This is a genomic window from Mycobacterium sp. IDUB_28 (assembly GCF_055419285.1).
Window position 1 is genome coordinate 139,096 of record NZ_JBVAXK010000002.1, and the last position, 57,671, is coordinate 196,766.

General features: G+C 67.2%; 47 protein-coding genes and 5 pseudogenes (2 of these 52 only partly in view). 28 read left to right on the forward strand and 24 right to left on the reverse strand.

Annotated elements, in window-relative coordinates; all coding sequences use genetic code 11:
- On the forward strand, positions 1-1,330 hold the 3' portion of the coding sequence (locus tag ACZYZ9_RS04700; protein ID WP_463825051.1) for a phytoene desaturase family protein. The gene continues 89 nt to the left of window position 1, outside the view; the window shows 1,330 of its 1,419 coding nt (coding positions 90-1,419); its start codon lies off the left edge, out of view; the stop codon is at positions 1,328-1,330.
- Here the strand turns inward: ACZYZ9_RS04700 and ACZYZ9_RS04705 are convergent.
- On the reverse strand, positions 1,327-1,767 hold the full coding sequence (locus ACZYZ9_RS04705; RefSeq protein ID WP_463825052.1) for an IS110 family transposase: 441 nt from the start codon (positions 1,765-1,767) through the stop codon (positions 1,327-1,329). The two genes, ACZYZ9_RS04700 and ACZYZ9_RS04705, sit on opposite strands and share 4 nt — an antisense overlap.
- On the opposite strand from ACZYZ9_RS04705, the pseudogene ACZYZ9_RS04710 reads away from it, so the two are divergent.
- Positions 1,736-1,891, forward strand: a pseudogene (locus ACZYZ9_RS04710) (hypothetical protein); the annotation flags it as partial. The gene ACZYZ9_RS04705 and the pseudogene ACZYZ9_RS04710 sit on opposite strands and share 32 nt — an antisense overlap.
- A gap of 145 nt (positions 1,892-2,036) precedes the next feature.
- Here ACZYZ9_RS04710 and ACZYZ9_RS04715 read toward each other — a convergent pair.
- The gene (locus ACZYZ9_RS04715) at positions 2,037-2,879 is read right to left on the reverse strand and encodes a beta-xylosidase (protein ID WP_463825053.1); all 843 of its coding nucleotides are present in this window, start codon (positions 2,877-2,879) and stop codon (positions 2,037-2,039) included.
- Between the two features lie 345 nt (positions 2,880-3,224).
- Between ACZYZ9_RS04715 and gap the strand changes: the two genes are divergently transcribed.
- The 3 genes from gap to tpiA are packed head-to-tail and all read left to right on the forward strand — an operon-like array spanning position 3,225 to position 6,264.
- Complete coding sequence (gene gap / locus ACZYZ9_RS04720; protein WP_463825054.1) at positions 3,225-4,244, forward strand: type I glyceraldehyde-3-phosphate dehydrogenase; 1,020 nt, start codon at positions 3,225-3,227, stop codon at positions 4,242-4,244.
- A gap of 2 nt (positions 4,245-4,246) precedes the next feature.
- Positions 4,247-5,482: a phosphoglycerate kinase gene (locus ACZYZ9_RS04725; RefSeq protein ID WP_463825055.1), complete on the forward strand. Its 1,236-nt coding sequence runs from the start codon at positions 4,247-4,249 to the stop codon at positions 5,480-5,482.
- Positions 5,479-6,264, forward strand: coding sequence for a triose-phosphate isomerase (gene tpiA, locus ACZYZ9_RS04730; protein ID WP_463825056.1), 786 nt, complete (start codon positions 5,479-5,481; stop codon positions 6,262-6,264). Before ACZYZ9_RS04725 ends, tpiA begins: the two co-directional genes overlap by 4 nt.
- Before the next feature lie 96 nt (positions 6,265-6,360).
- Here the strand turns inward: tpiA and ACZYZ9_RS04735 are convergent, their stop codons facing one another.
- Positions 6,361-7,887: a hypothetical protein gene (locus tag ACZYZ9_RS04735; protein ID WP_463825057.1), complete on the reverse strand. Its 1,527-nt coding sequence runs from the start codon at positions 7,885-7,887 to the stop codon at positions 6,361-6,363.
- A 385-nt stretch (positions 7,888-8,272) separates the two neighbouring features.
- Here ACZYZ9_RS04735 and ACZYZ9_RS04740 point away from each other — a divergent pair.
- A pseudogene (locus ACZYZ9_RS04740) lies at positions 8,273-8,662 on the forward strand (PAS domain-containing protein); the annotation flags it as partial.
- Positions 8,642-9,937, forward strand: coding sequence for a putative bifunctional diguanylate cyclase/phosphodiesterase (locus ACZYZ9_RS04745; RefSeq protein WP_463825446.1), 1,296 nt, complete (start codon positions 8,642-8,644; stop codon positions 9,935-9,937). The pseudogene ACZYZ9_RS04740 and the gene ACZYZ9_RS04745, both read left to right, overlap by 21 nt.
- 15 nt (positions 9,938-9,952) lie before the next feature.
- Here ACZYZ9_RS04745 and secG read toward each other — a convergent pair whose 3' ends face one another.
- A complete protein-coding gene (secG, locus tag ACZYZ9_RS04750) occupies positions 9,953-10,186 on the reverse strand; it encodes a preprotein translocase subunit SecG (RefSeq protein WP_085252171.1) in 234 nt (77 codons plus the stop codon).
- Between the two features lie 54 nt (positions 10,187-10,240).
- Positions 10,241-11,314 (reverse strand): S1C family serine protease, encoded by a 1,074-nt coding sequence (locus ACZYZ9_RS04755; RefSeq protein WP_463825058.1) that lies wholly within the window; start codon positions 11,312-11,314, stop codon positions 10,241-10,243.
- Positions 11,315-11,466: 152 nt separating this feature from the next.
- Between ACZYZ9_RS04755 and ppc the strand changes: the two genes are divergently transcribed.
- Positions 11,467-14,274: a phosphoenolpyruvate carboxylase gene (gene ppc, locus ACZYZ9_RS04760; RefSeq protein WP_463825447.1), complete on the forward strand. Its 2,808-nt coding sequence runs from the start codon at positions 11,467-11,469 to the stop codon at positions 14,272-14,274.
- A 28-nt stretch (positions 14,275-14,302) separates the two neighbouring features.
- Positions 14,303-15,115 (forward strand): DUF1206 domain-containing protein, encoded by an 813-nt coding sequence (locus ACZYZ9_RS04765; protein ID WP_463825059.1) that lies wholly within the window; start codon positions 14,303-14,305, stop codon positions 15,113-15,115.
- A 15-nt stretch (positions 15,116-15,130) separates the two neighbouring features.
- Here the strand turns inward: ACZYZ9_RS04765 and ACZYZ9_RS04770 are convergent.
- The 7 genes and pseudogenes from ACZYZ9_RS04770 to tkt all read right to left on the reverse strand — a co-directional run.
- A pseudogene (locus ACZYZ9_RS04770) lies at positions 15,131-15,934 on the reverse strand (PIG-L deacetylase family protein); the annotation flags it as partial.
- Positions 15,931-16,329 (reverse strand): ATPase, encoded by a 399-nt coding sequence (locus tag ACZYZ9_RS04775; protein ID WP_463825060.1) that lies wholly within the window; start codon positions 16,327-16,329, stop codon positions 15,931-15,933. The gene ACZYZ9_RS04775 and the pseudogene ACZYZ9_RS04770, both read right to left, overlap by 4 nt.
- A gap of 24 nt (positions 16,330-16,353) precedes the next feature.
- Positions 16,354-17,100 (reverse strand): 6-phosphogluconolactonase, encoded by a 747-nt coding sequence (gene pgl, locus ACZYZ9_RS04780; RefSeq protein ID WP_463825061.1) that lies wholly within the window; start codon positions 17,098-17,100, stop codon positions 16,354-16,356.
- Positions 17,097-18,008, reverse strand: coding sequence for a glucose-6-phosphate dehydrogenase assembly protein OpcA (gene opcA / locus ACZYZ9_RS04785; RefSeq protein ID WP_463825062.1), 912 nt, complete (start codon positions 18,006-18,008; stop codon positions 17,097-17,099). Before opcA ends, pgl begins: the two co-directional genes overlap by 4 nt.
- A 25-nt stretch (positions 18,009-18,033) precedes the next feature.
- Complete coding sequence (zwf, locus tag ACZYZ9_RS04790; protein WP_463825063.1) at positions 18,034-19,566, reverse strand: glucose-6-phosphate dehydrogenase; 1,533 nt, start codon at positions 19,564-19,566, stop codon at positions 18,034-18,036.
- On the reverse strand, positions 19,563-20,681 hold the full coding sequence (gene tal / locus ACZYZ9_RS04795; protein WP_463825064.1) for a transaldolase: 1,119 nt from the start codon (positions 20,679-20,681) through the stop codon (positions 19,563-19,565). Before tal ends, zwf begins: the two co-directional genes overlap by 4 nt.
- Before the next feature lie 16 nt (positions 20,682-20,697).
- Positions 20,698-22,788, reverse strand: coding sequence for a transketolase (gene tkt, locus ACZYZ9_RS04800; protein ID WP_463825065.1), 2,091 nt, complete (start codon positions 22,786-22,788; stop codon positions 20,698-20,700).
- A 253-nt stretch (positions 22,789-23,041) separates the two neighbouring features.
- On the opposite strand from tkt, the gene ACZYZ9_RS04805 reads away from it, so the two are divergent.
- Positions 23,042-23,989 carry a heme o synthase gene (locus ACZYZ9_RS04805; protein WP_463825066.1) on the forward strand — a complete coding sequence of 316 codons (948 nt, stop codon included), beginning with the start codon at positions 23,042-23,044 and terminating at the stop codon, positions 23,987-23,989.
- A 78-nt stretch (positions 23,990-24,067) separates the two neighbouring features.
- Here ACZYZ9_RS04805 and ACZYZ9_RS04810 read toward each other — a convergent pair whose 3' ends face one another.
- Entirely contained in the window at positions 24,068-25,045 is a 978-nt protein-coding gene (locus ACZYZ9_RS04810; protein WP_463825067.1) for a quinone oxidoreductase family protein, read from the reverse strand.
- A 20-nt stretch (positions 25,046-25,065) separates the two neighbouring features.
- On the opposite strand from ACZYZ9_RS04810, the gene ACZYZ9_RS04815 reads away from it, so the two are divergent.
- Positions 25,066-25,896 carry an ATP-grasp domain-containing protein gene (locus ACZYZ9_RS04815; RefSeq protein WP_463825068.1) on the forward strand — a complete coding sequence of 277 codons (831 nt, stop codon included), beginning with the start codon at positions 25,066-25,068 and terminating at the stop codon, positions 25,894-25,896.
- Here ACZYZ9_RS04815 and ACZYZ9_RS04820 read toward each other — a convergent pair.
- The 4 genes from ACZYZ9_RS04820 to mptB form a co-directional block, all read right to left on the reverse strand.
- A complete protein-coding gene (locus ACZYZ9_RS04820; protein ID WP_463825448.1) occupies positions 25,846-26,781 on the reverse strand; it encodes a COX15/CtaA family protein in 936 nt (311 codons plus the stop codon). The genes ACZYZ9_RS04815 and ACZYZ9_RS04820 overlap by 51 nt on opposite strands.
- A 141-nt stretch (positions 26,782-26,922) precedes the next feature.
- Complete coding sequence (locus ACZYZ9_RS04825; RefSeq protein ID WP_463825069.1) at positions 26,923-27,690, reverse strand: ABC transporter permease; 768 nt, start codon at positions 27,688-27,690, stop codon at positions 26,923-26,925.
- Positions 27,687-28,628: an ABC transporter ATP-binding protein gene (locus ACZYZ9_RS04830; protein ID WP_463825070.1), complete on the reverse strand. Its 942-nt coding sequence runs from the start codon at positions 28,626-28,628 to the stop codon at positions 27,687-27,689. Before ACZYZ9_RS04830 ends, ACZYZ9_RS04825 begins: the two co-directional genes overlap by 4 nt.
- Entirely contained in the window at positions 28,625-30,319 is a 1,695-nt protein-coding gene (mptB, locus tag ACZYZ9_RS04835) for a polyprenol phosphomannose-dependent alpha 1,6 mannosyltransferase MptB (protein ID WP_463825071.1), read from the reverse strand. Before mptB ends, ACZYZ9_RS04830 begins: the two co-directional genes overlap by 4 nt.
- Here mptB and ACZYZ9_RS04840 point away from each other — a divergent pair.
- The 7 genes and pseudogenes from ACZYZ9_RS04840 (at position 30,313) to ACZYZ9_RS04870 (ending at position 36,617) form a co-directional block, all read left to right on the forward strand.
- Complete coding sequence (locus ACZYZ9_RS04840; protein ID WP_463825449.1) at positions 30,313-31,173, forward strand: helix-turn-helix transcriptional regulator; 861 nt, start codon at positions 30,313-30,315, stop codon at positions 31,171-31,173. The two genes, mptB and ACZYZ9_RS04840, sit on opposite strands and share 7 nt — an antisense overlap.
- Entirely contained in the window at positions 31,173-32,606 is a 1,434-nt protein-coding gene (gene sufB / locus ACZYZ9_RS04845) for a Fe-S cluster assembly protein SufB (protein ID WP_463825072.1), read from the forward strand. Before ACZYZ9_RS04840 ends, sufB begins: the two co-directional genes overlap by 1 nt.
- Complete coding sequence (sufD, locus tag ACZYZ9_RS04850; RefSeq protein ID WP_463825073.1) at positions 32,603-33,772, forward strand: Fe-S cluster assembly protein SufD; 1,170 nt, start codon at positions 32,603-32,605, stop codon at positions 33,770-33,772. Before sufB ends, sufD begins: the two co-directional genes overlap by 4 nt.
- Positions 33,769-34,551 (forward strand): Fe-S cluster assembly ATPase SufC, encoded by a 783-nt coding sequence (gene sufC, locus ACZYZ9_RS04855; RefSeq protein ID WP_463825074.1) that lies wholly within the window; start codon positions 33,769-33,771, stop codon positions 34,549-34,551. Before sufD ends, sufC begins: the two co-directional genes overlap by 4 nt.
- Before the next feature lies 1 nt (position 34,552).
- Complete coding sequence (locus ACZYZ9_RS04860; RefSeq protein ID WP_463825075.1) at positions 34,553-35,788, forward strand: cysteine desulfurase; 1,236 nt, start codon at positions 34,553-34,555, stop codon at positions 35,786-35,788.
- Positions 35,785-36,274 (forward strand): annotated as a pseudogene (sufU, locus tag ACZYZ9_RS04865) (Fe-S cluster assembly sulfur transfer protein SufU). The gene ACZYZ9_RS04860 and the pseudogene sufU overlap by 4 nt, the downstream one beginning before the upstream one ends.
- The gene (locus ACZYZ9_RS04870; protein WP_463825076.1) at positions 36,249-36,617 is read left to right on the forward strand and encodes a metal-sulfur cluster assembly factor; all 369 of its coding nucleotides are present in this window, start codon (positions 36,249-36,251) and stop codon (positions 36,615-36,617) included. Before sufU ends, ACZYZ9_RS04870 begins: the two are co-directional and overlap by 26 nt.
- A 55-nt stretch (positions 36,618-36,672) precedes the next feature.
- On the opposite strand, the gene ACZYZ9_RS04875 is transcribed toward ACZYZ9_RS04870, so the two are convergent.
- From ACZYZ9_RS04875 to ACZYZ9_RS04890, 4 genes and pseudogenes are all read right to left on the reverse strand, one after another.
- On the reverse strand, positions 36,673-37,821 hold the full coding sequence (locus ACZYZ9_RS04875) for a PP2C family protein-serine/threonine phosphatase (RefSeq protein WP_463825077.1): 1,149 nt from the start codon (positions 37,819-37,821) through the stop codon (positions 36,673-36,675).
- Positions 37,818-38,612 (reverse strand): alpha/beta fold hydrolase, encoded by a 795-nt coding sequence (locus tag ACZYZ9_RS04880; protein WP_463825078.1) that lies wholly within the window; start codon positions 38,610-38,612, stop codon positions 37,818-37,820. Before ACZYZ9_RS04880 ends, ACZYZ9_RS04875 begins: the two co-directional genes overlap by 4 nt.
- A gap of 40 nt (positions 38,613-38,652) precedes the next feature.
- Positions 38,653-40,482: an acyl-CoA dehydrogenase gene (locus ACZYZ9_RS04885; protein ID WP_463825079.1), complete on the reverse strand. Its 1,830-nt coding sequence runs from the start codon at positions 40,480-40,482 to the stop codon at positions 38,653-38,655.
- 82 nt (positions 40,483-40,564) lie between these two features.
- Positions 40,565-41,524: pseudogene (locus ACZYZ9_RS04890) on the reverse strand (PE family protein); the annotation flags it as partial.
- 246 nt (positions 41,525-41,770) lie between these two features.
- On the opposite strand from ACZYZ9_RS04890, the gene ACZYZ9_RS04895 reads away from it, so the two are divergent.
- The 4 genes from ACZYZ9_RS04895 to ACZYZ9_RS04910 are packed head-to-tail and all read left to right on the forward strand — an operon-like array spanning position 41,771 to position 46,620.
- Positions 41,771-43,786 carry a heavy metal translocating P-type ATPase gene (locus ACZYZ9_RS04895; protein WP_463825080.1) on the forward strand — a complete coding sequence of 672 codons (2,016 nt, stop codon included), beginning with the start codon at positions 41,771-41,773 and terminating at the stop codon, positions 43,784-43,786.
- Positions 43,783-44,133 (forward strand): thioredoxin, encoded by a 351-nt coding sequence (trxA, locus tag ACZYZ9_RS04900; protein ID WP_463825081.1) that lies wholly within the window; start codon positions 43,783-43,785, stop codon positions 44,131-44,133. The genes ACZYZ9_RS04895 and trxA overlap by 4 nt, the downstream gene beginning before the upstream one ends.
- 21 nt (positions 44,134-44,154) lie before the next feature.
- Complete coding sequence (locus ACZYZ9_RS04905) at positions 44,155-44,982, forward strand: enoyl-CoA hydratase (RefSeq protein WP_463825450.1); 828 nt, start codon at positions 44,155-44,157, stop codon at positions 44,980-44,982.
- A 9-nt stretch (positions 44,983-44,991) separates the two neighbouring features.
- Entirely contained in the window at positions 44,992-46,620 is a 1,629-nt protein-coding gene (locus ACZYZ9_RS04910; RefSeq protein ID WP_463825082.1) for an ABC-F family ATP-binding cassette domain-containing protein, read from the forward strand.
- A 13-nt stretch (positions 46,621-46,633) separates the two neighbouring features.
- Here the strand turns inward: ACZYZ9_RS04910 and ACZYZ9_RS04915 are convergent, their stop codons facing one another.
- The gene (locus ACZYZ9_RS04915) at positions 46,634-47,848 is read right to left on the reverse strand and encodes a cytochrome P450 (protein ID WP_463825083.1); all 1,215 of its coding nucleotides are present in this window, start codon (positions 47,846-47,848) and stop codon (positions 46,634-46,636) included.
- Between the two features lie 194 nt (positions 47,849-48,042).
- Between ACZYZ9_RS04915 and ACZYZ9_RS04920 the strand changes: the two genes are divergently transcribed.
- Entirely contained in the window at positions 48,043-48,594 is a 552-nt protein-coding gene (locus ACZYZ9_RS04920; protein ID WP_463825084.1) for a TetR/AcrR family transcriptional regulator, read from the forward strand.
- A gap of 56 nt (positions 48,595-48,650) precedes the next feature.
- On the opposite strand, the gene ACZYZ9_RS04925 is transcribed toward ACZYZ9_RS04920, so the two are convergent.
- The gene (locus ACZYZ9_RS04925; RefSeq protein WP_463825085.1) at positions 48,651-49,223 is read right to left on the reverse strand and encodes a TetR/AcrR family transcriptional regulator; all 573 of its coding nucleotides are present in this window, start codon (positions 49,221-49,223) and stop codon (positions 48,651-48,653) included.
- A gap of 21 nt (positions 49,224-49,244) precedes the next feature.
- Positions 49,245-52,082: an aconitate hydratase gene (locus ACZYZ9_RS04930; protein WP_463825086.1), complete on the reverse strand. Its 2,838-nt coding sequence runs from the start codon at positions 52,080-52,082 to the stop codon at positions 49,245-49,247.
- Between the two features lie 566 nt (positions 52,083-52,648).
- Here ACZYZ9_RS04930 and ACZYZ9_RS04935 point away from each other — a divergent pair.
- The 5 genes from ACZYZ9_RS04935 to ACZYZ9_RS04955 all read left to right on the forward strand — a co-directional run.
- Positions 52,649-53,200: an Rv1476 family membrane protein gene (locus tag ACZYZ9_RS04935; protein ID WP_463825087.1), complete on the forward strand. Its 552-nt coding sequence runs from the start codon at positions 52,649-52,651 to the stop codon at positions 53,198-53,200.
- Positions 53,201-53,442: 242 nt separating this feature from the next.
- Positions 53,443-54,855 carry an NlpC/P60 family peptidoglycan endopeptidase RipA gene (gene ripA / locus ACZYZ9_RS04940; protein WP_463825088.1) on the forward strand — a complete coding sequence of 471 codons (1,413 nt, stop codon included), beginning with the start codon at positions 53,443-53,445 and terminating at the stop codon, positions 54,853-54,855.
- Between the two features lie 9 nt (positions 54,856-54,864).
- Positions 54,865-55,584, forward strand: a complete 720-nt coding sequence (gene ripB, locus ACZYZ9_RS04945; protein ID WP_463825089.1) for an NlpC/P60 family peptidoglycan endopeptidase RipB — start codon at positions 54,865-54,867, stop codon at positions 55,582-55,584.
- Between the two features lie 166 nt (positions 55,585-55,750).
- Positions 55,751-56,872: a chaperone MoxR1 gene (gene moxR1 / locus ACZYZ9_RS04950; RefSeq protein ID WP_463825090.1), complete on the forward strand. Its 1,122-nt coding sequence runs from the start codon at positions 55,751-55,753 to the stop codon at positions 56,870-56,872.
- A gap of 50 nt (positions 56,873-56,922) precedes the next feature.
- Positions 56,923-57,671, forward strand: the 5' portion of a protein-coding gene (locus ACZYZ9_RS04955; protein WP_463825451.1) for a DUF58 domain-containing protein. It continues 163 nt past the right edge of the window; 749 of the gene's 912 nt are visible here — the first part of the coding sequence; its start codon is at positions 56,923-56,925; its stop codon lies off the right edge, out of view.

Here is a 57,671-nt window from a genome sequence, read left to right on the forward strand (position 1 = left end):
GGAGGCCGACGACACCATCGGCGGGGGAGTCCGCTCGGGTGAGTTGACGGTGCCCGGCGTCATTCACGACCACTGCTCGGCGTTTCACCCGCTCGGCGTCGGATCACCGTTCTGGAAGGAGATCGGACTCGACAGCTACGGCCTGTCGTGGAAATGGCCGGAGATCGATTGCGCGCATCCCCTCGACGACGGCACCGCCGGCTTGTTGTATCAGTCGATCACCACGACCGCCAAGGGACTTGGGGCCGATCGCCGACGATGGCAGGCGGCGGTCGGCGGGCTGGCGAAGGGGTTCGACGACCTGGCCGAGGATCTGCTGCGACCGGTGCTGGCCCTTCCGCACCATCCGGTGCGCCTGGCGCTGTTCGGTCCGCGCGCGGTGCTGCCGGCCGCCGCGGTAGCGAGCTGGTTCCGCACCGACCAGGCCCGCGCCCTGTACGGCGGCGCGGCCGCCCATGCCTATACCCGGTTGGATCGGCCGCTGACCGCGTCGCTGGGGTTGATGATCCTGGCCAGTGGCCACCGATACGGGTGGCCGGTCGCCGAAGGCGGGTCCGGGTCGATCACCCGTGCGCTGGGTGCGGCGCTGCAGGCGCACGGTGGGCGCATCACCACCGGCGTCACCGTCACCAGCCGCCGCGACATCCCGACTGCCGACCTCGTCATGCTCAACCTGAGCCCCGCCCAGGTGCTCGACCTCTACGGCGATGCGATGCCGACGCGGATCAGGCGGTCCTATCGGCGGTTCCGCGCGGGTTCGTCGGCGTTCAAGGTCGACTTCGCGATCGAGGGCGACATCCCCTGGACCAATCCCGACTGTGGGCGGGCGGGCACCGTGCACCTGGGTGGCAGTTTTGCGGAGATCGCTGACACCGAATTGCAACGGGCGCAAGGGAAAATGGCGCAGCGGCCGTTTGTGCTACTCGGGCAGCAGTACCTGGCCGACCCGTCCCGTTCAGCCGGCAACATCAACCCGATCTACGCCTACGCCCATGTCCCGTTCGGCTATACCGGCGACGCGACCGCCGCCATCGTCGACCAGATCGAACGGTTCGCACCCGGTTTCCGCGATCGCATCATCTCGACCGTTTCCACCAGCACCAGCGAGCTGCAGGCCCGCAACCCCAGCCTGATCGGCGGTGACATCATCGGCGGCGCGAACGACCGGTTGCAGATCCTGTTCCGGCCGCGGATCGCGGTGGATCCCTATGCGATCGGCGTGCCGGGTGTCTACCTGTGCTCGCAGTCCGCCCCGCCCGGCGCCGGGATTCACGGGCTGTGTGGGTATCACGCCGCCGAAGCCGGGTTGCGCTGGCTGCGGCGCGGTTAGTTCGGCGGCCGGGTTGATGCTGCTATTGGTGTCAAGCGGCTTTGAGCCAGTTCCTGTATTGGTCGGCGAGGGTGTCGTCGCGTTGTAGACCCCGTTCGATGCGGGAGATGACGGTGGGCCAGACGCCGAAGTGGTTGGCCGCCGCAGTGACGGTGATGTTCTCGGGGCGCCGATACCAGCATCGCCTTGAGCTGATTGATCACCGCGGTGCGATGTTTGACCGCCGAGCGGCGGGCGATGTGCAGAGCTCGCAACCCACTGGTCGCATCGTCCTTCGGGATGGCGAGCCCGTCGCCGGCCAGCGCAGTGCGGGCGGCGCTGTAGGCATCTAGTGGACCAGACTTGCCTCTGAGCCGCCGGGTGGACTTGACCGCGCGGGTGACCTCCACGACGTCAATACCGGCCGCACCCGGATCACTGGCCCGACCCCCCACCACACCACCACCGGATGTCCCACCCTGCCAAGGACCCCTCGGCGAACGCGCCGACTGGTGGTGGTACACACCCTGCCAACCTAAAGACGCGCCCAGCTGGACGACTTTTCAGCAAGTCAGGGAATAAGGTGTTGAGCGTTGTGAATAACGCCTGCCGGCAATGCATTATTTGGCAGGCGCACGGCAATATTCTGCGCGCTATTCAGCGCATGGAACATTGATATTCAGGTCACCCGAAATAGCGGATCACTGAAACGGTCCAGCCGTCTGGTTCACCCGGTCGGACCGGGTGCAAATGGCTGACCCGGTACTGGCCCACCGGTGGGAGCCGGACGCGACGGGTCGCCTTTCCCGGTCCGGGACATGTCGGTGATCGGCGCGGCCGGCAGCCCGGCACCTTCTGGCCCGAGCGCGATCAGCGGAGTACCCGCTGCGATGACCGGTGCTCCGACCGGAACCGGTGCGCCGATCGGGACGGGTGCGCCGATCGGGACGGGTGCGCCGATGGGCACGGGTGCGCCGATGGGCACGGGTGCGCCGATGGGCACGGGTGCGCCGATGGGCACGGGGGCTCCGATGGGTACGGGGGCTCCCACCGGGATGGGCGCCGCGACCGGGATCGGTGCGCCGATCGGCACCGGCCCAGGTACCACCACCGGGACACCGGCCATGTCAGTGACTGCCGCGCTGGCCGGGCCGCACATCGCTGGTGCTGCGGGTCCCCCGGCGGTCCCCGGCCCGCCCGGTGTCGACCCGCCCCCAGCACCCGCGCCGCCCGCGCCGCCGCCGTCGTACGCACAGCACGCAGGTGCGGCGCCGGCAGGTGCTGGTGCACCCCCGGGGCCGCCGGCAGCGCCTCCCGCACCGGTGGGGGCTGGCGCACCCGCGCCGCCCGCTCCGCCGTATGCACAGCATGCCGATAGGGCAGCCGCCCCCGCGGGTGCTCCCGCACCGTCGGCCATCCCCGACATGCCCTGAATGCACGCATGGCCGCCACCGGTGATCAGCGGTACGGCAGCCGCGGCCGGACTCAGCGATACCGCGGCACCCAGCAACCCGGCACCGGCGACAAATGCCTTGAAGTTGAATCGATCAAAGATCGTCATCAACGTCAACTCCTTTAATCACGCTCATAAGTTTCTGTGGACGCAAGCAGGCCGCACGGCCAACCCGAGTCCTTCTTGTACACCGGCGCAATTGTTGGGTGCTGTTGTGTGGCGCATGACGCGCCGCACCGCGTCGTTTCCAAATGGTGACGTTCGCTAGGACTTACCTACTGAATGGAGACTGGTCCGTTATTTATCGGTAGGGATTCGCCCGGTCCCGCCCCGGTGAGCGGCATCACAACAACGCGCCGCCGGCGGCCGGCACTCTTACCAGCCACAGCGATGCCGTCCGCACTGCTCTAGGCTGACGACGAGCGCTTATCAGCGGACACGAACCAAGACGAGGAGAGACACGTGACGGTCCGAGTAGGCATCAATGGGTTCGGTCGCATCGGACGCAACTTCTACCGCGCCCTATTGACCCAGCGCGACCTTGGCAAGGCCGACATCGAGGTGGTGGCTGTCAACGATCTCACCGACAACGCCACGCTGGCTCACCTGCTGAAGTTCGACTCGATCCTGGGCCGCCTGCCCGCCGACGTCAGCCTCGACGGCGACGACACCATCGTCGTCGGCAAGGACGAGATCAAAGCCCTCGCGATCAAGGAAGGCCCGTCCGCGCTGCCCTGGGGAGACCTGGGTGTCGACGTCGTGGTCGAGTCCACCGGCATCTTCACCAACGCCGCCAAAGCCAAGGGCCACCTCGACGCCGGGGCCAAGAAGGTGATCATCTCCGCGCCGGCCACCGACGAGGACATCACCATCGTGTTGGGCGTCAACGACGACAAATACGACGGCAGCCAGAACATCATCTCCAACGCCTCCTGCACCACCAACTGCCTCGGGCCGCTGGCCAAGGTGCTCAACGACGAGTTCGGCATCGTCAAGGGCCTGATGACCACCATCCACGCCTACACCCAGGACCAGAACCTGCAAGACGGCCCGCACAAGGACCTGCGCCGGGCGCGGGCTGCCGCGCTCAACATCGTGCCCACGTCCACCGGCGCCGCCAAAGCCATCGGCCTGGTGCTCCCCGAACTCAAGGGCAAGCTCGACGGGTATGCCCTGCGGGTTCCGATCCCGACCGGATCGGTCACCGACCTCACCGCAGAGCTGAAGAAGTCGGCCACCGCCGACGAGATCAACGCTGCGTTCAAGGCCGCCGCCGACGGGCCGCTCAAAGGCATCCTGAAGTACTACGACGTGCCGATCGTGTCGTCCGACATCGTCACCGACCCGCACAGCTCGATCTATGACTCGGGCCTGACGAAGGTCATCGACAATCAGGCCAAGGTGGTGTCCTGGTACGACAACGAATGGGGCTACTCCAACCGCCTCGTCGACCTGGTCGAACTCGTCGGCAAGTCGCTCTAACCATGAGCGTCCCGACACTCGAAGACCTTCTCGCCGAAGGTGTTTCGGGCCGCGGTGTGCTGGTCCGCTCCGACCTGAACGTCCCGCTCGACGATGACGGCACCATCACCGATCCCGGCCGGATCACCGCGTCGGTGCCGACGTTGAAGGCGCTACTCGACGCCGGCGCCAAAGTGGTGGTCACCGCTCATCTGGGGCGCCCGAAGGACGGACCCGACCCGAAGTACTCGCTGGCGCCGGTCGCCGAAGCGTTGGGCGAGCACCTGGGCCGGCACGTGCAATTGGCCGGGGATGTCGTCGGCAGTGACGCACTGGCCCGGGCCGAGGGTCTCACCGACGGTGACATCCTGCTGCTGGAGAACATCCGTTTCGACAAGCGCGAGACCAGCAAGGACGATGACGAACGCCGCGCGCTGGCCAAGCAGCTCGCCGAACTGGTCTCGCCGGGAGGCGCTTTCGTCTCGGACGGCTTCGGAGTGGTGCACCGCAAGCAAGCCTCGGTGTACGACGTCGCCACGCTGCTGCCGCACTACGCGGGCAAACTGGTCGCCGACGAGATCGAGGTGCTCGAACAGTTGACCAGTTCCACCGAGCGGCCCTACGCGGTGGTGCTGGGCGGATCGAAGGTCTCGGACAAGCTCGGTGTCATCGAGTCGCTGGCGACCAAAGCCGACAGCATCGTCATCGGTGGCGGCATGTGCTTCACATTCCTTGCCGCACAAGGATATTCGGTGGGTAAGTCGCTGCTCGAAGAAGAGATGGTGGACACCTGCAAGAACCTGTTGGAGACCTACCACGACGTCCTGCGCCTGCCCGTCGACATCGTGGCGACCGAGAAGTTCGATGCCGACTCGCCGCCGCAGACCGTGGCGGCCGACGAGATTCCCGACGACCTGATCGGCCTGGACATCGGACCCGGTTCGGTGAAGAGGTTCACCACGCTGCTCTCCAATGCCAAGACCGTGTTCTGGAACGGTCCGATGGGCGTATTCGAGTTTCCCGCCTATGCCGAGGGCACCCGCGGGGTCGCCGAGGCCATCGTCACCGCGACCAAGAAAGGCGGTTTCAGCGTGGTCGGCGGGGGTGACTCCGCAGCGGCGGTGCGGGCGTTGAAGATTCCGGAGGACGCCTTCTCGCACATCTCCACCGGCGGCGGCGCGTCGCTGGAATACCTGGAAGGCAAGTCGCTTCCGGGCATCGAAGTGCTGACAAGTGAGCAACCAGGAGCAGACTCGTGAGCCGCAAGCCGCTGATCGCCGGCAACTGGAAGATGAACCTCAACCACTTCGAGGCGATCGCGCTGGTTCAGAAGATCGCATTCGCGTTGCCGGACAAGTACTTCGACAAGGTCGACGTAACCGTCATCCCACCGTTCACCGACCTGCGCAGCGTGCAGACCCTGGTCGACGGCGACAAGTTGCGGCTCACCTATGGTGCCCAGGACCTGTCGCAACACGACTCCGGCGCCTACACCGGGGAGATCAGCGGAGCCTTTCTGGCCAAGCTGGGTTGCAGCTTTGTCGTCGTCGGACACTCCGAGCGGCGCACCTACCACGACGAGGACGACGCGCTGGTGGCCGCCAAAGCCGCTGCCGCGTTGAAGCACGAGCTCACCCCGATCGTCTGCATCGGCGAGCACCTCGAGGTTCGTGAGGCCGGAAATCACGTGTCGCACAACGTCGAACAGCTGCGCGGCTCGCTGGCCGGGTTGTCTGCCGAACAGATCGAAAAGGTCGTCATCGCCTACGAACCGGTGTGGGCGATCGGCACCGGGCGGGTCGCCAGTTCCGCCGATGCGCAAGAGGTATGCGCGGCGATTCGCGTGGAGCTCGGCGAGCTGGCGTCTAAACAGATCGCCGAATCGGTGCGGGTGCTCTACGGCGGGTCGGTGAACGCCAAGAACGTCGGCGACCTGGTCGCGCAGCAGGACATCGACGGGGGACTGGTCGGCGGCGCGTCGCTGGACGGGGAACAGTTCGCCACGCTCGCAGCGATCGCCGCCGGGGGGCCATTGCCGTAGCTCGCCGGGGGTCCGCTGCCGTAGATCGGCACGTGCGGTGTGCCCGAAAAGTCGCGCCTGCGTGGGCAAGTCGCTATGAGGCGGGCACCGGGATCGCTATCCTTGGACGGTGACGGCTGGGGCTATTGTGGCCAAGCCGACGTATTTTCCGGCCCGGACGATCGCGTACGATCGCCACAATTGCCGCTCCATCGAGTCGAACACATGCGCCGCAATCGATTTGGCAAGCTGCAACTGCTCGGCGGACAACGGCGCCGGCGCGCTGATGTGGACACGATCGGCGGCCGGGGCGATCGGCGGGTCGTGCCGACCGGCCAGATAGTCCAGCCGGCCCCCGGTTTCGGCCTCCGCGGCCAGGGCGAGCGGCTTCGTCTGGGCGAAGAATTCTTCGCCGGTGGATTCCAGGGCCACCAACATCCACCACCGCAGCACCGGATCATCGTGCCGCAGTGCGATTTTGGCGAACTCGATCATGTTCTCCCGATGCAGATCCATGTCGGCATCGAAGAAGAGCCACTCCAGCGCCCGGCTACCGGTATGGTCCAGCACGTCGTCGAGGCCGAGCGCATCCCAGTCGGACAGGAATAACCCGCTGTGTTCGGAGAGCCGCGAGGCCCATGCGTTGACCGCTTCCTGTTCGGGGGTCGCCGGTTCGGGAAATGTCACGGCGTACTTGGTCAGGTCGCGGTAACCGAGGATGTCCATCACCCACATCGGGATGAACTGACGAAGTTTGTCCGCAGCGCTTCGATCGTCGCTGCGCAGCCATTCGTAGAAGGGGTGCGCGCGCAACCTGTCCTTGCGCTCCTCGAGATAGCGCAGCATCTCGCTGTCGTGATCGTCGCTCGGGTCGACCACCAGGGCGGGGGCCGTCCAATCGTCGCGCGCCACACTCTGCAGTGGCGGACGGCGCGGGACGGTGCCGGACTCCAGATAGGTGTTGGCGTAGTGCAGAAATCCGTCGAAGATGCGATCGAAAATGCCGAACATCCGCTGGCAGGCCTCGGCTGCGCGCTCGCGACGCGCCGGGTCGAGCTCGACGGTCTCGAATACGCCTTCGGTGTTGCCGACGTGACCGGATTCCAGGTCAAGGTGGTAGGGGCCGAAATAGCTGTATTCGAGCCCGGTCTGGCTGGATAGCCTGGCCGCGACGCGGGCGGTATTGCTGAGCATGACGTGGCCGGTGGCTTCACCGGCCTCCGAGTGACCGAACCGGATGAACGCGTCGTCACCGTCGTCGACAACAAGCCGGATGAAATCAATTCCGCTGCGGCGGAACGGTTCCTGGTCCGGGGACAGGAACAACCACCACAGGGTGTCACTGGTGCGCCAGCCCAGTCGGGCATCGAGATCGAGCTTGCGCCAGTCGTCCAGGAACATCTTGGAGTGCTTCTCGTCTTCGAGCGTGCCGAGATTGATCACCCATTCGTACTCGGTGTGTGGTTCGGGGAACCGCAATACCCAGCGGTTCATGTCGCGAAATTGCATGATGAACAGGGCGCCGGCCGGTCCGATGGCAAGCTGATCCTGCGCCGGCACTCTGTCGCTGGACAACCACGCGAAAAAGGGGTGCCGACGCACCGCCTCTTGTCGCGCATCCCGCAGTTGCATCACGTGTTTCATTGCAAGGCCATCCATTACTGATCGCGAAGGCGTTCTGGGTCCACGAGCCTTTCCGAAGTCGCGCTAATTATACGCTCGCCCAACACCCGTCAGCGCTCGCAACCCGATTCCGTCGACGGCCCCGGGGAATTACCTGCGCCCCGTGCGCCCTTTTTCGGTCCTTCCGTGCGAGAGTTAGCTGTCGCTGCTAACAGCTGTTGAATAGTAGTAGGTTGCGATCGGGATTTGTCCCGCCGCGGGGTCGGGTCGCGGTAGGGGTCGAGAGCCGAGCTTGGTCGTGATGGGGAGGGAGGGTCGCGACGACATGAGCGGAATGCGCGACGTGAGCGGCGTGCCGGCGGAGGCCGCTCAGGAGGCAACGGACGAGGACGGCGTGATTGCGTCGATGCTCGCCGGCGGCGCGAGTGGGCGGGACGCGGAATTGTTGCGCGCGGTATTCGCGCAGTCGGGCATCGGTGTCGGTCTTTCCGATATGTCCGGCAAGATCCTGGTGGTCAATGCCGCGTTCGCGCGCATGTTCGGCTACGAGGTCGAAGAATTCATCAAACTGCACATCACCGATCTCAACCACCCCGACGACACGTCGGAGGTGTGGGAGCAGTACGGCGCGCTGATGCGAGGTGACGTCGACCGGGTCAGTTTGGAGAAACCGCACCTGCACCGCGACGGACGCACCATCTGGAACAGTGTCAACGTCTCGCTGATCCGAGATGCGAATAGCGTACCCATTCACACCCTCGCGCTGTTCGAGGACGTGACCGATCGGCACGAGCTGGAACAGCAATTGCGTCATCAAGCCCTCTACGACCCGCTGACCGGACTGCCGAATCGGACGCAGTTCTTCGAGCGTCTCGACGCGGCATTCGAAGATCCGCAGTCGCGCGTCGGCATTTGCTACATCGACCTCGACTGCTTCAAAGACGTCAACGACACGCTCGGCCACGACATCGGTGACAAGGTCCTCGTCCGGGTGGCCGACCGGTTGGCGTTGTGCCTGCAGCGGCCCGACCAGATGGTCGCCCGGTTGGGTGGCGATGAGTTCGTCTTCTTCGTCCCGCAACCGGGCGGCGCCAACGAAGTCACCGACCTCGCCGACTCGGTGCTGCGTGTCCTCGAATCGCCCTTCGACATCGACGGGCATTCGATCAGCATCTCGGCCAGCGTAGGCGTGATGGAACAAGAAGTCGCCGAGATGTCCCAGGTCGACCTGATGAAAGGGGCCGACATCACGCTGGCCCGCGCCAAGCAAGCCGGCCGCAACCGGTGGGCCCTCTACGATCGCGACCACGACAACACCCCGATCTCGAAGGCGCTGGAACGAGGCGAGTTCTTCGTCCTCTACCAGCCGATCGTGCGGCTCGCCGACAACTGCATCATCGGCGCCGAGGCGTTACTCCGCTGGGCGCACCCCACGCTGGGCACCCTGCTTCCAGAGCGCTTCATCAGCCTGGCCGAGCGCAACGGGATGATCGTTCCGCTCACCACTTTCGTGATCGAGCAGGCTTTCCGTGACCTGCAGGATTGGCGCCTGAACGCGACGGCCGACCCGCCGCCGTTCGTCGGCGTGAACGTCTCCGTCCGCAACATCTGCGACTCCGGTTTCATCTCGGTCATCAAGAACGGGTTGGCCGGGTCGGGTCTGCCGCCGCACTCGCTGCACCTGGAGCTCACTGAGAACGCGATCCTGGGCAAGGACGAGACGTCGATCACCAGGCTGCAGCAGCTGTCGGCGATGGGCGTCGCGATCGCGATCGACGATTTCGGCACCGGCTTCTCCAGCCTGGCCTACCTGCGCAATCTGCCGGTCGACATAGTCAAACTCGCGGGCGAGTTCATCAAGAATCTCGGGGGCAATATCCAGGGCCGGCTGGCCGACGAGCAGATCACCCGAGCAATGATCGATCTGGCCCATACTCTGGGCCTCAGCGTCACTGCCGAGCAGGTCGAGACCGCCAGTCAGGCCGCACGGCTGCGCGCCTTCGGCTGCGACGCAGCGCAGGGCTGGCATTTCGCGAAGCCGATGTCTGCCGCCGAACTGTTCAAGCAGTAGCCGTCTACCCGAGCGTCACTTGTATTTGATCAACAACGCCATACCGACGATGGACACCAGCCAGATACCGGTGATGAACAGCGTCAACCGGTCGAGGTTCTTCTCGACCACCGTGGACCCGGACAAGCTGGACTGCACACCCCCGCCGAACAGTGTCGACAGGCCGCCGCCCTTGGCGCGGTGCAGCAGCACCAGCAACACCACGAGCACGCTGGTGACCACCAGAGTGATCTGCAGGGCCAATTCCATACCGGGGAGCCTACCTAACCTGACCCGAAGACCCGGGACCGGCAGTCGCAAGGCTCAGTTCGGCGGACCGGCCGCCAGGGTGACGGGCACGGTGCGGGTGATCCGCTCTCGGTCGAGGTAAGTCACCATCACCACGTCATCGGGACGGTGCCGGTCGAGCACATCGGTGAGCACGGTCCCGTCCGGGACCCGCGTGCCGTCGATCGCGGTGATGACGTCGCCGCCCGCCAGCCCCGCCGCCTCGGCAGGCGAGCCGCGCAGGACACCCTGCACCGGGACACCTCCGGAGCCGCCGTCGTTGCTGACGCCGACGCCCAGGATGGCCGTCGGGCCGACGTGCACCGAACCGCTCGGGGTGCCGGATCGGATGGCGTCCGCGATGGTCAACGCCCGATTCAGCGGGATGGCGAAGCCTCCGGTACTGACCATTCGATAGGTCTCCGAAGCGGCGGTGACGATCCCGACGACGCGGCCGCTGTTGTCGACCAGCGGCCCACCCGAATTCCCGGGACGAACGTTGGCGCCGAACGCGATCAGATCGGACAGCTGCTCGGTGCTGCCGGTGCTCTGGTCGGTGGCGACAATGCTCTGGCCCAGCGCTTGGACAGCGCCGCCCGCGGGCGACAGTCCGCCGCCCTCGGGGAATCCGACGGCGGTCACCGGGTCGCCCACGCGCACACTCGCCGAGTCGGCGGTAGGGGCGACGGGTAAGTCCGCCGCGCCGCGGAGTTGCAGGACGGCGATGTCGCTCTTGCGGTCGTACCCGAGCACGTCAGCAGGGTAGGCCTGGCCGTTGCCGATATCGGTGACACTGATGTCGGTGGCGCCGCGGATGACATGGTTGTTGGTCAGCACGATGCCGTCCGGACTCAGCACGATGCCCGTGCCGGTTCCCGTCGCACGTTCGAACGGGATGGCGGTGTCGATGCGCACCACCCCTGGCTCCACCCGCGTGGTGTCGACGACCAGGCTCGGTGCCGTCTTCACCCCGTCGAGCAGTCCCGCCGATGCCTCCGGCGCGCCGACGCCGAATCCGGCGAGGAACAGGACGAAGGCAAAGACCAGGAGGTGGCGGCGAATCCGCGACCCCGGCGACGCAGGCACGTGACAGCCATTCGGGAAAAACATGTGGAGTCCTTCGATAGGGGCTAGCGCAGTCTGGGGGCCGGTCAACTCAAGCCGTCCGCGACCGACGGCCGGGATGGCCTTCTTTACCCGGGCCCCGACTGCCTAAACGCTGCCAAATGGCCGTCAAGCCGGTCGGCACCGATACTGGGACGATGGTCGAGGCCTCTGACACCGCCCTGGAACCCATCGGCGACGTGCACCGCACGAAGGTGGGTCGCGACGCGACCGAGCCGATGCGCGCCGACATCAGGCTGCTGGGCGCCATTCTCGGCGACACCGTGCGCGAGCAGAACGGCGACGAGGTGTTCGATCTGGTAGAGCGGGCGCGGGTGGAATCCTTCCGGGTCCGGCGCTCGGAGATCGACCGCGCCGAGGTCTCGCGCATGTTCGACGGCATCGACATCCATCAGGCCATCCCGGTCATCCGCGCGTTCACCCATTTCGCGCTGCTGGCCAACGTGGCCGAAGACATCCATCGCGAACGCCGGCGCAACATCCACGTCGAGGCGGGCGAACCCCCGCAGGACAGCAGCCTGGCCGCCACCTACGCCAAGCTCGACGACGCTGACCTGGATTCGGCGACGGTGGCGCAGGCCCTGCAAGGCGCGCTGGTGGCCCCGGTGATCACCGCCCATCCCACCGAGACGCGGCGGCGCACGGTCTTCGTCACCCAGCACCGCATCACCGAGTTGATGAGGCTGCACTCCGAGGGGCACACCGAGACCGACAGCGGACGCAGCGTCGAACTCGAGTTGCGTCGCCAGATCCTCACCTTGTGGCAGACCGCGATCATCCGGTTGTCCCGGCTGCAGATCAGCGACGAGATCGCGGTCGGGCTGCGCTACTACGCGTCCGCCTTCTTCGAGGTGCTACCCAAGGTCAACGCCGAAGTGCGGGACGCGCTGCGGGCCCGCTGGCCCGACGCCGACCTGCTGTCGGGTCCGATCCTGCAGCCGGGCTCCTGGATCGGCGGCGACCGGGACGGCAACCCGAACGTGACCGCCGACGTGGTCCGGCTGGCCACCGGCAGCGCTGCCTACACCGCGCTGGCGCACTACCTCGCCGAACTCGACCACCTCGAGCAGGAGCTGTCGATGTCCTCGCGGCTGCTCGCGGTGACTCCCGAACTGGCCGAGCTGGCCCAGGGATGCCAGGACAAAGCGCGCGACGACGAGCCGTACCGCCGCGCGTTGCGAGTGATCCGGTCCCGGTTGAGCGCGACCGCGACTGCGATCCTGGATCAGGAGCCGCTGCATCTGTTGGACCTGGGTCTGCCGGCCTACGCCACACCGGGGCAGTTGCGCGCGGACCTGGACACCATCGACGCGTCGTTGCGCACGCACGGCAGCGCACTGCTGGCCGACGACCGCCTTGCGCTGCTGCGAGAAAGCGTGCACGTCTTCGGTTTTCACCTGAGCGGCCTGGATCTGCGCCAGAACTCCGACGTGCACGAGGAGGTGGTCGCCGAACTGCTGGCCTGGGCCGGTGTGCACCCGGACTACGCCTCGCTGCCCGAAGACGAGCGGGTCGAACTGCTGGTGGCCGAGTTGAGCACCCGCCGGCCACTGGTCGGCGACCGGGCCAGGTTGTCCGAGCTGGCGCGCAAGGAACTCGACATCGTCGGCGCCGCCACCCACGCGGTCCAAACCTACGGTCCCGCAGCGGTTCCCAACTACGTCATCTCGATGTGCCAGTCGGTGTCCGACATCCTGGAACCGGCCCTGCTGATGAAAGAGGTGGGCCTGCTCGACGCCTCCGGCGACGAACCCTACTGTCCGGTGGGGATATCGCCGCTGTTCGAAACGATCGACGACTTGCACAACGGCGCGGCCATTCTGCAGGCGATGCTGGAGCTTCCGCTGTACCGCGGCATGGTCGCCGCACGCGGTGACATGCAGGAAGTGATGCTGGGTTACTCCGACTCGAACAAGGACGGCGGATATCTGGCCGCCAACTGGGCGGTCTACCGCGCCGAGCTGGCCCTGGTGGACGCAGCCCGCAAAGGCGGAATCCGGTTGCGGCTGTTCCACGGTCGCGGCGGCACGGTGGGCCGCGGCGGCGGCCCGAGCTATCAGGCGATCCTGGCGCAGCCGCCCGGGGCGGTGAACGGTTCGCTGCGGCTGACCGAGCAGGGCGAGGTGATCGCGGCGAAGTACGCCGAACCGCAGATGGCCCGGCGCAACCTGGAGAGCCTGCTGGCCGCGACGCTGGAGTCCACGCTGCTCGACGTCGAAGGTCTCGGCGACGACGCGGAACCGGCCTACCGGGTGCTCGACGAGATCGCCGCCCTGGCCCAGCGGGCATACGCCGAATTGGTCCATCACACAGACGGTTTCGTGGAGTACTTCAAAGCCTCCACGCCGGTCAGTGAGATCGGGTCGCTCAACATCGGCAGCCGGCCGAGTTCACGCAAGCCGACGGAGTCCATCGCGGACCTGCGCGCCATCCCCTGGGTGCTGGCCTGGAGCCAGTCCCGGGTGATGTTGCCCGGCTGGTACGGCACCGGTGCGGCCTTCGAGCAGTGGATCGCCGCGGGCCCGGACAGCGAAGCGGACCGGCTTGCGGTGCTGCACGACTTGTATGAGCGGTGGCCGTTCTTCCGCAGCGTGCTGTCCAACATGGCGCAGGTGCTGGCCAAGAGCGATCTGGGCCTGGCGGCCCGCTACGCCGAGCTGGTCGACGACGAGGCCCTGCGCAACCGCGTTTTCGACAAGATCGTCGACGAACACAAGCGCACCATCACGATGTACAAACGCATCACCGGTGAGGAAGATCTGCTGGCCGACAACCCGTCGCTGGCGCGTTCGGTGTTCAACCGGTTCCCCTACCTCGAACCGCTGAACCACCTGCAGGTCGAACTGTTGCGCCGCTACCGCTCCGGGGAGGACGACGAACTGGTGCAGCGCGGCATTCTGCTCACGATGAACGGGCTGGCCAGCGCGTTACGCAACAGCGGATAACGGGCATCCCCGGTACCGAGGGGGTTCCATGTTCGAGAACGCACGGTCGGTCAGCGGGGTGCAGGTCGCGCAGAACGAGGTGTTCGAAAAGTTCGCGCGCGCCGGGTTCGTCGTCTCCGGCCTGCTGCATCTGATCGTCGGCTACCTGGCCATCCGGATCGCACTCGGCGACGGCGGTACCGCGGACCAGTCCGGGGCGCTGGCCACCCTGGCGGACCAGCCCGGCGGTCCGGCCGCGCTGTGGGTCGCCACCGGCCTGCTGTTGACGCTGGGCCTGTGGCGATTGATCGAGACGTTTCTCGGACGTGCGGTCGACCGCGAGTCGTCGGACTCGTCGCCGGGATTGCTGGACCGGGCCAAGGCTTTCGGGGTGGCCGCGGTGTATCTCGGATTCGCCTATTCCGCATGGGGTTTCGCGCGCGGTGCGGGCCGGGCCTCGAGCGAACAGAGCTCGACCATGAGTGCACGCCTGATGCAGTCCACGGCGGGCACCATCGCGCTGGTCGCCGCCGGGGTGGCGGTGGTCGCAATCGGGGGATACCACATCTACAAAGGGGCGGCGCGCAAGTTCGTCGACGACCTCAACGGCACGTCGGGCAAGGTGGTCCGCCACCTCGGGGTGGCGGGCTACGTCGGCAAGGGTGTGGTGCTCGCGGCCGCGGGCCTGCTGGTGGTCGTGGCCGCGTGGCGTTCCGAGCCGAGCCGGGCCACCGGTCTCGACGGCGCCCTGCGCACGTTGGGGGCGCAACCCTTCGGTTCAGCCCTGCTGATCGCCGCCGGCCTCGGGATCATCACCTACGGTCTGTTCAGTTTCGTGCTGGCCCGATCGACCAAGATGTGAGGGCTGCGCACCGCTGTCGAAGATGTCGTCGAGCAGCGGGCCCGGAGCTGCCGCCGGGTCGACGAACCATTCGTAACTGAACACCGCGCCGAATACCTGCGGGGGCAACCGCATCAACACCCCGTACAGCCGGGCGGCCAGTCCGTCACCGAGCTGGGAACGGTGCGCGGCGAAGGCATCTCGCTTCTGCCGCGCGAACCGTCGCACATTGACCCGGTGGGTGATGGTGGCCCGCGGCGCATAGGAGCTGTCGATGATCTCCGGCTCGTAAGGCGCCGGCAGCCGCAACAGTCGGCACAGGTCGCTGACACGGCGCAGCAGTTCCCGGGGCATCGTCACCTCGAGTAGCCGTGGCGTACCGGCCAATTCAGCGGCGCGCTTGCCCACGTGGTGCACCTGCACATGGTCGCGGTGACCGTAGCCGCCGTTGGGCTGATAGCTGATCAGCAGCTGGGCGTCTTCGGCGCGCAGGATGTCGGCCAGCCGCGCCGCCGCCTCCTCGACGTCGGCGCGGCCGAACCGCACCCGCCCCGGCGGGTCCGGATAGAAGTCCGACCCGTACCCACTGTCGGCATAACCCAGGCATTCCACCCGGTGGGCGCCCAGAGTCCTTGCACTCGAACGCAATTCGTCCAAGCGAGTGTCGTCGGCGTCCGAGCCCATCCGCCCGTCGGTAGCGCTGACCACGACCACGCGGTGTCCGGCGGCCGCGGCCTTGGCCAGGGTGCCGCCGGTCAGGATGACCTCGTCATCCGGATGTGCGTGAAACGCCACGACGGTGGACGCGGCCCTGGCGCGGGCGCCGTCCGGGCGGGTCACACGCTTCTGTTGCGGAGCTTGTCCAGCACGCCGCGCATCATGTGCTCGGTCACGTTGATCGGCGCCATCATCGTCTCGCCCCAGCTGACGATGTTGTCCATCCGCTCCAGAATGGCTTCCACCGGCTGCAGTACGCCGAGCAGCCGCTTGGCGAGGTCATCGAGGCTGGACAGGGTGCGGTCCAGATGGTTCAAAGCGTCTTCCATCCGTTCGACCGTGGCATTGAGCGCCTTCAACGACTTGTTCAGCTCCACCAGGGAAGTGCTCAAGCCGTCCAGCACATCCTCGACCTGCTCCACCGTCTTGTCGGCGTTCAGGGCCGCCTGGGTCAGCGTCTTCACTCTTTGCCGAGCCGGCTTCGGTCGGGTGCCGCTTGTGTCTGCCATGGAGGTCATTATTACTCCCGCAGGCGAAGCCACCTACCCCCGGGAAAGCTTGCTGGCCGCACCTTCGTCCAGGAACCACACCGTGGCCTCGCGGCCGACAGCACCGGCAGCCGGCAGCGACACCGGCTCGGCGCCGTTGACCGCGGCGGCCACCGCGTCGGCCTTGCCTTCGCCGGACACCAGCAGCCAGACTTCCCGCGAACGCTGGATTGCCGGCAAAGTCAAGGTGATTCGCAGCGGCGGCGGCTTCGGGCAGTCCTCGACCGCGACCACGATGCGGCTGGTTTCGCGCACCGCCGGGGTGTCCGGGAACAGCGAGTTGACGTGGCCTTCCGGACCCATGCCCAGGAGGTGCACGTCGAAGCTGGGCGATGTGTCACCCGCTGCGGCGTTGGCGGCCAGCACCTGCTCGTAGGCCAGCGCGGCGGCGTCGATGTCGGAGCCGAACTCGCCGTCGTCGGCGGCCATCGGATGCACCTGGCTGGCCGGAATGTCGACGTGGTCGAGCAGCGCCTCGCGCGCCTGCTTCTCATTGCGCTCGTCGTCGTCTTCGGCGACGTAGCGTTCGTCGCCCCAGAAGATGTGCACTTTCGACCAGTCGATCTGATCCGCCCGGGTCGCCAGGTGGCGCAGCAACCCGATGCCATTGCCGCCGCCGGTCAACACGATCAGCGCCTGACCGCGCGCCTCGATCGAGTCCCGGACGGCACCGATCAGTCGCTGGCCGGCCGCCTCGGCCAGGGCGTCGCCGTCGGCGAACGTCTGGATCTCGGTGCTCATGCGTACTGCACTTTCTTGATCCCTTCCAGTGCGGACAGGTAGATCTCGTCAGCGTCGAGCCGGCGCAGATCTTCGGCCAGGCATTCACCGGTTACCCTGCGCGGCAACGGAACCCGGGCGTCGGGCTTCGCGGTGCGGCTCAGCGTGGCGGTGGTGCCGTCCTGGGGCCGACTCAGCGTGATGGTCTCGCTCGCGCGCACCAGCTCCACCTTCAGGTCGCCGACTTCGCGGCGTACCGGTCCGTCGATCCGGCTGGCCAGCCACCCGGCCAGCACGTCCAACGCGGGCTCGGTCCGCAACCCGGAGATCAGCGCCGATTCGATCGGCTCGTGGGGTGGCAGATCGACGGCCGAGGTCAGCAGCGCGCGCCAATAGGTGATGCGGCTCCAGGCCAGGTCGGTGTCGCCGGCGGTGTACCCGGCCAGCCTGCTCTTGATCGCCGACAGCGGGTCTTCGCCGTTGGTGGCGTCGGTGATGCGGCGAATTGCCAACTTGCCCAACGGATCCTGTGCCGGCACCTCGGGAGCGATGTCCGGCCACCAGGCCACCACCGGGATGTCGGGCAGCAGAAAGGGCACCACGACGCTGTCGGCATGCCCGGACAGCGCGCCAGACAGGCGCAGAATCAGCACCTCGCCGGCGCCGGCGTCGCGCCCGACCCGGATCTCGGCGTCCAGCTTGGGCTTGTCCGCGTACGGGTCGCCGCGCATCGCCACGATGATGCGGCTGGGGTGTTCGTGGCTGGCGTCGTTGGCGGCCTGGACCGACTCTTCCAGCACGGCGTCGCTGTCCGGTGCGATGATCAGCGTCAGCACCCGGCCCATCGTCACGATGCCGGCCTCTTCGCGCAGTTCGTCGAGTTTCTTGTTGACCGCGGTGGTGGTGGTTTCCGGTACTTCGACGATCATCCGCGCCGCCCCTCCTCGCCGGCGATCATGGCCGCCGCCATTCCCGGCCGGTGCGGCGCAGCATCTCGAACGCCGACTCCGGACCCCAGGTGCCGGCCGCATAGGGCTCCGGCTTGCCGTGCGCCGCCCAGTTGTCGAGCACGGGATCGAGTATCTGCCAGGCCAATTCGACCTCTTCGTTGCCCGGGAACAGCGACGGCTCACCGAGCAGCACGTCGAGGATCAGCCGCTCGTAGGCCTCCGGCGATTCCTCGGCGAACGCCGAGCCGTAGGAGAAGTCCATGTTGACGTCTCGGACCTCCATCGCGGTGTCGGGAACTTTGGAGCCGAACCGCAACGTGATGCCCTCGTCCGGCTGCACCCGGATCACCATGGCGTTGGCGCCGAGTTCATCGGTCATGGTGGCGTCGAACGGCAGATGCGGGGCGCGCTTGAACACCAGCGCGATCTCGGTGACCCTGCGGCCCAACCGTTTTCCGGTCCGCAGATAGAACGGCACGCCCGCCCAGCGACGAGTGTCGACCTCCAGGGTGATGGCCGCGAATGTCTCGGTGGTGGAATCCGTCGCGAAGCCCTCCTCCTCGAGCAAGCCGACCACCCGTTCCCCGCCCTGCCACCCGGCCGTGTACTGGCCGCGGCTGGTGGTCTCGTCCAGCGGCTCGGCGAGCCTGATCGCGGAGAGGACCTTGATCTTCTCCGACTCCAACGACTTCGGGGTGAAGCTGACCGGCTCTTCCATCGCGGTCAGCGCCAGCAGTTGCATCAGATGATTCTGGATCACATCCCGGGCCGCGCCGATGCCGTCGTAATAGCCTGCGCGACCGCCCAATCCGATGTCCTCGGCCATGGTGATCTGCACGTGGTCGACGTAGTGGGAATTCCAGATCGGGTCGAACAGCTGGTTGGCGAACCGCAGCGCCATGATGTTCTGCACTGTCTCTTTGCCCAGGTAGTGGTCGATGCGGAAGACCGCGTCCTCGGGAAAGACCGCGTTGACGGATTTGTTGAGTTCCTCAGCGCTGTGCAGGTCGTGGCCGAAGGGCTTCTCGATCACCACCCGGCTCCACCGGTCGTCCTGCGGGCGGGCCAGTCCGGACTTGTGCAGCTGGTCGCACACCACTGGAAACGACTTCGGCGGAATCGCCAGGTAGAACGCGTGATTGCCGCCGGTGCCCCGTTCGGCATCGAGCTTCTCCAGCGTCTCGGCGAGCCGACCGAATGCGTCGTCGTCGTCGAAAGAGCCTGGCACGAAACGAAATCCCTCGGCCAGCCGGTCCCAGTTCTCCTGGCGGAACGGAGTTCGGCAGTGCTCCTTGACGGCCTGGTACACCACGTCACCGAAGTCCTGTGAGCTCCAGTCCCGGCGCGCGAACCCCACCAGGGAGAAGGTCGGCGGCAGCAGACCGCGGTTGGCCAGGTCGTAGATCGCCGGCATCACCTTCTTGCGGGCCAGATCGCCGGTGACACCGAAAATCACCATGCCGCACGGGCCGGCGATGCGGGGGAGTCGTTTGTCGCGCTTGTCGCGCAGCGGGTTCTGCCAGGACTCCTGACTCATTTGTCGGCGGAGTCGAGCTGCGCCTGAGTTTCCTCGAGCAGTTCCTTCCAGGAGTCCTCGAACTTCTCCACGCCTTCTTTCTCCAGCGCGATGAACACGTCGTCCAGATCGATGCCGATGGAGTCGAGCTTGTCGAAGACCTGCTGGGCCTCCGCGGCGGTGCCGGTGACCGTATCGCCGCTGATCTGACCGTGGTCGGCGACGGCGTTCAGCGTCTTCTCCGGCATGGTGTTCACCGTGTTGGGGGCCACCAGTTCGGTGACGTACAGGGTGTCGGAATAGTCCTCGTTCTTGACCCCGGTGGACGCCCACAGCGGCCGCTGCGCCCGGGCGCCGTCGGCCTTGAGCGCCTCGAAACGCTCACCGCCCTCGAAGACCTCTTGGTACGCGGCATAAGCCAGGCGGGCATTGGCGACCGCGGCCTGCCCGAGCAGCGCTCGCGCGTCCTCGGAGTCGATCTTCTCCAGCCGCTTGTCGACCTCGGTGTCCACCCGGGACACGAAAAACGAAGCCACCGAGTGGATCTTGGACAAATCGTGGCCGGCCTCTTTGGCCTTCTCCAGCCCCTCCAGGTAGGCGTCCATCACCGCGCGGTAGCGCTCGACGGAGAAGATCAACGTGACGTTGACCGAAATGCCTTCTGCCAGAGTCGAAGTGATGGCAGGGATGCCCTTTTCGGTGGCCGGGATCTTGATGAACAGGTTGGGCCGGTCCACGATCTTCCACAGCTCGATCGCCTGCTGCGCGGTCTTGTCCGCGTCGTGCGCCAGCCGCGGGTCCACCTCGATCGACACCCGGCCATCCACGCCGTCGGAGGATTCCCACTGCGGCCGCAACACATCACACGCGTCGCGCACGTCATCGGTGGTCACCGTACGAATGGTGGCGTCCACGTCGGCGCCACGCTCGGCCAGCTCAGCGATCTGGTCGTCGTAGGTGTCGCTGTCGGCCAACGCCTTCTGGAAGATGGACGGGTTGGTGGTGACTCCCACGACACTCTTGGTGTCAATCAGCTCCTGCAGATTGCCGGACCGGATTCGGTCGCGGGACAAGTCGTCCAGCCATACCGATACCCCCGCCGCGCTCAGTGCAGCCAGATTCGGGTTCTGGGTCATCTTGAATCACCTTTTCTCAGTTATCGAGTGCTTCTTCCGCCGCGTCGGCGACGGCTTCCGCGGTGAAGCCGTACTCCTTGAACAGCGTCTTGTAGTCGGCGGATTCGCCGTAGTGCTCGATGGACACGATCTTGCCGGTATCGCCGACGAGCTTGTGCCAGGACTGGGCGACACCGGCTTCGACGGCCACCCGCGCCGACACCGACGGCGGCAGCACCTTGTCGCGGTAGTCGGCCGGCTGCGACTCGAACCACTCCACGCACGGCATCGAAATCACCCGCGCGATAATGTCCTTGTCCGCCAACAACTTCTGCGCCTCGACGGCGAGCTGGACCTCGGAGCCGGTGGCAATCAGCACCACGTCGGGCTCGTCGCCGCCGTCATCACCGAGGATGTAGCCGCCGCGCGCCACCCCGTCGGCGTCGGTGCCGGCCAGGATGGGAACGTTCTGGCGGGTCAGGATCAGCCCCACCGGGCCGCTGCCATTGCCCCGGGCCAACACGGTGCGCCACGCGTACGCGGTCTCGTTGGCGTCGGCCGGTCGCACCACCGACAGGTTCGGTATCGCGCGCAGCGCCGAGAGGTGCTCGATCGGCTGGTGCGTCGGACCGTCCTCGCCGAGTCCGACCGAGTCGTGCGTCCACACGTAGATGGTGTCGATGTCCATCAGCGACGCCAACCGCACCGCCGGACGCATGTAGTCGGAGAACTGCAGGAACGTGCCGCCGTACGCGCGGGTGGGTCCGTGCAGCACGATGCCGGACAGGATCGCGCCCATCGCGTGCTCGCGCACACCGAAGTGCAGGGTGCGGCCGTACCAGTCGGCCTGGTAGTCCTTGGTGGAGATCGACGGCGGACCGAAGGATTTGGCGCCGTCGATGGTGGTGTTGTTGCTGCCCGCCAGGTCGGCCGATCCGCCCCACAGCTCCGGCAGCTTCGGTCCGACCGCATCCAGCACCTTGTTGGAGGCTTTGCGGGTGGCGATCTCGTCCTCGCCCGGCTCCCAGCTCGGCAGGTCGGCGTCCCAGCCGTCGGGCAGCTCCTGCGCGGTCAGGCGGTCCAGCAACGCCTTGCGCTCGGGTTCGCGCTCGGCCCACGCGTCGAAGTCGGTCTGCCACTTCTCGTGAGCAGCCTTACCGCGCTCGACCAGCTTGCGGGTGTGCGCGATCACGTCGTCGCGCACCTCGAACGTCTTGTCGGGGTCGAACCCGAGGATCTTCTTGGTCTCGGCCACCTCGTCGTCGCCCAGGGCCGCGCCGTGCGCCTTGCCGGTGTTCATCAGGTTGGGCGCGGGGAAGCCGATGATGGTGCGCAACGAGATGAACGACGGCCGGCCGGTCTCGGCCTTGGCGTTGGCGATCGCTTCTTCGATGCCGACGACGTTCTCGCCGCCCTCGACTTCTTGCACATGCCATCCGTAGGCGCGGTAGCGCGCCGCGGTGTCCTCGCACAGGGCGATGTTGGTGTCGTCCTCGATCGAGATCTGGTTGCGGTCGTAGAACACGATGAGGTTGCCCAGTTGCTGCACCGCGGCCAGCGACGACGCCTCGGACGTCACGCCCTCTTCGATGTCGCCGTCGGAGGCGATCACGTAGATGTGGTGGTCGAACGGGCTGCTGCCCGGTTCGGCGTCGGGGTCGAACAGACCGCGCTCATAGCGCGCCGCCATCGCCATCCCGACCGCCGAGGCCAATCCCTGGCCCAACGGGCCGGTGGTGATCTCGACGCCCTCGGTGTGCCGGAACTCCGGGTGCCCGGGGGTCTTGGAGCCGAAGGTGCGCAGCGATTCGATGTCGGAGAGCTCCAGCCCGAACCCGCCCAGGTAGAGCTGCAGGTACAACGTCAGGCTGCTGTGCCCGGCCGACAGCACGAACCGGTCGCGGCCCAGCCAGTGGACATCGCTGGGATCGTGGCGCATGGCCCGCTGGAACAGCGTGTAGGCCAGCGGGGCCAGGCTCATGGCGGTTCCGGGATGGCCGTTGCCGACCTTCTGCACGGCGTCGGCGGCCAGAACCCGGATGGTGTCGACCGCAGCCGAATCGATCTCGGTCCAGTCGTCGGGGTGGTGCGCTTGAGTGAGCTCGGAGATCTCTTCGGCAGTGGTCACTAATTCAGTCCTCAGTCCAGTCCACAGTCGGGGGTCATAAAACTGATCAATTTCACCCTAGTGCCGGTTGGCGGCCGGTAGCAGGTCCAGAATGGGGTGTACCCAATGAAGCCGGTGTGAAAATATCTCGTTGGGGTTCAGCACCGCGAAACCGCCGAATCGACCCCTGCGGGTCCGCGGGCGCGCTCGCGACGTCTACCATCGTGCGTAGTAGAAGCTGCGCGCGGCTGCGATTTCACCGAGGAGTTAATGCGTGAGCGTTCGCGGGCGCCCAGATATCGTGGCGCCGGGCCGGACCGAAGGCCTGTTGCAGGGCCGGGTCGTCGGCAAGGTGCTGGCCTATGTGGCGTTGACCAAGCCACGGGTGATCGAGCTGCTGTTGGTCACCGCGATTCCGGCGATGCTGCTGGCGCACCGTGGCGCCGTCGAGCCGTTGCTCATCCTGAACACGCTGCTGGGCGGCATCATGGCGGCGGGCGGCGCCAACACCCTGAACTGCGTGGCCGACGCCGACATCGACAAGGTGATGAAGCGGACCGCGCGCCGGCCGCTGGCCAGGGCGGCGGTGCCCAGGCGTAACGCGCTGATCTTCGGCCTGGTGCTCAGCGCGGGCTCGTTCGGCTGGCTGTGGTGGACCACCAACCTGCTCTCCGGCGTGCTGGCCGTGGCCACCATCGCGTTCTACGTGTTCGTCTACACATTGCTGCTCAAGCGGCGCACCTCGCAGAACGTGGTGTGGGGCGGGGCGGCCGGGTGCATGCCGGTGATGATCGGCTGGTCGGCGGTCACCGGCACCATCGGGTGGCCGGCGCTGGCAATGTTCGCGGTGATCTTCTTCTGGACGCCGCCGCACACTTGGGCGCTGGCGATGCGGTACAAAGAAGACTACAAAGTGGCCGGCGTGCCGATGCTGCCCGCGGTGGCGACCGAGCGTCAGGTCACCAAGCAGATCCTGATCTACACCTGGCTGACGGTGCTGTCGACGCTGGCGCTCGCGCTGGCCGCCGGGTGGCTGTATGCGGCGGTCGCGGTGGTGGCCGGGGTCTGGTTCCTGGCGATGGCCCACCAGCTGTACGCAGGCGTGCGCGCCGGCGAGGAGATCAAGCCGCTGCGGCTGTTTCTGCAGTCCAACAACTACTTGGCGCTGGTGTTCTGCGCGCTGGCCATCGACTCGGTGATCGCGCTGCCGACGTTGTTCTGACCCTCGACTCTCTGCGCCGAGCGTCCCGAAATGTACGTCGACACGCCGTGCGGCACCGGCATTTTGAGGACGCTGGACCTAGGGCAGCAGCACGATCGAGCCGGACGTCTTCCGCCCCTGCAGATCGATGTGCGCACGCGCGGCGTCGGCCAGCGGATAGCTGTGGCCGACCTCGACCCGCACCGCCCCGCTCTCGATCACCTCGAACAATGCGGCTGCGCGCGAACTGAATTCGGGTCCAGTGCGGATGAAGTGGGCCAGTGAGGGCCGGGTCAGGTACACCGAACCGGCGTGGTTGAGCCGCTGCGGGTCCACGGGCGCGACGGGTCCGCTGGCAGCGCCGAACAGGGCCAGCGTGCCGCGCACCGAGAGGCTGGCCAGGCTCGCGTCGAAGGTGGTCGCCCCCACGCCGTCGTACACCGCAGCCACCCCCGCACCGTCGGTGAGCGCGCGGATTCGCTGACCGAACTGACCGGCGTCGTCGGGGTAGGGGAGCACCTCGGCGGCCCCGGCCTGCCGCGACAGCGCCTCTTTCTCCGGCGTCGACACCGTGGTGATCACCCGCGCTCCCAGTGCGGTGGCCCACTGCGTCAGGATCAGGCCCACCCCACCGGCGCCAGCGTGGATCAGGATGCTCTCGCCGCTCTGCACCGCGTACACCGACTTGAGCAGATACTGCGCGGTCAGGCCTTTCAGCAGTGCCGACGCGGCGACCTCGGAGCTGACTGCGTCGGGCACCTTGGCGGTCAAATATGCTGGGGCAGTGCAGAATTCGGCGTACCCGCCGTTGGCTGACGGGCTCGCCACCCGGTCGCCGACGGCAATGTCGTCGCCCGCTTCGGGGCCGGCCGCGACCACCGTTCCGCACACCTCGGAGCCCAGCACGAAGGGCAGCGGGCGCGGGTACTGGCCGGAACGGAAGTAGGTGTCGATGTAGTTGACGCCGATGGCCTCCGCCTTGATCAGCAGCTCGCCGGGGCCGGGCTCGGGCTGGGCCACCTCGGTGTAGTTCAGGACCTCGGGACCGCCGGTTTCGCTGACTTCGATCGCACGCATGGGGGATATCATGCCCGGGCATGAAACTAGCCCGACCGGACGTCTTCCATCCGCGCATCGTGCTGGCGGGCAGTCCTCAGCGTCCCGCCGGCGACGGCGACGACGCGGGGCTGGTGGCCGCGCTGCGACACCGGGGTCTGCAGGCCCGATGGCTGTCCTGGGATGACCCGGAGGTCGCCGCGGCACACCTGGTGATCCTGCGGGCCACCCACGATTACGCCACCCGGCTCGACGAGTTCCTGACCTGGGCGCACGGTGCGCAGCAGGTGCTCAACCCGCCCGCTGTCGTCGCCTGGAACGCCGATCGGCGCTACCTGGACGATCTGGCGGCTCGGGGGGTGCCGACGGTGCCGGGCTCGACGTGCGCGCCCGGCGAGCGGGCCCGGTTGCCGCGCGAGGGCCACATCTTCGTCGGACCCGTCGTCGGCACCGGGACGCGGCGATGCAGCGTTCCGGCAGCGGCCCGCACTGAAGTCGACGAGCAACACCGCGCCGGCCGGACCGTGTTCGTCCAGGCGGGCTCTGGCCCGGAAACGGTGCTGGTATTTCTCGGTGGCAGGCCGTCGCACGCGTTCGTCCCGCGGGGCGACACCCTGCATCAGGGGGAGGTGGATTTCGAACTTTGGGACGTCGGCGCCGCCGCGCTGGCCGCCGCACCGGGGGAGCTGCTGTATGCACGGGTTCATCTGGTCGGTCACCGGGTGCTCGAACTGCAGCTGATCGACCCGGCGCTGGGCTGGCTGCGCCTGGACACCCAGACCCGTGAGCAGGCTCAGCGGCAGTTCGCGCTGGCCGTGGAGTCAGCCTGCGAAGGTCTCGGGCTCGGCCCGTTCTCGCATCGACGCCCATAACGCCGCGGTAGCCGCGGTGCACGCCGCCGCGCCGGCCACGTGGAGGGCGACCAACACCGCGGGGACCCCGGTGTAGAACTGGGCGGTGCCGACGGCGGCCTGGGCGGTCACCAGCGCGAGCAGGACGCCGAGCCGCCGCAGCGTGTCCCGGCAAGCGTGCACCGCCACCAGCCCGAAGCACAGGCCCACCAGCAGCGCGAAATAGGACACCAGCAGCGACGAGTGGGCGTGCACCAGGGTGGTGACCTCGACCTTGAGCCGCGGGACCGTGCGGCTGGGGCTCTTGTCGCCGGCATGCGGGCCGGCCGCGGTCACCAGCGTGCCGGTCACCAGAACCGCGGCCAGATTCAGAGCGCTGAGCACGGTGAGCAGGCGCAGCGGCCGGGGCACCCGAACCCGGACCACACCGTCATCCGGCTCGCCGACCTTGACGTAGAGCAGCACCGACAGCCACACCATCGTCATCGACGCCAGCAAGTGGATCGCGACGGTCCACCACAGCAACCCGGTGCGTACGGTGATGCCGCCGATGACCGCCTGCACCACGGTCGAGGCCGGCATCAGCCACGCGTAGACCAGCACCTCGCGGCGGCGTCGCGCCCGGGTGACCGCCAGTACGGCCAGCGCGGCGGTGACGACGACCGCGAAGGTGATCATCCGGTTGCCGAACTCGACGGCCTGGTGGATGCGCGGCACTTCGGCGTGGGCGACGGGGGTGAAGCTGCCCGGAAAGCACTGCGGCCAGGTCGGGCAGCCCAGGCCCGAGGCGGTGACGCGGACGATCGCGCCGGTGACCGCGATGCCGCCCTGGGTGAGGATGACGGCGGCGGCGATCCAGCGTTGGATGCGCAGGCTGGGGTCGGGGAGCCGGTCCACCAGCCGCATCAACGCCCCTCCGACCGTCACCGAACGATCGTATCGACGACTACGTCGTGTAGTAGAGCAGCCCCCGGCCGTTGACACTGCGCTGAGGGCGCGCACTCGAACTTTCCCGCCCCGGGCGCAGAGCCAACGCCCCCGGACGGCTCAGACGAAGCGGAACCACCGCCGCGCCGCCAGCGCGGCCACCGCACCCCACACGGTCAGCACGGCGATCCCGAACCAGTCCACCCGCAAGCTCATGGCCTGCGACAGCGCCTCGGTCAGCGCTCCCGACGGCGTCACCCGCGCCGCCCACTTGATCGCCGTCGGGACCAGGTCCGTCTCGAGTGTCAGGGCACCGAAACCGGCGAAGACGAACCACAACAGGTTGGCCAGCGCCAACACGATCTCGGCGCGCAGCGTCCCGCCGAGCAGCAGACCCAGCGCGGCGAACGCCCAGGTGCCCAGCCCGATCACCACCGCGCCCAAGGCCAGCGCAGCCGGCGCCGGCCGCCAGCCGACCGCAATCCCGATGCCGCCCAAGATGATTGACTGCAGGAACACAGTGAACATCACAGCCAGTGACTTGCCGACGATGATGCCCCAGACCGGCAGCGGGGTGGCCCCCAGCCGCTTCAGGGCGCCGTAGCGGCGGTCGAAGGCCACCGCGATCGCCTGGCCGGTGAACGCGGTGGAGATCACGGCCAGCGCCATGATGGCGGGGGTGAACACCGCGGCACGCGGCTCGCGGAACGAACCGAACGGCAGCAGGCTCAAGCCCACCAGCAGCGTGATCGGGATGAACATGGTCAGCAGCAACTGCTCGCCATTGCGCAGCAGCAGCTTGGCTTCCAGACCGAATTGCGCGGCCAGCATCCGGGATACCGCGCTGGGGCGCGGGTCCGGGGTGAAGGTTCCTGCCGGAAAGCTCATGACCGCAACTTTCTGCCGGTCAGGTCGAGGAACACGTCTTCGAGGCTGCGTTGTTCGACCCGCATGTCGGTGGCCAGCACGTCGATCTGAGCGCACCACGCCGTGATGGTGGCCAGCACCTGCGGACCGACCGGTCCCTCGACCAGGTACTCGCCCGGGGACAACTCGCTGGCCTGGTAGTCCTCCGGCAGCGCCGAGCTCAACAGCGACAGGTCGAGGCGCGGCGGCGCGCTGAACCGCAGCTGGTCTTTGGCGCCGCTGCGCATCAGCTCGGCCGGCGTGCCGGACGCGACCATCGTCCCGTGGTCGATGATCACCAGCCGGTCGGCGAGCTCTTCGGCCTCTTTGAGCTGGTGCGTCGTCAACACCACGGTGACGCCGTCGCGGCGCAGCGCGTCGATCAGTTCCCACACCAGCAGCCGCGCGTGGGCGTCCATCCCGGCGGTGGGCTCGTCGAGAAAGACCAGTTCGGGACGGCCGACCAGGGCGCAGGCCAGCGCGAGCCGCTGCTGCTGGCCGCCGGAGAGCCGCTTGTAGGTGGTGCGGGCCGCTTCGGTCAGGCCCAGGATGTCCAGCAGCCACGTCGGGTCCAGCGGGTCGGCGGCATAGGAGGCCACCAGATCCAGCATTTCCCCGGCGCGCGCCGCCGGGTAGCCGCCGCCGCCCTGCAACATCACGCCGATCCGGGGCCGCAGGCGCGCGTTGTCGGCGATCGGGTCCAATCCGAGGACCTCGATGCTGCCGGCGTCAGGTCGCACGAAGCCCTCGCACATCTCGACGGTGGTGGTCTTACCGGCGCCGTTGGGACCCAGCAGGGCGAAGACTTCGGCGGCATGCACGTCCAGATCGAGGCCGGACACGGCCTGGACGGACCCGTACTGTTTGCGCACCCCGCGCAGCCGCACCACGCATTCGCGGTCGAGGGGGACTGAGCTCACGTGGAATCAGCGTAGGCGTCGGGAGTGGTGGCCGTCGCCGAGGGCTGGATCTCGGTCGCCGGCTCGGCAGGTGCCGGTTCCGGGTTCTCCTCGTCCAGGGGTCGCCACGGCAGCCGGTGATAGGTCAGCGAAATGAGCACCACCACGATGAACGCGCTGGCCAGCGTGGCGTCGACGATCTGGAACAGGGCGAACCGGTCCCCGTTGGCGGTGGGACCGAAGATGCCCACGATCAACGTGATCACGATCGCCGCGGCGCGGAATCCGGTGCGGGTCGCCCACGCGGCCAGCGGAATGATGGCCCAGAGCAGGTACCAGGGTTGCACCACCGGGAACAGCAGCACGGTCAGCCCCAGCGCCACGCCCAGTCCGCCGATCGGGTGTAGCCGGCCGCGGAAGACGGCCAGCAACAGCCAGCAGACCATCACCATGATGATCAGCACGCCGATGGCACGGGTCAGCGACAGTATCGCGGTGGTGTGATCGCCCAGGCCCAGCAGAATGCCCACCTGCCCGGTCCCCAGCGCCAGCAGCGTGGGCGGTGACATCCAGCTGCGCACCACGTTGGCGGTGCCCAGGGTGTAGATCCAGCCGAAACCCAGCCCGCTGGCCCATCCGACGATGCCCATCACCGTCAACGCCAACCCCGCCATGCCGAGGCCGGAGAGCAGCAACGCCTTGATGCTGCCGCCGCAACGGTAGGCCAGCGCGCCGGTGACGAAGCCCAGCGCCAGCAGCGAGGGCAGTTTCACCTGTGACGACAGCACCATCAGGACCGATCCGAACACCAGCATCCCCAGCGGGCGCCAGTCCGGGCCGATCCGCCACGAATGCGGCAGCAGGCGTTCCGAGCCGGTCGAGTCCAGGCCCCGCAACGCGAATTCAGCGCCGGTGAGCATCAGTCCCAGCATCAACGCCTCGTTGTGGATGCCGGCCACCAGATGCATGAACAGCAGCGGGTTCGCCGCGCCCAGCCAGAGCGCGCTGACTTCGGCCACCCCGCACCGCCGGGCCAGCCGCGGCGTGGCCCACACGATCAGGGCCACCCCCAGCAGCACCACCAGTCGGTGGAACAACACCGCGGCGACGATGTTCTCGCCCGTGATCGAGGAGATGCCGCGCCCGATCCACAGGAACAGCGGACCGTAGGGCGCCGGGGTCTCGCGCCACAGGCTGGGCACCGACAGGGTGAACACGTGGCCCAGGCCCAGGCCGGACGCCGGACCCACCCGGTAGGGGTCCAGGCCGTCCAGCGAGATCTGGCTCTGGGCCAGATACGAGTAGACGTCTTTGCTGTACATCGGGGGAGCGATCAGCAGCGGCAGCATCCACAGCACCAGGGTGCGGTCCAGGTCGCCGCGCGACATCCGCCGCTTGCCCGACGCGAACCGGCCCAGCATCAGCCAGGCCAGTGCCATCATCACCGCGCCGGTGGTGGTCATCGTCAGCGCGACGGTCTGGATGCGCGACGGCAGGTTGAGCAACCGGACGCCGAAGGTCGGGTCCTGCACGACGGGCCGGGCGCCGTCGCCCAGGGCGCCGATCGCCATCAGCACGGTGCCGGTGGCGCCGAAGAGCCGGGTGCGCTTGAGTGCCGCGAATTCGGTGGCGTTGAGTGGCTTTCCCACCGTCTGCTCGTCGCCGTGCAGGGCGGCGATCGACGAGCTCAAGGTGCGGTGGCGGGCTGCCATCTGAGCAGCGTAACGGCAGCTGCTGTTGCTCTCGTCACGTAAGGGCACCCTTGCTGGACCGCCGGCGGGAATTGCGACACACTGGTGTTGTGAAAATCCAATCCGAGCTGGGCGGCGCTGTGTCTGCGGCCGCCCCTGCCGGGGTGCCCGCGGTCAGCGCTGCCGGGTCGGAGGGTCACACCAGGCGCGCGATCGTGCGACTGCTACTGGAATCCGGGTCCATCACCGCCACCGAGATCAGCGAGCGACTGGGCTTGTCGGCCGCCGGAGTGCGCCGCCACCTCGACGCGCTCATCGACGCCGGCGAGGCCGAGTCCGTGGCCGCCGCGTCCTGGCAGCAGGTGGGTCGGGGGCGGCCGGCCAAGCGTTACCGCCTGACCGCAGCGGGACGCGCCAAGCTCGACCATTCCTATGACGACCTAGCTTCCGCGGCGATTCGGCAGCTCCGCGAAATCGGCGGCGACGTTGCGGTGCAGAAGTTCGCGCGCCGCCGTATCGACGCGCTGTTGTCCGATGTGGCGCCGGCCGACGGCGCCGACGATTCCGCTGTCGAAGCTGCCGCGTCGCGCATTGCGCAGGCGCTGACGCAGGCCGGTTACGTCGCCACCACCACCCGGGTGGGTGGGCCGGTGCAGGGTGTGCAAATCTGCCAGCATCACTGCCCGGTGTCCCACGTGGCCGAGGAATTCCCGGAGTTGTGCGAAGCCGAGCAGCAGGCGATGTCTGAGGTGCTCGGCACCCACGTGCAGTTGTTGGCGACGATCGTCAACGGTGACTGTGCCTGCACCACCCACGTGCCACTCAAACTGGCGCCCAGCCCGCGCCCGACCACCAGCAATGAAGGAGCGTCCTGATGACCCTCGAAGCAGCTAGAGAGCCGCTGACCCAGGAGCAGACGATCGACTCGCTGGGCCGCTACGGCTACGGCTGGGCCGACTCCGACGTCGCCGGCGCCAGTGCGCAGCGCGGCTTGTCCGAGGCGGTGGTGCGCGACATCTCTGCCAAGAAAAGCGAGCCGGAGTGGATGCTGGACATCCGACTGAAGGCGCTGGGAATCTTCGACAAGAAGCCGATGCCGAACTGGGGATCCAACCTCGAAGGCATTGACTTCGACAACATCAAGTACTTTGTGCGCTCCAGCGAGAAGCAGGCCGCGACCTGGGATGATCTGCCCGCCGACATCAAGAACACCTACGACAAGCTGGGCATCCCGGAGGCCGAGAAGCAGCGGCTGGTCTCCGGTGTCGCCGCCCAGTACGAGTCAGAAGTTGTTTACCACTCCATTCGCGAGGACCTCGAAAAGCAGGGCGTCATCTTCCTGGACACCGACACCGCGTTGCGAGAGCACCCGGAGATCTTCAAGAAGTACTTCGGCACGGTGATTCCCGCCGGGGACAACAAGTTCTCCGCGCTGAACACCGCGGTGTGGTCGGGCGGCAGCTTCATCTACGTGCCGCCGGGCGTGCACGTCGACATCCCGCTGCAGGCCTACTTCCGGATCAACACCGAGAACATGGGCCAGTTCGAGCGGACGCTGATCATCGTCGACGAGAACGCTTATGTGCACTACATCGAGGGCTGCACCGCGCCGATCTACAAGTCGGACTCGCTGCACTCCGCGGTGGTGGAAATCATCGTAAAGCCCGGTGGCCGTTGCCGTTACACCACCATCCAGAACTGGTCGAACAACGTCTACAACCTGGTCACCAAGCGCGCCCGCGCCGAAGCCGGCGCCACCATGGAATGGGTCGACGGCAACATCGGATCCAAGGTCACCATGAAATACCCGGCGGTCTGGATGACCGGTGAGCACGCCAAGGGTGAGGTGCTCTCGATCGCGTTCGCCGGCGAGGACCAGCACCAGGACACCGGCGCCAAGATGCTGCACCTGGCGCCCAACACGTCGAGCAACATCGTGTCCAAGTCGGTGGCCCGCGGCGGCGGTCGTACCTCCTACCGCGGTCTGGTTCAGGTCAACAAGGGTGCGCACGGGTCGCGCTCGTCGGTGAAATGCGATGCGCTGCTGGTGGATACGATCAGCCGCAGCGACACCTACCCCTACGTCGACATCCGTGAAGACGACGTCACGATGGGCCATGAGGCCACCGTCTCCAAGGTCAGCGAGAACCAGCTGTTCTACCTGATGAGCCGCGGCATGACCGAGGACGAGGCGATGGCGATGGTGGTGCGCGGGTTCGTCGAGCCGATCGCCAAGGAACTGCCGATGGAGTACGCGCTGGAGCTCAACCGGCTGATCGAGCTGCAGATGGAGGGTGCGGTCGGATGACGGCCGGCACCGCAGCAGCTGCCCTGAACAAGGGGGAGCTGTTCTCCTCCTTTGATGTCGACGCCTTCGAGGTGCCGCACGGTCGCGACGAGTTGTGGCGGTTCACCCCGCTCAAGCGGCTGCGCGGCCTGCACGACGGCTCCGCGCAAGCCACCGGCAGCGCGCAACTTGCCGTCACCGAACACGACGGCGTGACCACCGAGAAAGTGCGCCGCGGCGACGAACGCCTCGGTCAGGGCGGTGTCCCCGCTGACCGCGTTGCGGCGCAGGCGTTTTCGTCGTTCAACTCCGCCACGCTGGTCACCGTCGGCCGTGACCGACAGATCGCCGAACCGATCAACATCACCGTCGCGGGTCCCGGTGCGGGCGCCACCGCCTATGGGCACCTGCAAATCCGTGTCGAGGAATTCGGCGAGGCCGTCGTCGTCATCGATCACCGGGGCAGCGGAACCTACGCCGACAACGTGGAATTTGTCGTCGCGGACGCCGCCCGGCTCACCGTCATCTGGATCGCCGACTGGGCCGACGACGGCGTGCACCTCAGCGCCCACCACGGCAGGCTCGGCAAGGACGCGGTGCTCAAACACGCCACCGTCACGCTGGGCGGTGAGGTGGTGCGGATGTCGGCCACTGTGCGTTTCGCCGCTCCCGGTGGCGACGCGGACCTGTTGGGTCTGTACTTCGCCGACGACGGCCAGCACCTCGAGTCGCGGCTGCTGGTCGACCACGCTCAGCCCGACTGCAAGTCCAACGTGCTGTACAAGGGTGCGCTGCAAGGAGATCCGTCGTCCAAGCGACCCGACGCGCACACCGTCTGGATCGGCGACGTGCTGATCCGCGCCGAGGCCACCGGCACCAACACCTTCGAGATGAACCGCAACCTGGTGCTCACCGACGGCGCCCGCGCGGACTCGGTACCCAACCTGGAGATCGAGACCGGTGAGATCGCTGGGGCCGGACACGCCAGCGCCACTGGACGTTTCGACGACGAGCAACTGTTCTACCTGCGCTCCCGCGGCATCCCCGAGGAGCAGGCCCGCCGGTTGGTGATCCGCGGATTCTTCGGTGAGATCATCGCCAAGATCGCGGTGCCCGAGCTACGGGAACGCCTCACCGCAGCCATCGAACACGAACTGGAAATCACGGAGAAGAACACAGCCTCATGACCACTCTGGAGATCAAAGACCTGCACGTCAGCGTCGAAAACAAAGATGCCGCGGCCGGGGAGCGCGAGATCCCCATCCTCAAGGGCGTCGATCTCACCGTGCAGTCCGGTGAGACACATGCGCTGATGGGCCCCAACGGCTCCGGTAAGTCGACGCTGTCCTACGCCATCGCCGGCCACCCCAAATACCTTGTCACGTCCGGATCCATCACCCTGGACGGCGCGGACGTGCTGGCGATGAGCGTCGACGAACGTGCGCGGGCCGGGCTGTTCCTGGCGATGCAGTACCCGGTCGAGGTGCCCGGTGTCTCGGTGTCGAACTTCCTGCGTACGGCCGCCACCGCCATCCGCGGCGAGGCGCCCAAGCTGCGGCACTGGGTCAAAGAGGTCAAAACCGCGATGGCCGCCCTGGAGGTTGACCCGGCCTTCGCCGAGCGCAGCGTCAACGAGGGTTTCTCCGGCGGCGAGAAGAAGCGCCACGAGATCCTGCAGCTCGAGCTGCTCAAGCCCAAGATCGCCATCCTGGACGAGACCGACTCCGGCCTGGACGTCGACGCGCTGCGGGTGGTGAGCGACGGCGTGAACCGCTACGCGCAGGCCGAGCACGGCGGCGTCCTGCTGATCACGCACTACACCCGCATCCTGCGCTACATCCGGCCGGAATATGTGCACGTGTTCGTCGGCGGTCGCATCGCGGAATCGGGCGGGCCCGAGCTGGCCGACGAACTCGAGCAGAACGGTTACGAGCGCTTTCAGCAAGCAGCACCCACCGGGGCCTAACATGCTGGACCTGACGGCCATCCGCGCCGATTTCCCCATCCTCAAGCGCATCATGCGCGGCGGAAATCAGTTGGCGTACCTGGATTCCGGCGCCACCTCGCAGCGGCCGTTGCAAGTCCTCGACGCCGAGCGCGAGTTTCTGCTGACCGCCAACGGCGGCGTGCACCGGGGTGCGCATCAGTTGATGGAAGAGGCCACCGACGCCTACGAGCAGGGTCGGGCCGACATTGCGGGCTTCGTCGGCGCCGACCCCGACGAACTGGTGTTCACCAAGAACGCCACCGAATCGCTCAACCTGGTGTCATATGTACTGGGGGACAGCCGGTTCGAGCGTGCGGTAGGGCCGGGCGACGTGATCGTCACCACCGAACTCGAACACCACGCCAACCTGATCCCCTGGCAGGAGTTGGCCCGCCGGACCGGAGCCACGCTCAAGTGGTACGGCGTGACCAACGACGGCCGCATCGACCTGGACTCGCTGCAGCTCGACGAACGCGTCAAAGTCGTTGCCTTCAGCCATCATTCCAACGTCACCGGTGCCTTGGCGCCGGTCGCCGAACTGGTCGCCCGCGCCGGCGCGGTGGGGGCGCTGACCGTCCTGGACGCCTGCCAGTCGGTACCGCACCAGCCGGTCGACTTCCACGCGGACGGCGTCGACTTCGCCGCCTTCTCCGGGCATAAGATGCTGGGGCCCAACGGAATCGGCGTGCTGTACGGCCGGCGTGAACTGCTGGCCGCCATGCCCCCGTTCCTCACCGGCGGTTCGATGATCGAGTCGGTCACCATGACGGCCTCCAGCTACGCGCCCGCCCCGCAGCGCTTCGAGGCGGGCACACCGATGACCTCACAGGTGGTCGGCTTGGCCGCGGCCGCACGCTATCTCCAAGCCATCGGGATGGACGCTGTCGAGTCCCACGAACGCGAACTGGTTGCCCAGGCCATCGACGGCCTGTCCCGCATCGACGGCGTCCGCATCGTCGGTCCGACATCCATGCAGGACCGCGGGTCCCCGGTGTCGTTCGTCGTCGACGGCGTGCACGCCCACGACGTGGGTCAGGTGCTTGACGACGACGGTGTGGCGGTCCGGGTCGGGCACCACTGCGCGCTGCCGTTGCACCGCAGGTTCGGTCTGGCCGCCACCGCCCGCGCATCGTTCGCCGTGTATAACACCGCCGAGGAGGTCGACCGGCTGGTAGCGGGCGTGCGACGGTCCGTGGATTTCTTTGGGAGAGACTGACTTTGCGTCTCGAGCAGATGTACCAGGACGTGATCCTGGACCACTACAAGCATCCGCACCACCGCGGACTGCGCGAACCGTTCGGCGCCGAGGTGTTCCACGTCAACCCGGTGTGCGGCGACGAGGTGACGCTGCGGGTGGCGCTGTCCGAGGACGGCGAGACCGTCGCCGACATCTCCTATGACGGGCAGGGCTGTTCGATCAGCCAGGCGGCGACCTCGGTGCTGACCGATCAGGTGATCGGGCAGAGCGTGCCGCAGGCGCTGCAGACCGTCGACGCGTTCAGCGCCATGGTGTCGTCGCGGGGCAATGTGCAGGGCGATGAGGATGTGCTGGGCGACGGAGTAGCGTTTGCAGGGGTGGCCAAGTATCCGGCGCGGGTCAAATGCGCGTTGCTCGGCTGGATGGCGTTCAAAGATGCGCTCGCGCAGGCCCACGCAGCTTTCGAGGAGGTCGACAGATGAGCGAAACCGCACTGCCCGGTAGCGAGAACAGCGCACCCGACGAGGAACTGCTCGCCGAGATGGAAGAGGCGATGCGCGACGTCGTCGACCCGGAGCTGGGCATCAACGTCGTCGACCTGGGCTTGGTATACGGCCTCAACCTGGAAGAGGGCGAAGAAGGCACGATCGCTCTGGTCGACATGACGCTGACGTCGGCGGCCTGCCCGCTGACCGATGTGATCGAGGACCAGTCGCGCTCGGCGTTGATCGGCAGCGGGTTGGTCGACGAGTTGCGCATCAACTGGGTCTGGAATCCGCCGTGGGGTCCGGACAAGATCACCGAAGACGGCCGCGAGCAACTCCGGGCGCTGGGATTCACGGTCTGATTCAAGCGGCGGTGTGGTTGGCCGCCCTCCGGGCGGACAGCCGCACGGTGCCGTGTCATTGGCCAGCCGGAACCCCGAGGGCCAGCAGGGCGACGTCGTCTTCGACGCCACGGCCGAGGTCGGTCAGCAATCCTTGCAATGCGGCCATGAGGTCCGCGGCCGTCGACGGAGCGTGCGCTTGCGCGAACCGCAGCAACGCGCCGTCGTCGTCGTACCGTTCACGGCCCCGTCCGGTGCGGGCCTCGGTCAGCCCGTCGGAGTAGAGCAGCAACGTGTCGCCGGCGACCAGGCGTAGCCGGGTGGCCACGAAGTCCGGTCTGGCCAGGATGCCCACGGGTTGGCCGCCCGCGGTGGAGACTTCCCGGACCTCGCCGGCCGAACCGAGCAACAGGGCAGGCGGATGCCCACCGCTGGCCAGATGAACGTCAATGCCGGACGGGGAGGGGCGAAGGGTCCCGACGATGACGGTGGCGAAGGTGTGTGCATCGCGGGGAGCGCGCTGTTTGAGAACCTTGTCCACGGTGTGCAGCACCGACACCGGGTCGGCGGTGGACATCACCGCCGCAGCCCGCAGGGTGTACCGGGTCAGCGAGGTCACCGCGGCCGCTGCCGCACCCTTGCCGGCGACGTCGCCCAGGAAAAACCCCCAGGTGTCGCCCGCGAGGGGGAACAGGTCATAGAAGTCGCCGCCGACCTCGCCGGTAGCGGCGTGATAGTGGGCGATGGCCTGCACGGACGGCGGCGGGGACAAAGACGGCGGGAGCAGCGACCGCTGCAAGGTGGCGGCCAGCAGTTCCGCGCGGGCCTGCTCGGCCTCCGCGCGGCGCCGTTCGTCCAGCAGTTCGCGTTCATAGGAGCGCCGCTTGCGCGCATCGTGGATCGCCATCCGGATGAGCTGCGGCGATCCTTTGGCGTTTGCTGTGATCAACACCGGCAGCCGGGTCGCGTCGGCTCGCACCAGGTCGATCGCCATCTCGGCGACGCTGAGATTGACCTGGAGCAGCGGTGCGAAATGGGTCTCGTAATGGATGCGGGCGCCGGCGCTGAACAGCTCGGTGAACTGCCGGCCGACCAGCTCGTTCGGCGAGTACCCGAGCCAGTCGGCCAGCACGGCATTGACCGCGGTGATGCGCCGGTCGGTGGTCGCGCACAGCAGACCGCAGGGCGCGTTGTCGAAGAAGTCTTCGGGTTGGAAATCTGTCACTGAGCAAACGCTGCGATTTGGGCGGCGGTGGCCTCGGGTGCGCTCAGCTGCGGGCAGTGCCCGGTCGTGTCCAGGGTGACCAGGGTGCTGCCGGCAATGTGTTCAGCGACGTACGCGCCGACACCGGTGGGGGCGATGGCGTCCTCGGCGCATTCCAGCACCAGCGTAGGTAGTGAGACCCGGGACAGGTCCGCGCGGTTGTCGGACAGAAAAGTCGTGCGCGCGAACACTTTTGCGCACGCAGGGTCGGTGCGGCAGAAGGTCTCGGCGAGTTCCTCGGACAGTTCGGGGCGGTCCGGGTTGCCCACGATGGTCGGGGCGATCGCGTGCGACCAGCCCAGGTAGTTGCTGTCCAGCGAGTCGAGCAGATCGTCGATGTCGGCGCGGGTGAATCCGCCGCGGTAGTCGGCGTCGTCGATGTAGCAGGGTGACGGCGTCACCAGCACCAGCTTGGCAAACGCGTCGGGACGCTCGGCGGCGGCCAGCACACCCATCATCGCGGCAACCGAGTGGCCGACGAAGACCGGATCGCGCAACTGCAGCTGGTCGACGAGCTCGAGGATGTCCGTCGCGTAACCGTCCAGGCTGGCGTAACGCTGCGGATCCCACGCCGAAGGGTCAGCACCGCCCGAGCCGACGTGGTCGAACAGCACGACGCGGAAATGCCGGCTCAACGGCGCGGTGACGCGGCGCCACATCTCCTGGTCGCAGCCAAATCCGTGCGCCAGCATGAGCGTCGGCGCCTCCTCGGGGCCGAGGAAGTGCACATTGTTCCGGACACGGACATCCATGCCGTAATAATCGCACGTCCGCCGGCGGTCGGTCCGTGCGTCAGAACGCCTCTTCGGGCATCCGCATGATGTCGTCGTCGGTGTTCTCGATGACGCTGCGCAACCCGGCCAGTTTGGGCAGCACGTTCTTGGCGAAGAAGCCCGAAACCGCGACTTTGCCCTGATAGAAGGCCTGGTCGCCGGGTGACCGATCGCCGGCCAATGCCGCCTGGGCCACGCCGGCCTGGACCAGCAGCCGCCAGCCGATCAGCAGGTCACCGACGGCGAGCAGGTAGCGCACCGATCCCAGGCCGACCTTGTAGATGTCGGTGGGGTGCTGGGCGGCCGACATCAGGTATCCCATCAACGCGGTCGTCATGCCGGTGACGTCGTCCAGCGCGGCCTGCAGCAGTTCGGCCTGATCTTTGAGCGACTCGTCGATGTTCTCGATGGTTGTGTTGATCTGGTTCGTCAGGTGGGTCAGCGACTGGCCGTGGTCGCGAACGATCTTGCGGAAGAAGAAATCCATCGCCTGGATCGCCGTGGTGCCCTCGTAGAGTGAGTCGATCTTGGAGTCCCGGATGTACTGCTCGATGGGGTAGTCCTGCAGGAATCCCGAACCGCCCAGTGTCTGCAGGGATTCCGTCAAGATCTCGTATGCCCGCTCGGAGCCCACACCCTTGACGATCGGCAGCAGCAAGTCGTCGACGCGATGTGCCATGTCATGATCTGCTCCCGAAACATGTTGTGCGACATCGTCATCCTGATGTGCAGCGGCATAGAGGTACAGCGCGCGCAGCCCTTCGGCGTAAGCCTTCTGGGTCATCAGGCTGCGCCGCACGTCGGGGTGGTGCATGATCGTGACCCGCGGCGCGGTCTTGTCGGTCATCTGGGTGAGGTCGGCGCCCTGCACCCGTTCCTTGGCGTAGGCCAGCGCGTTGAGGTAGCCCGTGGACAAGGTGCCGGAAGACTTGACGCCGATCGTCATTCGGGCGTGCTCGATCACAGTGAACATCTGCGCGATGCCGTTGTGCACGCCGCCGACCAGGTAGCCGACCGCGGGGACGTCGGTGGCGCCGAACGTCAGCTCGCAGGTCGGCGAGGTCTTGAGCCCCATCTTGTGCTCGAGGTTGGTGACGTACACGCCGTTGCGTTCGCCGAGTTCACCGGTCTCCGAGTCGAACAGATAGTTGGGGACGTAGAACAGGCTCAACCCTTTGGTGCCGGGCCCGGCGCCCTCGGGCCGGGCGAGCACCAGATGGAAGATGTTCTCCGTGGTGGCGCCGACGTCGCCGCCGGAGATGAACCGCTTGACGCCCTCGATGTGCCAGGTGCCGTCGGGCTGCTCGACGGCCTTGGTGCGCCCCGCGCCTACATCGGAGCCGGCGTCAGGTTCGGTGAGCACCATGGTGGCCTGCCAGCCGCGCTCGATTCCCAGTGCAGCCCAATGCTTTTGCTCCTCGTTGCCCTCTAGGAAGAGGGGTTGGGACAACACCGGGCCGAAGTTCAGGAAGGACACCGACGGGTTCGCGCAGTAGATCATCTCGTTGACGGCCCAGGTCAGCGGCGGAGGTGCGGCCATGCCGCCGATCTCCTCGGCCAGGCCCAGCCGCCACCACTCGGCGTCTTTGATGGCCTGCAACGTCTTGACCACCTCGGGCGGGATGCTGATGCTGTGCGTGGCCGGGTCGAACACCGGGGGGTTGCGGTCGGCGAACGCGAAGGTTTCGGCGAGCGGCCCCTCGGCCAGGCGTGCCGCCTCGGCCAGGATGGTGTGCGCGGTGTCGAGGTCGAGATCGGCGTAGCGCCCGGCACCGAGCACCGCCCCGATGTCGAGAACCTCGAACAGGTTGAACTCGAGATCCCGAACGTTGGCGATGTAGTGCCCCACTGCGGTTCCTTCCACTCAGACCGGTGGGTCTCAAGTGTGTCCGACGTCGGAAAACGTACGCAACCGTAAGTACGGGGTACTAACCGTTGGCGCCGTTCTGGCCGAAGAGCAGGCCGCGGGTGCCGCCCAGGCCGTCAGTGGAACCGACGGCCGTGCCGGTACCGCCGGCGCCACCGTTGCCGAACAGCAGCGCGTTTCCTCCGTTGCCGCCGTTGCCGGGCGGGAATGCCCCGCCGTCGCCACCCTCGCCGCCGTTACCGATCAAGCCGGACTGGCCGCCGGGGCCGCCGCTGGCGTTGGACACGAGCCCGCCGCCGCTGCCGCCGCCGCCGCCATTGCCGATGAAGAATCCGCCGGCACCGCCGGCGCCGCCGATTCCCGCGGAGGTGGCTGTCCCGCCGACCCCACCATCGCCGAACAGCCAGGCGCGACCGCCGGCGCCACCACCGAAGAATCCGGTACCTCCGGCGCCGCCCCCGCCGTAAAGCAGTCCACCGTTTCCGCCGGCGCCGCCGACCGCGGCCGTACCACTGGCGCCGCCGGCACCCCCGAACCCGAGCAACCCGGCGGATCCCCCTCTGCCGCCGGCTTGTCCCGGGGCGACACCGGCACCGCCGGCACCGCCGTTCCCGAAGAAGATCCCACCGTCCTCACCGGCCATGCCGGCTGCGCCGGTGCGGCCGTCGCCGAAGAACGGCCGGTTGAACAGCGCGCGGCTGGGCGCGTTGATCAGGTCGAGCACCGGCTGCAACGGCCCGAGGTTGGTGGCTTCGGCGGTGGCGTACGCACCCGCGTTGCGGGCCAGGGTCTGCACGAACTGTGCGTGAAATGCGCTGGCCTGCGCGCTGATTGACTGATAGGTCTGGGCGTGCGACCCGAAGACCGCCGCCACCGCCCGAGACACCTCGTCGGCCCCGGCAGCCAGCGCGTTCGAGGTTCGTGCTGCCGCCGCCGCGTTGGCGTCGTTGAGCAGCGAGCCGACCCGGGCCAGATCGCCCGCCGCCTGCGAAACGAACTCGGTGTTAGCGACCACGTACGACATTTCGCACCTCCACATTGAGACAGCGACCTACGAAGCTTAACGCTGTTCGGCACCGATGGATCCAACTTTTTCCGGATCGAATTCAGCGGGACCTGCACGGGTCACCGGACTTCATCACACCGTCGTTTTCATTTGTGGCAGAAGCCAATTCATTGACATACCGCAACGGAACCGAGACCTGGGCGGATCCCTGCGTCAATACACTCGGTGCATCCAGCCCAACTCTGTCCCCGCGAGGCCGCCGCAATGACCGTGTCCGCCGTCGAAGCGCCCGCTGCGGCGGCCGCCGAGCGTGGCCCGACGGTAGGTCCGGTGTGTTGGCCCGCGGCGCTGTGGTCGGTGATGTCCGTGCGCTGGGCGGCGGTGGCGCTGCTGCTCTTCGCGGCCGGCTTCGCGGCACAGCTCAGCGGTGCGCCGCAGGGTATCTGGTGGTCGTTGTACCTGGCGTGCTATCTCGCCGGCGGCTGGGGATCGGCGTGGGCCGGGGCGCAGGCGTTGCGTCACCGGGAGCTCGACGTCGACCTGTTGATGATCGTTGCCGCGGTGGGCGCGGTGGCCATCGGGCAGATCTTCGACGGCGCGCTGCTGATCGTGATTTTCGCGACCTCGGGGGCGCTCGACGAGGTCGCCACCAAGCACACGGCGGACTCGGTCAAGGGATTGCTGAACCTGGCGCCCGACCGGGCTGTGGTGGTCGACGGGCACGGCAACGAACAGACAGTGCCGGCCGGCGAACTGGTGGTCGGTGACCGGGTGGTGGTGCGGCCGGGAGAGCGCATCCCGGCCGACGGGGCGGTGCTGGCCGGCGCATCCGAGGTCGACCAGTGCTCCATCACGGGTGAGTCCATGCCGGCGGCCAAGTCGGCGGGCGATGAGGTGTTCGCCGGTACGGTCAACGGATCCGGGGTGTTGCACGTCGTCGTCACGCGCGACCCGTCGCACAGTGCGGTGGCCCGCATCGTCGAGCTGGTAGCAGCGGCGTCGGCGACGAAGGCGAAAACCCAACTGTTCGTGGAGAAGATCGAGCGGCGCTACTCGGTGGGCGTGGTGGGTGCCACCCTCGCCCTGATCGTGATCCCACTGTTGATCGGCCTGCCACTGCAGTCAGTTCTGTTGCGCGCCATGACTTTCATGATCGTGGCCTCACCGTGCGCGGTGGTCTTGGCCACCATGCCGCCGTTGCTGTCCGCGGTCGCCAACGCCGGTCGGCACGGTGTCCTGGTCAAGTCCGCGCTGGTCATGGAACATCTCGCCGACATCAGCGTCGTCGCGCTGGACAAGACCGGCACGCTGACCTGTGGGACACCGCAATTGAGTACCGTCGAGGTGTTGCGGCCGGAGCTGGCGGACGCGCGCCGAATACTCGAATTAGCTTCCGGCGCAGAGCAATTCAGTGAGCACCCGCTGGGTCGCGCGATCGTCACGGCAGCCCGCCGTCGTGGGGTCGCCATCGCGGCGGCCGAGGACTTCCGCGCCCTGCCCGGCCGCGGGGTGCGGGCGACCGTGGACGGTGCTTTCGTCGAAGTGTGCAGTCCGGACAGCTATCGGGGGGAACCGCCGGCCGCGCTGGCGGCGATGTTGGCGGATGGTGCCACGGCGGCCGTCGTCGTCGTCAACGGAGTGGCGGTCGGGTTGCTCGGACTCACCGACCAGATTCGCGGCGACGCCGCGGTGTCGGTGGCTGCGCTGAGCGCGTTGACCACGACACCACCGGTCTTGCTGACCGGCGACAACGTGCCCGCGGCGCGACGGGTGGGCCGGGCCGCCGGCATCACCGACGTGCGCGCGGCCATGCTGCCCGACCAGAAGGCGGCGGCAGTCCGCGCGCTACAGGGCGCGGGGCACCGGGTGCTCGTCGTCGGCGACGGGGTCAACGACGCGCCCGCCATGGCCGCGGCGTGCGCGTCGGTGGCGATGGGCGCCGGGGCCGACCTCACGCTGCAGACCGCCGACGGGGTGACGGTCCGCGACGAACTGCACACCATTCCGACGATCATCGGGCTGGCCCGGCACGCCCGCCGGGTGGTGGCGGTGAACCTCGCGGCCGCCGGCAGTCTCATCGCGGTGCTGGTGCTGTGGGATCTGTTCGGGCAGCTCCCGCTGCCGCTCGGGGTCGCCTGCCACGAAGGTTCCACGCTGCTGGTCGCCCTGAACGGGCTGCGCCTGTTGACCGACCGGGCGTGGCGGGCCGCCGCGTCGGGTTGCGGCCCGGCAGCCCAGCCGGGAACAAAGACCGTGGTCGCGGCGTTACCGCTGACGTGACTACCCAAGACCTCACCGCTGCACAGTTCAACGACACGATCGCCGGCAACGAGATGGTGCTCGTCGACTTCTGGGCGTCCTGGTGCGGCCCGTGCCGGGCCTTCGCGCCGACGTTCAAGGCGGCCTCCGACAAGCACCCCGATGTGGTGTTCGCCAAGGTCGACACCGAAGCCGAGCAAGAGCTGGCCGCGGCGGCCCAGATCCGGTCCATCCCCACGCTGATGGCGTTCAAGAACGGCCAACTGCTGTTCAACCAGGCGGGCGCCCTGCCGCCGGCCGCGCTGGAAGACCTGATTCAGCAACTGAAGGGCTACGAGGCTGCGGAGGCTGAAGTAACCGAGGTCTAGACCCGGCAGCCCGCGGGCGCTCTGCGATACCGTGCACAGGTGAGTCTGGTCCTCCTGGAACACCCGCGGCCCGAGATCGCCCTGATCACCCTGAACCGTCCCGAGCGAATGAACTCGATGGCCTTCGACGTCATGGTTCCGCTGCGGGAGACCCTTGAAGAGGTCGGCACCGACAACTCGGTGCGGGTGGTGGTGCTCACCGGCGCGGGCAAGGGCTTCTCGTCGGGGGCGGATCACAAGTCCGCGGGCTCGGTTCCGCACGTCGATGGCCTGACCCGCCCGACGTATGCGCTGCGGTCCATGGAGATCCTCGACGACGTCATCCTCAAGCTGCGCCGCCTGCATCAACCGGTGATCGCCGCGGTGAACGGCGCGGCCATCGGCGGCGGACTGTGTCTGGCCCTGGCCGCCGATGTGCGGGTGGCCTCTACCACCGCATACTTCCGGGCGGCGGGCATCAACAACGGCCTGACCGCCAGCGAACTCGGCCTCAGTTACCTGCTGCCCAGGGCCATCGGGTCGTCGCGGGCCTTCGAGATCATGCTGACCGGCCGTGACATCTCCGCCGAGGAGGCCGAACGGATCGGATTGGTGTCCTGCCAGGTGCCGCCCACCCAGCTGCTGGACACCTGTTATGCGATCGCGGCGCGCATGGCGGCGTTCTCGCGTCCGGGTATCGAGTTGACCAAACGCACACTTTGGAGTGGACTGGACGCCGGTAGTCTCGAGGGACACATGCAGGCCGAGGGCCTGGGACAGCTTTTCGTCCGTCTACTCACCTCCAACTTCGAAGAAGCGGTTGCCGCACGCGCGGAGAGACGGCCGGCGGTGTTCACCGACGAAAAATAGGGAGCAGATGTGATCACGGCTACGGACCTGGAGGTCCGCGCTGGTGCGCGCATCCTGCTCTCACCCGACGGGCCGGCGCTGCGGGTGCAGCCCGGTGATCGGATCGGGTTGGTCGGCCGCAACGGTGCGGGCAAGACCACCACCCTGCGGATCCTGGCGGGGGAGGGCCAGCCCTACGCCGGTACGGTCACCCGCAAGGGCGAAATCGGTTATCTGCCACAGGATCCCAAAGAGGGCGATCTGGACGTGCTGGCTCGCGACCGGGTGTTGTCCGCCCGCGGTCTCGATGTGCTGCTCACCGACCTGGAAAAGCAGCAGGCGTTGATGGCCGAGGTCGCCGACGACGACGCGCGGGACCGCGCCATCCGCCGCTACGGCCAACTCGAGGAGCGCTTCGTCGCGCTCGGGGGCTACAGTGCCGAAAGCGAGGCGGGCCGCATCTGCGCGAGTCTCGGTCTGCCCGAACGGGTGCTCACCCAGCAGTTGCACACCCTGTCCGGCGGGCAACGGCGCCGGGTGGAGTTGGCGCGAATCCTGTTCGCCGCCTCCGACAGTGGCGCGGGTTCGTCCACCACGTTGCTGCTCGACGAGCCCACCAACCACCTCGACGCGGATTCGGTGGGCTGGCTACGGGACTTCCTGCGGTCGCACACCGGTGGCGTGGTGATGATCAGCCACAACGTCGACCTGATCGCCGATGTCGTCAACCGGGTGTGGTTCCTCGATGCGGTGCGCGGTGAGATGGACGTCTACAACATGGGCTGGCAGAAGTACCTCGACGCCCGCGCGACCGACGAGCAGCGTCGCCGCCGCGAGCGCGCCAACGCCGAACGCAAGGCCGCCGCGCTGCGCACCCAGGCCGCCAAACTAGGTGCCAAGGCCACCAAAGCCGTTGCCGCGCAGAACATGTTGCGCCGCGCCGACCGGATGATGGCCTCGCTGGACGAGGAACGCGTCGCCGACAAGGTGGCCCGCATCAAATTCCCCACCCCGGCCCCGTGCGGCCGCACCCCGCTGGTGGTCAAAGGCCTGAGCAAGACCTACGGTTCCCTGGAGGTGTTCACCGGGCTCGACCTGGCCATCGACCGCGGCTCGCGGGTGGTCGTGCTCGGGCTCAACGGTGCCGGCAAGACCACGCTGCTGCGGTTGCTGGCCGGGGTGGAGACGCCCGACACCGGCGGCCTGGAACCCGGACACGGTCTGCGCATCGGCTATTTCGCGCAGGAGCACGACACCTTGGACAACGACGCGACGGTCTGGCAGAACATCCGGCACGCCGCTCCCGAATCCGGCGAGCAGGAGCTGCGCGGGCTGCTCGGTGCGTTCATGTTCAGCGGCCCGCAACTCGACCAGCCGGCGGGCACGCTGTCCGGGGGTGAGAAGACGCGGCTCGCGCTGGCCGGCCTGGTCGCATCCACCGCCAACGTGTTGCTGCTCGACGAACCGACCAACAACCTCGACCCGGCCTCACGCGAGCAGGTCCTCGACGCGCTGCGCAGCTACCAGGGCTCGGTGGTGCTGGTGACCCACGACCCCGGTGCGGCCGAAGCCCTGGACCCGCAACGCGTCCTGTTGTTGCCCGACGGCACCGAGGACTACTGGTCCGAGGACTATCGCGACCTGATCGAACTGGCCTGAGCTCCCGCTGGATCTACCGGACGGCGAGTTCGAGGCGGTTCAAGCGACGGACCAAGATGCTCGGAAGCCACTCGCCGACGTCTGCCGGCTCGATCCAGGTCGTGCGTTCCAGCAGCATCCTGAACACGATGTGCGCCTCCAGCCGCGCCAGGGCGGCGCCGACGCAGAAGTGCACTCCCTTCCCGAAGGCCACATGGCCTTTGGCGCCGGCGCGGTCGAGGCGGAACTCGTCGGGCGCTTCGAAATGTGCTGGGTCGCGGTTGGCGGCGCCCCACATCAGCAACAAGTGGGAATCGGCCGGCACCGGCACCCCGCCCAGGGTGGTGTCGCGCCACACGTGGCGATAGTGCCCGCGGAAGGGGGCCTCATACCGGAGTGCCTCTTCGATGAAGGCGTTGAGCAGGTCGGGATGCTCGCGCAACTGCTGTTGTATCGCCGGCTGTTCGGCCAGCACCCAGGCGGCGCTGCCCAGCAACGATGCGGTGGACTCGCCGGCAGCGCTGAACAGCGTGATCATGATGCCCATCGCCACCATCTGGTCGACTTCGCCCGATGCGTACCGAGCCGCCAGGTCGGCGATCAGACCGGATTCGGCTGAGTTCCCGGCCTTCTCGAAATGCTCCATGACATAACCCGACAATTCGAATGCAGCCACGCCGGCTGCCTCGAGTTGAGATTGTGTGACGACTCCGTCGAGCATCGTGGTGGTGGCGAAGCCCAACCTGATCAGGTTGTCGACATCGGCGTCGGGCAGACCCAGCAGCTTGGCAACGACCATCATCGGAAGCCGGTTGGCTATCGCGCTCATCCACTCGATACGCCCGTCCCGCAGGCCCTCGACCCACAGCCGCTGGGCGACCTCGCCGGCGAATTGTTTGATGATGCGGACGCGCTTGGCAGCTAGATGTGGCAGCAGGATCTTGCGGTGAACCGCATGGATCGGATCATCGGCGGTGGCCAGAGCGTGGTGGGGGCTGCCGGCCTCCATCATCGGGAACGGGGTGATGGTCCCGTCGTCGTGGTAGACCATCGTCGCGGTGAGGTTGGAGGAAAAGTCTTCGACCCGCTGGACGGCATCAACGACCGCATCCCAGCCGCAGACCGCGTAGAACGCCGAGTCCCCGATGCGGTGCACTGGGGCCTGGGCGCGCATCCGTGCATACAGCGGATAGGGATCCTGCAAAGCCTGCGCGCCGAAGAAGTTGAGCGGCTCATCCAGCACAGGCATGCCCTCAGGTTCGTGCCAATCAGCTAACCGGTCAACACTTCCCGCTGAAGTTGATAACCGTTGCAGATTCCCACCCAGCTGCGAATCCTCAGATCGGCGACGCCATCAGCTAATTAGCGTGAGAAGATTGCAGTCAAAATTCTCATGGTGCGAAATGCCTTGCAATGACATCGACGCCGGTGGACCATCGTCGTATGCCCCGGACGGACTGGCTGGTCGGGCGGGACCGCCACACCGAAGCTGCCGAACGGATTTACTCCGCTGCGGCCGACCTCATCGCCGACGTCGGATACGACGCATTCACCATCGAGGCCTTGGCCGCCAGGGTGCACTGCTCTCCGGCGACGATCTACCGGCACGCCGGCGGCAAAGCAACCATCCGTGATGCCGTCGTCGCCCGGCTCGGCACGAAGATCGTCGATTCCGTCCGCGGTGCCATCAAGGACCTGACCGGCCCCGACCGCGTTGTCGCCGCGACCATCGTTGCGCTCCAACGGGTGCAAGCTCAGCCCATGACTCAGCTCTTCCAGTCGATGAACATGAACTCCGGCAGCGACTGGCTCGCCAATTCGCCTGCCGTGCAGGCCTTTGCCGCTGAAATGCTCGGCCCCGACAACCCCGACCCACTGGCCGTGCAGTGGCTGATCCGGGTGTTCCTGGCGCTGTGGTGTTGGCCGTTGAAAGACCCGGAAGCTCAAATGGCATTGCTGCGGCGCTTTTTCGCAGCGTCCTTCGCCGACGACTGACGGTCCCGTGCAACAGCCGGGTAGGCGACCATGACACTGTCTCCAACGAAGATGGATCAGGCCAGATCCGGCCGCCGCACCGAGTTCTCCACCAGGTCCAGCACCGCCGCCAACCGCTGCGGGTCTTCGCCCGACGCCAGCCGCGCCACCAGACCGTCCAGCACCAGGTCCAGGTAGCAGTGCAGCACGTCGGCGGGCACGTCGTCGCGAACCCGGCCGGCCTGCTTCTGCCGGTGCAACCGTTCGGTGGTCGCCGCCGCCAGCTCGGCGGACCGTTCGGCCCAGCCGCGGCTGAACTCGGGGTCGTGACGCAGCTTGCGCGCGATCTCCAGCCGAGTGGCCAGCCAGTCGAACTGCTCGGGAGCGGCCAGCATGTTGCGCATCACCTGGATCAACCCTTGGCGCGAGGCGACTTCCGCCATGCGCTGGGTGTCCTCGCGCGCGAGCGCGAAGAACAGCGCGTCCTTGTCGCGGTAGTGGTGAAAGATCGCACCACGCGACATGCCGATCTCTTTCTCCAGCCGGCGCACCGTGGCCTGGTCGTAGCCATACTCGGCGAAACAGCGGCGCGCGCCGTCCAGGATCTGACGGCGCCGCGCCTCGAGATGGTCCTCGCTGACTTTGGGCACAGGCGGGGGATGTGGTTGCGGCTAGCCAGAGTTCAGCATGTTGCGCAGTACGTACTGCAGGATGCCGCCGTTGCGGTAGTAGTCGGCTTCACCCGGGGTGTCGATGCGGACCTTGGCGTCGAACTCGATCGGGTCGCCGGTTTCCTTGCTGGCCTTAACCTTCACCGTCTTCGGCGTCTTGCCGTCGTTGAGTTCTTCGATGCCGGTGATGTCGAAGGTCTCGGTACCGTCCAGGCCCAGCGACTGCGCCGACTCCCCGTCCGGGAACTGCAGCGGAATCACGCCCATGCCAATCAGATTCGAGCGGTGGATACGTTCGAAGGACTCGGTGATCACCGCCCGCACGCCCAGCAGCCGGGTGCCCTTGGCCGCCCAGTCGCGCGACGAGCCCGACCCGTACTCCTTGCCGCCCAGCACCACCAGCGGGATGTCTTCCTTCGCGTAGTTCTGTGCCGCGTCGTAGATGAACGCCTGCGGCGCATCCTCTTTGGTGAAGTCGCGGGTGTACCCGCCGGACACGTCGTCAAGCAGCTGGTTGCGCAACCGGATGTTGGCGAAGGTGCCGCGGATCATCACCTCGTGGTTGCCGCGGCGTGAGCCGAAGGAGTTGTAGTCCTTGCGCTCGACGCCATGCTCGTCGAGGTACTCCGCGGCCGGGGTGCCCGGCTTGATGCTGCTCGCCGGCGAGATGTGGTCGGTAGTGACCGAATCACCAAGCAGCGCAAGAACTCTGGCGCCCTTGATGTCACTGACCGGCTCGGGTTCCTTCGACATCCCGTCGAAGTAGGGAGGCTTGCGCACATACGTCGAGTCCTCGTCCCATTCGAAGGTGTTGCCGCTGGGCGTCGGCAGGTTCTGCCAGCGCTCGTCGCCCTTGAACACGTCGGCGTAGTTCTTGGTGAACATCTCCTGGCTGATGGCCGACGCGATGGTGTCCGACACATCCTGCTGCGACGGCCAGATGTCCTTGAGGAAGACATCGTTGCCGTCCTTGTCCTGGCCCAGGGGGTCCTCGTCGAAGTCGAAGTCCATCGACCCGGCCAGCGCATAGGCCACCACCAGCGGCGGCGACGCCAGGTAGTTCATCTTCACGTCCGGGTTGATGCGGCCCTCGAAGTTGCGGTTACCGGACAGCACGGCCGCGACGGCAAGGTCGTTGTCGTTGACCGCCTTCGAGATGTCCTCGGGCAGCGGCCCGGAGTTGCCGATGCAGGTGGTGCAGCCGTAGCCGACCAGGTAGAAGCCCAACTTCTCCAGGTACGGCCACAATCCCGCCTTGTCGTAGTAGTCGTTAACCACCTGCGATCCCGGCGCCATGGTGGTCTTCACCCACGGCTTGGAGGTCAGCCCCTTCTCGACGGCGTTGCGTGCCAGCAGCGCCGCGCCCAGCATCACTTCGGGATTGGAGGTGTTGGTGCACGACGTGACCGCCGCGATCACCACCGCGCCGTGGTCCAGCACGAACTCGCCGTATTCGTCGGACTTCACCTCGACGGGGTTGCTGACCCGACCCTTGGCATGCACTGCGGCCGAATGGACCTTGGGAGCGTCGTCGGCGTGGCCGTTGTCCGGCGAACCGGGATCGCTGGCCGGGAACGACTCGTCCACCGTCTCATCCAGTTTCGAATAACCCTGCTTGTCGTCGGAGCCGTCTTCGACGTAGCTGGTGATGTGCTTGCGGAAGGTCGACTTGGCTTCCGACAACGCAATTCGGTCCTGCGGGCGCTTCGGGCCGGCGATCGACGGCACCACCTCGGACAGGTCGAGTTCCAGGTACTCGGAGAAGTTCGGTTCGTGGTCGGGATCGTGCCACAGCCCTTGCTCTTTGGCGTAGGCCTCGACCAGCGCCAGCTGCTCTTCGCTGCGCCCGGTGAACTTCAGGTAGGAGATGGTCTCTTCGTCGATCGGGAAAATCGCTGCGGTGGAACCGAATTCGGGGCTCATGTTGCCCAGCGTGGCGCGGTTGGCCAACGGCACTTCGGCGACGCCGTCGCCGTAGAACTCGACGAACTTGCCGACGACGCCGTGCTTGCGCAGCATTTCGGTGACGGTCAGCACCACGTCGGTGGCCGTGACGGCCGGCTGGATCTCGCCGGTCAGCTTGAAGCCGACGACGCGGGGGATCAGCATCGACACCGGCTGGCCGAGCATCGCGGCCTCGGCCTCGATGCCGCCCACGCCCCAGCCGAGCACCCCGAGGCCGTTGACCATCGTGGTGTGGGAGTCGGTGCCCACGCAGGTGTCCGGGTAGGCGACTGTCTTACCCGCGCCGTTGGCGCGGGTCATGACGACACTGGCCAGGTATTCGATGTTGACCTGGTGCACGATGCCGGTGCCGGGCGGCACCACCTTGAAGTCGTCGAACGCACCCTGCCCCCAGCGCAGGAACTGGTAGCGCTCGCCGTTGCGTTCGTACTCGATCTCGACGTTGCGCTCGAAGGCGTCGGCGGTGCCGAACAGGTCGGCGATTACCGAGTGGTCGATCACCAGATCGGCCGGCGCCAGCGGGTTGACCTTCTCGGCGTCGCCGCCCAGGTCGCCGATCGCCTCGCGCATGGTGGCCAGGTCGACGATGCAGGGCACCCCGGTGAAGTCCTGCATCACCACCCGGGCGGGGGTGTACTGGATTTCGATGCTGGGTTCCGCCTCGGGATCCCAGTTCGCGATCGCCTCGATGTGCTCCTTGGTGATGTTGCTGCCGTCTTCGTTGCGGAGCAGGTTCTCGGCGAGCACCTTGAGGCTGTAGGGGAGTTTCTTGGTCTCAGGGACGGCATCGAGACGGTAGATCTCGTATTCTTTGTCGCCGACCTTGAGGGTGTCGCGGGCTTCGAACGAGTTCACCGAACCTTTGCTAGTCACATCAACTCCCGAGGATTAAGTTCTTCCCGCCGACGGGCCGTGTCGGCGGGGGCGGTGCAACTTTAACAGTACGCTTGTCCTGCATTAGATTGCCACCCGCTCTGCCCAGTCTTGTCGCATCGCGCGCTCCTGGGAAGGTCGGGTCTCACCCCCGGCCGCACCGGGCGTCGCACGGCCGAGCGTCGCACCGCCGAGCGTCACACCGCCGAGCGTCGCACCGCCGAGCGTCACACTAGAGTGATTGCGGTCGCCGAGCGTCACGCCAGCGTGGCACCTGGGGTGACGCCGAGACCCTGCGGTCGCCGAGCGTCACGCCAGCGTGGCTCCTGGGGTGACGCCGAGACCCTGCGGTCGCCGAGCGTCACGCCAGCGTGGCAGTCGGCGTCGAACGTCACGCCAGCGTGACAACCTGGGGTGACGCCGAGACCCTGCGGTCGTCGAGCGTCACGCCAGCGTGGCAGTCGGCGTCGAGCGTCACGCCAGCGTGACAAACCTGGGGTGACGCCCAGACACCCGGCGCCCGCGAGACGCCCGGGTCGAAGAGATGACGACGGAGGAAGTACGCGATGACCGAACTGCCGTTGCCGCAGACGATCCCGTTTCTGCCCGCATACATCCCGCAGGACGTCGACATCAACGCGATCAAGGCCGAGGTGCACGCGGACGGCGTCGCGGCGCCCCCGGGACCCGAGCCGGGTCTGCTCGACATCGTCAACCATGCCCGCAGCGAAGGCATCACGCTCAAGATCGTGCTGCTCGACCACAATCCGCCCAACGACACCCCGCTGCGCGATATCGCGACCGTCGTCGGCGCCGACTACCCGGACTCCACCGTCCTGGTGCTCAGCCCCAGCTACGTCGGCAGCTACAGCTCGCACTTCCCGCGCGTCACGCTGGAAGCCGGGGAAGACCATTCCAAAACCGGCAATCCGGTGCAGTCTGCGCAGAATTTTCTCAACGAGCTCAATACCCCAGAGTTCCCCTGGACTGGCCTCACCATCGCTTTGCTGATCGGGGTGTTTGCCGCGGCTGCGGGCACCCGACTGATGCAGCGTCGCCATCGCCGGCCAGCAACGTCGCCGACTCGGCCCGAGGTGGCTTCCAGCGCCGACGCGTAGGGCGTCTAAGCAGGTGGCGACCCTGCGTCGCAGCGCCTGCAGGTTCTGATCCCTCCTGGTTGGCAAACCCGCCAGGTCACTGTTGGGTCACAGTAAACGCACTTCCTGAGTGCAATTTGTGACTTGCGTTTCTTTAGCGGCAAGTGTGACGTACGGTGCGAATGATGCTGATGTTGTTTATGGCGCGTTCTGCGAAAACCGGCGCCGTCCGTCCGATTTAAGCCGTAGGAGATCCAAGTCGAATGAGACGGACACGCCCTGGCTCTGCCTCTCAAACCGCTGCCCGGCTGGTGCGCCCAGCCGTACCGGCGGTATTGAGCGTGGCGCTGTTGCTGGGCACCCCCGAACTTGCCCACGCCGAGCCTGCCGCGGACAGCATCGCGGTGCTGATTGCCAACGTCGCCCGGGCCAACCAGCGCCTCGAAGACCTGAGCGCCACCGTCGAAATCGAGCAGGAGAGCGTCAACAAGGCCCTCGTCGCCGTCGAGGACGCCCGCGAACAGGCCGAGGTCGCCGGTCGCGAACTCGAAGCCAGCCAGCAGGCCGTCAAGGACGCCGGTGCGGCCATCACCGCAGCCCAGCGCCGGTTCAACGTCTTCGCGGTCGCGACGTACATGAACGGCCCCGACGGCGGCTACCTGTCCGCCCACAGTCCCGACGAGATGATCGCCGCCGCCGGTGCCGCCCGCACCATGGCCGCCAGTGCGCAGGCCGTGCTGACCCGGTTGCAACGCGCCCGCACCGAGCAGGTGAACAACGAATCAGTGGCGCGGTTGGCCAAGCAGAAGGCCGACCGGGCCGCTGTCGACGCCAAGGCCAGCCAGGACGCCGCGGCCCACGCGCTGGAGGACACCCGGCGCAAGTTCGACCAGCAACGCGAAGAAGTCAATCGCCTGGCAGCCGAGCGTGAAGAAGCCGAAAACAAGCTGCAGCAGGCCCGGTTCGTCGCGTGGACGCAGTCGGGCGGCCAGGGCACCCCGCCGAACATGTGGGACACCGCCGGCGGCACCGGCGGTGGCCGTCGCTGGGACGGCTGGGACCCCTCGCTGCCGCAGGTGCCCAGCGCCAACGTGCCCGGGGACCCGATCGCGGTGGTCAACCAGGTGCTCGGCTACTCGGCGACCTCGGCGCAGGTCACCGCCACCATGGGCAAGCAATTCCTGCAGGGGCTGGGCATCCTCAAGCCCGACGACACGGGCATCACCAACGCGCCGACCGGTGCGACGTCGGGGCGCATCCCGCGGGTCTACGGACGGCAGGCCTCCGAGTACGTGATCCGTCGCGGCCTGTCCCAGATCGGCGTGCCGTACTCCTGGGGCGGTGGCAACGCGGCCGGACCCAGCCACGGCATCGACTCCGGCGCCAACATCACCGGCTTCGACTGTTCCGGACTGGTGCTCTACTCGTTCGCCGGCGTGGGCATCAAGCTGCCGCACTACTCGGGTTCGCAGTACAACATGGGCCGCAAGATCCCGACCTCCCAGATGCGCCGCGGCGACGTCATCTTCTACGGCCCCGGCGGCAGCCAGCACGTCACCATCTACCTCGGCAACGGCCAGATGCTCGAGGCACCCGACATCGGTTTGAAGGTGCGAACTGCGCCGGTACGCACCAGCGGCATGACGCCGTTCGTGATCCGCTACATCGAGTATTAACGAGGACTCATGCGCCACAAGCGAATTCATCTGCCCCTAGCCCGGCTCCTGCCCCTGATCCTGGGGTTGGTTGCCGGGCTGGTGGTCGCTGTGGCGCCCCCCGCCGCCGCCGACGGGGAGTGGGATCCCACCCTGCCCGCCGCGGTGAGCGCCGGCGCCCCGGGCGACCCGCTGGCGGTTGCCAACGCCTCGCTGCAGGCCACCGCACAGGCCACCCAGACCACGCTCAACCTCGGCCAGCAGTTCCTCAGCGGCCTCGGCATCAACCTCGGCGGTACGCCGGCGGCCGCAAACACCAGCGGCAGCCGGATTCCGCGGGCGAACGGCCGGGAGGCCATCGAGCACGTGATCCGCCGTGCCGGATCCCAAATGGGCGTGCCGTACTCGTGGGGCGGTGGCTCGCTGGAAGGCCCCAGTAAAGGAGTGGACTCCGGTGCGGGCATCAACGGCTTCGACTGCTCGGGTCTGATGCGGTACGCGTTTGCCGGCGTCGGTGTGTTGATCCCGCGGTTCTCCGGGGACCAGTACAACGCCGGGCGCCACATCCCGCAGAACGAGGCCCGGCGCGGCGACCTCATCTTCTACGGCCCCAACGGCAACCAGCACGTCACGATGTATCTGGGCAACGGACAGATGTTGGAGGCTTCCAGCCTGGCCGGCAAAGTCACGATCAGCCCGGTGCGCAAGCCCGGCATGACTCCTTATCTGACTAGGATCATCGAGTACTGAGCCGAAGAGCCGGGGGGCGTACCAGGGGTGGTGCCGGCCCGTCAGCGAAGCCGGTGACGTCGACGGATTCCAGGACGCCTGGAATAGTTGAACGCGGGCACGTCGCTGCCCCGCGATATTGGTCGTGACGGCAGTCGTGTCCGAAAAGAGCTGTGGAGGGTTATTGATGACAACAGCAGGTGGCGGTTACCCGGGCCAGGGTGCACATTCTGGTCCCGCACTCGCCAAGGAGGCGCCGTCGGGCGGCGCTGATGGGCTGGCCGCCGAAGTGCACACCCTCGAGCGGGCCATCTTCGAGGTCAAGCGGATCATCGTGGGCCAGGACCAGCTCGTCGAGCGGATGCTGGTTGGTCTGCTCGCCAAGGGGCACGTACTGCTGGAAGGTGTACCCGGCGTCGCCAAGACGCTGGCCGTGGAGACCTTCGCCCGCGTCGTCGGCGGGACATTCGCCCGCATCCAGTTCACCCCGGACCTGGTGCCCACCGACATCGTCGGTACCCGCATCTACCGGCAGGGCAAGGAGGAGTTCGACACCGAGCTCGGCCCGGTGGTGGTGAACTTCCTGCTCGCCGACGAGATCAACCGTGCCCCGGCAAAGGTCCAGTCCGCGCTGCTCGAGGTGATGGCCGAACGTCACGTGTCCATCGGCGGCAAGACTTTCCCGCTGCCCAATCCGTTCCTGGTGATGGCCACCCAGAACCCGATCGAGCAGGAGGGCGTCTACCCGCTGCCCGAGGCGCAGCGCGACCGCTTCCTGTTCAAGATCAACGTCGGTTACCCGACGCCCGAAGAGGAACGCGAGATCATCTACCGGATGGGTGTCACCCCGCCGCAACCCAAGCAGATCCTCGACACCGGTGACCTGCTGCGCCTGCAGAACGTCGCGGCCAACAGCTTCGTCCACCACGCGCTGGTCGACTATGTGGTCCGCGTGGTGATGGCCACCCGCCAACCCGAGCAGCTGGGCATGAACGACGTCAAGACCTGGATCGCGTTCGGCGCCTCACCGCGCGCCTCGCTGGGCATCATCGCCGCGTCGCGGGCCCTCGGGCTGGTGCGCGGGCGCGACTACGTGATTCCCCAGGACATCATCGACGTCATTCCCGACGTGCTGCGCCACCGCCTGGTGCTCACCTACGACGCGCTGGCCGACGAGATCACCGCGGAGACCGTGATCAACCGGGTGCTGCAGACGGTCGCCCTACCGCAGGTGAATGCCGTTCCGCAGCAAGGGCATTCGGTGGGACCGGTGATGCAGGGCGCCACTGTGGCGGCTGGCGGTCGGTGACCGACTCGAAACCCGCCGCGGCTAAGCCCGCGGTGCGTCATCCGCCTTCGATGATGCGCGGCACCATCGACGACCCGAAGTTGTCGGCGGCGCTGCGCACCCTCGAGCTGACCGTGAGCCGCAAACTCGACGGCATCCTGCACGGCGATCACTTGGGTCTGATCCCGGGGCCGGGCAGCGAGCCGGGGGAGTCGCGGATCTATCAGCCCGGTGACGACGTACGCCGGATGGACTGGGCGGTCACCGCGCGCACCACCCACCCGCACGTGCGGCAGATGATCGCCGACCGCGAACTGGAGACGTGGCTGGTGATCGACATGTCGGCCAGTCTGGACTTCGGCACGTCGGTCTGCGAGAAGCGCGACCTGGCGGTGGCTGCCTCGGCGGCCATCTGTTACCTCAATGTGGGCGGTGGAAACCGGATCGGGGCGCTGGTGTCCAACGGCACCGACACCATCCGGGTGCCGGCGCGCTCGGGTCGCGAGCACGTGCAGACCCTGTTGCGCACCATCGCGACCACGCCGAAGGCGCCGGTCGGGGTGCGTGGAGACCTGGCCGCCACCATCGACGCCCTGCGCCGGCCGGAACGGCGCCGCGGCATGGCGGTGATCATCAGCGACTTCCTCGGTCCGATCAACTGGATGCGACCGCTGCGTGCGATCGCGGCCCGGCACGAGGTGCTGGCCGTCGAAGTGCTCGATCCGCGTGACGTCGAATTGCCCGACATCGGCGACGTGGTCCTGCAGGACGCGGAGTCCGGGGCGGTTCGCGAATTCACCATCGACAGCCAGCTGCAATC

Bases quoted from the DNA above. Each gene is read 5' to 3' on its own strand.
- ACZYZ9_RS04725 (WP_463825055.1), top strand. From the start codon at position 4,247: ATGAGCGTCCCGACACTCGAAGACCTTCTCGCCGAAGGTGTTTCGGGC.
- ACZYZ9_RS04735 (WP_463825057.1), bottom strand. From the start codon at position 7,887: ATGAAACACGTGATGCAACTGCGGGATGCGCGACAAGAGGCGGTGCGT.
- secG (WP_085252171.1), bottom strand. From the start codon at position 10,186: ATGGAATTGGCCCTGCAGATCACTCTGGTGGTCACCAGCGTGCTCGTG.
- ACZYZ9_RS04755 (WP_463825058.1), bottom strand. From the start codon at position 11,314: ATGTTTTTCCCGAATGGCTGTCACGTGCCTGCGTCGCCGGGGTCGCGG.
- ppc (WP_463825447.1), top strand. From the start codon at position 11,467: ATGGTCGAGGCCTCTGACACCGCCCTGGAACCCATCGGCGACGTGCAC.
- ACZYZ9_RS04765 (WP_463825059.1), top strand. From the start codon at position 14,303: ATGTTCGAGAACGCACGGTCGGTCAGCGGGGTGCAGGTCGCGCAGAAC.
- ACZYZ9_RS04775 (WP_463825060.1), bottom strand. From the start codon at position 16,329: ATGACCTCCATGGCAGACACAAGCGGCACCCGACCGAAGCCGGCTCGG.
- pgl (WP_463825061.1), bottom strand. From the start codon at position 17,100: ATGAGCACCGAGATCCAGACGTTCGCCGACGGCGACGCCCTGGCCGAG.
- opcA (WP_463825062.1), bottom strand. From the start codon at position 18,008: ATGATCGTCGAAGTACCGGAAACCACCACCACCGCGGTCAACAAGAAA.
- zwf (WP_463825063.1), bottom strand. From the start codon at position 19,566: ATGAGTCAGGAGTCCTGGCAGAACCCGCTGCGCGACAAGCGCGACAAA.
- tal (WP_463825064.1), bottom strand. From the start codon at position 20,681: ATGACCCAGAACCCGAATCTGGCTGCACTGAGCGCGGCGGGGGTATCG.
- ACZYZ9_RS04810 (WP_463825067.1), bottom strand. From the start codon at position 25,045: ATGCGTGCGATCGAAGTCAGCGAAACCGGCGGTCCCGAGGTCCTGAAC.
- ACZYZ9_RS04815 (WP_463825068.1), top strand. From the start codon at position 25,066: ATGAAACTAGCCCGACCGGACGTCTTCCATCCGCGCATCGTGCTGGCG.
- ACZYZ9_RS04820 (WP_463825448.1), bottom strand. From the start codon at position 26,781: ATGCGGCTGGTGGACCGGCTCCCCGACCCCAGCCTGCGCATCCAACGC.
- ACZYZ9_RS04825 (WP_463825069.1), bottom strand. From the start codon at position 27,690: ATGAGCTTTCCGGCAGGAACCTTCACCCCGGACCCGCGCCCCAGCGCG.
- mptB (WP_463825071.1), bottom strand. From the start codon at position 30,319: ATGGCAGCCCGCCACCGCACCTTGAGCTCGTCGATCGCCGCCCTGCAC.
- sufB (WP_463825072.1), top strand. From the start codon at position 31,173: ATGACCCTCGAAGCAGCTAGAGAGCCGCTGACCCAGGAGCAGACGATC.
- sufD (WP_463825073.1), top strand. From the start codon at position 32,603: ATGACGGCCGGCACCGCAGCAGCTGCCCTGAACAAGGGGGAGCTGTTC.
- sufC (WP_463825074.1), top strand. From the start codon at position 33,769: ATGACCACTCTGGAGATCAAAGACCTGCACGTCAGCGTCGAAAACAAA.
- ACZYZ9_RS04860 (WP_463825075.1), top strand. From the start codon at position 34,553: ATGCTGGACCTGACGGCCATCCGCGCCGATTTCCCCATCCTCAAGCGC.
- ACZYZ9_RS04870 (WP_463825076.1), top strand. From the start codon at position 36,249: ATGAGCGAAACCGCACTGCCCGGTAGCGAGAACAGCGCACCCGACGAG.
- ACZYZ9_RS04880 (WP_463825078.1), bottom strand. From the start codon at position 38,612: ATGGATGTCCGTGTCCGGAACAATGTGCACTTCCTCGGCCCCGAGGAG.
- ACZYZ9_RS04895 (WP_463825080.1), top strand. From the start codon at position 41,771: ATGACCGTGTCCGCCGTCGAAGCGCCCGCTGCGGCGGCCGCCGAGCGT.
- ACZYZ9_RS04915 (WP_463825083.1), bottom strand. From the start codon at position 47,848: ATGCCTGTGCTGGATGAGCCGCTCAACTTCTTCGGCGCGCAGGCTTTG.
- ACZYZ9_RS04920 (WP_463825084.1), top strand. From the start codon at position 48,043: ATGCCCCGGACGGACTGGCTGGTCGGGCGGGACCGCCACACCGAAGCT.
- ACZYZ9_RS04935 (WP_463825087.1), top strand. From the start codon at position 52,649: ATGACCGAACTGCCGTTGCCGCAGACGATCCCGTTTCTGCCCGCATAC.
- ripA (WP_463825088.1), top strand. From the start codon at position 53,443: ATGAGACGGACACGCCCTGGCTCTGCCTCTCAAACCGCTGCCCGGCTG.
- ripB (WP_463825089.1), top strand. From the start codon at position 54,865: ATGCGCCACAAGCGAATTCATCTGCCCCTAGCCCGGCTCCTGCCCCTG.
- moxR1 (WP_463825090.1), top strand. From the start codon at position 55,751: ATGACAACAGCAGGTGGCGGTTACCCGGGCCAGGGTGCACATTCTGGT.